This window comes from Deinococcus sp. NW-56 (genome assembly GCF_002953415.1).
Taxonomy (GTDB): Bacteria; Deinococcota; Deinococci; order Deinococcales; family Deinococcaceae; genus Deinococcus.
The window spans coordinates 2362501-2412500 of record NZ_CP026516.1; the positions used below are offsets into that span (position 1 = coordinate 2362501).

Here is a 50000-nt window from a genome sequence, read left to right on the forward strand (position 1 = left end):
AGTCCTGCTGGGGGATGGGCTGCGTCACCGGGTTGACCACGATGCTCAGCGCCTGGGCGAGCTGCTGGCTGCCCTGCGGCTGCACGGTGGCGAAGGCCTGCCCCGCCTGGAAGGAGCTGAGTTCGGACAGGTTGAGCGGACGGCGGCTGGCAATGACCAGCACCTTGTTCAGCCCGGCGGGGCCACCCACGTTGAAGATGAAGTTGTCGCCCGCTGAGGGAAAGGTGCGGACCTCGCCCTTGCGGACGTAGTTGCTGCCACCCAGGCGGTTGGGCAGCACCTGATCCACCGTGCCGTCGGGACTGAGGGCGAAGAGGTAGACGTGGGCATTCTCGTTCACGCTGACCGAGAGGCGGATGCGGTCGCCAATGCGGTAGGTCGGCGTGCGGGTGCCGCTGGTGTCACGGTCCACCCAGACGCGGGCTTCCAGCGTGGTGGGCACCGGGTTCACGATGATGCTCTGGGTGCTGAGGCGGGGCGCGGCCTGCGCGGGCAGGGCGAGGCTGGAGAACACGGAAGCGGTCAGGGCAAGGATCAAGGCGGGCTTCTTCATGGCGTCTCCTGGCAGGGAAAGCGGGGCGGAATCTTCCGTCTGGATCACGCTTTCCTGGCTGCTGCCGCCATCGTAGGCTCGCCCACCTGACGTGGCGTGAAGGGCACCTGACCGAACGTGAGGAAGGTCGCCTTTGGACCTCATGGAGCCGAGTGGTAAAGCAAAAAGCCGCCCGGAGGCGGCCCTTGTGGCAGGGATACTAGGATTCGAACCTAGACAAACAGATCCAAAATCTGTTGTGCTGCCATTACACCATATCCCTATTTGGCAGCGCGGCCCCGTACGTGGGGCGCAGTGGAGTATAGCCACGTCCCGCGCGGAGGGTCAACCGCCCGGCACGGCGGCGGGCGCAGCCTTCTCCACCACCGTCAGCCCCGCGAACTTCAGCAGCAGCCGTTTCTGGCCCACGCCGGGGAAATAGACGAGCACCTCGCGGCGGTCCCCGGCGTGGAAGCCTTGCAGGAAGACGCCCTCCCCGAACTTGACGTGCCGCAAGCGCAACGGTTCGGTGGTGCTGACCGCCCGCTGAAGCTCGCGGCTGGGGATGCCGAGGCGGGCGCTGACTTCCGGCAGCGAGAGGCCGTGCAGGTCGAGCAGTTCGCGGGCTTGCAGGGGCCACGAGGGGGGCAGATCGGGCACTTCGGGGAGGGTGGCCGCGTCGGGTTCGGGCTGGGGTGCCCGCTCGACGCCCAGCAGGGCCTCCAGAAAGGCGCGGGTGGCGGGCTTGTCGGTGGGCCGCCGCTCGCCGCTGGCGAGAAAGGGGCTGTAGCAGCGGCTCACGGCAATGCACTCGTAACAGCCGTGCGCCTCCTTGCAGCAGGTCTTGGCGGCGAGGTCGAGCGAGCGCCGCAGCAGGTCCTCCAGACTCTCGAAGGCGCGGCGGCTGACGCCCAGGCCCCCCACCCAGTCGTCGTAGAGGAAAAAGTAGTTGTCGCGGTCCTGCCGGAAGGCTCCCGCGAGATCGTTCTCGTCGCAGGCGACCCGCTCGGGCGTGACCTTTTGCAGCAGGTGCTTGAGGGTGTGGGCGACCGCCGTGGGCTTCTCGGTGGCGCGGGCGTCCACGCCGACCTCCAGGGCCGAGGTGCGGAAGGGGGGCAGTTCCAGCGGCTCGTCGTAGAGGTGCTCGGAGAGCTTGTGGTCCTGCATGCGGTCCTGAATGCGGCCCCCGCAGGAACGGCAGACCCGCTCGGTGGGGTCGGGCACCCGGTCGCAGCCGGTGCAGACGCGCTCGAAGACCTGCCGCATCATCATGTAGCCCGCGTAGCGCCGCCGGATGACCACCTCGCCGTGGCGGTAGGCCAGCGGCCCCCGGCGCACCCACTCGCCCATCTTCACCGGGCTGACCTCGATGGCGTACAGCCCGCGCGTAAAGAGGTTGGCCGCGTCGAAGCGCTGCACCAGAATCGCGGTTCCGGCGGGGTGACTCTCCCAGCGGGTGACCTTGTAGCCCTGGCCGTCCAGGGTGAAGACGGCGCCCTCGTGCTTCTCGGTCAGGGCGTAGTGCTGGCTGGGGGACTCCAGCGGGGTGTCGAAGGCGCGGGGGCCTTTTTGTGCCCAGTCCGTTTCCTCAATCACCGCGAACTTGGCACTCCCCTCCCCCCGCAGGTTCCAGTAGCGCGGGCCGGGCGCGAGGTCCGCCGGAAGGCCCGCCGCCCGGCATTCTTCGTTGGCGCGGGCACGGTGGCGGGGCGCGAGGTAGGGATTTTCGGCCTCCACGACTGCTTTTTCGATGGGACCGGTCACGAGTTCACGGAAGTTCTCGGCGTTGGAATAGAAGGCGTCCACCGGCTGCGGCACGCCCTGCTCGTTCAGCGCGGGGAGGTACAGCACGAGGCCCGGCGCGATTCGTCCCGCCCGCCCCGCCATCTGCCGGAAGGCCATCCGCGAGCCGGGATAGCCGTCGATGATGACGACCTCCAAATCCCCGATATCCACCCCCGCCTCCAGCGCGTTGGTGGCGAACATCACGCCGCTTTTCGCGCGGCGGAACTCGGTGAGGCGGCCCTCGCGGTCGGAGGTGCCCGCCATGTAGAGGTGGACGTGCGAGCGGTTCAGCGGCTGCGCCCGGTAGGTGGAATACAGCCGCGCCGCCCGCGAGCGGCCCCGGAAAAAGGCGAGCACCTTCAGATTCCGCTGCACGCTTGCACTGATCACCGCGTCCCAGAACCGCCGGGGCTGCCCCCGGTGGTCCGCGAGGTAGTAGCGCTTGCCGTGCCGGGCGGCCCCCGACTCGCTGACCTGGGTGGCCTCCACGCCGACCAACTCGCGGGCGAACTCGGCGGGGTTGCCGATGGTGGCGGTGGAGAGGACGACCTGCGGGTTGGCCCCCAGCGCCCGCGCCAGTCCCAGCAGCCGCCGCAGCATCCCGGCGACCTCCGACCCGAAGCCGCCCCGGTAGGTGTGCGCTTCGTCCAGCACGATGAAGGAGAGCCGCCGCAGGAAGTCGCGCACGCGGGGGTGGGTCAGCGACCAGTGCAGCTTGTCCGGCGTGGCCGTGACCATCCGTACGTCGTCGCGGAAGACCTCGCCGGGTTGCGCGGTGCCCTGAAAGGCGGCGATGTCCCACCCGAAGCCGCCGCGCTCGCGGAAGGCCGCCAGCTTGTCGCGCTGGTCCTGCCCCAGCGCCACCAGGGGATAGACGAAGAGGGCGGTCGCCCCCGGATCACGCTCCAGCCGCTCGAAGACGGCGGGGAAAAAGGCGCCCGTCTTGCCGCTCGCCGTCGGCGTGGTCAGGATGACATGCTCGCCGTCGCGCATCCGGCGATACGTCTCGACCTGGTGGCTGTAGACCTCCGGGAAGCCGAACCCGCGCTGCACGGCGGGGGACCAGCCGAGGTCAGTCGCCTTCACCGTGCGGGCGGGGGCGGGGTCTTCCTGATGCAGCAGGGCCGTGCCGCCGCCTAGGATGTCGCGCAAGAACCCCTCCAGTCGGGCATAGGGGGAGCGGGCGGCAAACACAGCCTCAGTGTAGGCGGGAGCGCGAAAGGGGCGCGGGGACGAGGGTCACGGTGGAGCCACGCCCCGCCGGGGTCACATCACGCTGTCGCTGTCCCGGATCAGCAGCGGCGCATCGAACGCGGCCGGAAGCCACTCGCGCTGGGGGTGCATCGCGTCCGGCGGGCAGGAGCGCACGCAGGCCATGCAGCCCGTGCAGGCGGCGAGGTCGAGGAGTAACCGGGCACCGCCTTCCGGCTTGAACTCGCGGGTGATCGCCTCGGTCGGGCAGACGTTGGAGCAGACCGGGCAGTCGATGCACTTGTCGTCCACCAGCGGCGCGGGCCACACCACAGGCACATCGGGGGCCGGGGCGGGCACCAGCGAGCGCCGCCGCCAGCGCCATTCCTCCGGCACACGCTCCTGCGGCTGGCTCCAGTCCACGAAGGGCAGCGGGCGCTCGGGGAGCAGCCCCACGACCTGTTGCCGCCCCGCCCGGAAAAGGGTGGCGAAGGCCCCCCGGCGGCTGACCCGGTTCGCCCGGTCGCGGTCGTCGGGGGTTGCGGGGCGAACGGTCACCTGGGCGGGGCGTCCGGTGGGCTCGCGGAGGATCTGCGCTTCCTCCACCACGCGGGTCAGGCGCTCGGGCACGTCGGTCGCTCCCACCGGGCAACCCGCGCACTCACCGTGCAGCAGGGTCAGGGGCGTGCCCCAGGCTCCGGCGGCGGCGACGACGGCGGGGGTCACGCGCCCCAGGCAGGTCAGCGCCGGGCCGCCCGCGCCGCTCTGCGAACAGGTGAGGGTGGCCTCGCCGTCCGCCTCCTGCCCGCCGTCCCGCACGCTCTGGAGAGGTGGGGTGAGGTCGTACTCCAGCGCTCCCGAGGGGCACACCTGCACGCACAGGCCGCAGCCCGTGCAGAGGGCGGAGTCGATGGCGATGCGGTGCCCTTCCAGCGCGATCGCCCCGTGCGGACAGGTGACGTGGCAGGCGTCGCAGCCGCCCACCGCCTGCCGGTCCAGCAGGCAACGCGGGGCCGTGTAGCGCGGCACCTGATCGCCGTACTCGCCCAGCCGCTCCAGCACCCCGCTCAACATGCGGGGAGTCTAGCGGCGGGGCGCCGGGACAAGTGGGGCGGGGGTCGCGCTTGCGGGGGCCTCAGCCAGCACGTCCGTCACCGCCCGCACGACCTCGGCGGGGTGGGTCCAGTGAAGCTGGTGCCCGCCATCCGGAAACAGGTGCAGCCGGGCCTGTGGCAAGGCAGCAGCGAGGGGGACAGCGTGCGACTCGGCCGGGGTCAGGCGGTCATGCGCCCCGGCAAGGACGGCGGCGGGAACGTGCAACTCCGAATACCCCGGCTCCAGCCCCCCGAGTTCCTGCGCCAGCGTCCGGTTCTCCCAGGCAAGCGCGTGCACCTGCCCCCGGCGCCGGGAAAAAGCCAGCATCATCGCGTGCCACTCGGGGGGGATGGGGGCGGGGTGAAAGGCCCGGCCGCCCTCCAGCCACGCCACCGCCCGGCCAAGAGGCAGCAGCAGCACCCGTGTAAGGAGCGTCTCCAGCACGGGCACCAGCGGCACGTAGGCGAGGGGCCGGGTCAGGCCGGGCACTGGGTACGCCGTGGGCGACACCAGCACCAGGCCGCGCACCCGCTCCGGGAACTGGGCGGCAAACGCCAGCGCCACCGCCGCCCCGTAGGAGTGGCCCAGCAACAGCACGGGCTGACGCACCTCCAGCGCGTCCAGCACCGCCGCGAGCCGCCGCACATTGACCTCCACGGTCACGGGCGTGCCGGGTCGGGCGGGCGTGTGGCCGTGGCCGGGACGGTCGGGGGCGATGAGGCGGGCGTGCCCCGCCAGCGCGTCCCACAGCGGCGAGACGGGCCAGTCCAGTGCCACCCCGTCGCTGCCGTGAATCAGGACGACCGGGGGCGCGTCCCCTGCCCCGCCCTCGATGACGTGGGTCGGCCCGTCCGCGAGGGCCAGCACCCGCCCGCGCGGGGGGTAGCGCCGCTCGTGGTGCCGGGTCCGCAAGGCCGTGACCACCGCCCCCAGCGCCAGCCCCGCCGCGAGCAGGCCGCGCCTCATGCCCGCCGGGTGGGGACGCGCAGGGTGATGTACAGGATGCCCGCCAGCCCCACCAGCGCCCACGCCACCTGCCCGACCACGACCGGAATCCGGGTGAGGCTGAACCCCACCGCCACCGCAATGCAGGTGCAGGCGATCCACTTGGCCCGCAGCGGCATCCCCCGGCCCTCGCGGTAGTCGCGCACAAGGTCTCCCACCACGGGCCGCGAGAGCAGCCACGCCTCCCACTTGGGATTGCCACGGGCGAAACACGCGGCGGCCAGGATGAACCACACGGTTCCCGGCAACCCCGGCAGCAGCAGCCCCAGGAAGCCTAGGCCCGTGAGCACGAAGCCCAGCGCCACCCACAGGGGCCGAACTGGGGAAGCGGGCGGGGGCGTCATGGAGGACAGGGTAGGGCAAAGCAGTCGGGGGCGGTTGTGGCCTCCCTTCAGGTTCGGGGGGCTGCCGCGTGCGTGGGCGCGTCATGGATGCGCCCGGCGTGCCCGCTCAGAAAGCCCCCGTCGTAGCCGCGCCGCCACGCCATCAGCTCGCCCAGGATGCTCAGGGCCACTTCTTCGGGAGCTTCGGCCCCCAGACGCAAGCCTACGGGCGACCGCAGCCGGACGAGTTGGTCGGGCGTGAAGGTGACTCCTGCGGCTTCCAGTTCCCGCAACAGGTCTTCCGCCCGCGAGCGCGGCCCCAGCACGCCCACATAGCCTGCCCCGGAGCGCAGCGCGTGCGCGAGGCACACCCGGTCCCGGTCGAGGTGGTGGTTCATCACGATCAGGTGCGCCCGCTCGCTCGGCGTGAGGCGGCCCAGCTCCTCCGGGGCGAGGTCGTGCAGGGTCGCGCCCGGAAAGCGCCCCGGCGTCAGGAAAGCGGGGCGGGGGTCCACCACGTGCACCGCGTACCCCAGCGCGTGTGCCTGCGCCGCCAGCGGCACGGCGTCGTGCCCCGCCCCGTAGATCACGAGTTCGGGCGGGGGGCTGTTCACGTCGAGGAAGACCGGGGTGCCGTCCGGCGCCAGAAGGGTCACCGCGCGGGGTTCGCGGGCCGAGAGCCGCTCGCGGGCCGCTCCCACCGCCCAGGCGTGCAGTTCCGGGTCGAGGAGGCGGCCCACCTCTCCCCCACCCGGCAGGACGAGCACGCGCCCGGCTCCCGACAGCGGCACGGCCAGCGCCGCCGTTCGGCCCTCCCGCAGCGCCGCGAGCCACCCGGCGGTCACCGGGTCGCCGGGGTCCACCCGCTCCACCCGCACGTCCACGCTGCCCCCGCAGCCGATGCCCAGGCCCCATGTGGCGTCTTCCGAGAGGTCGTAGTGGGTCAAGGTCGGCTCACCCGTGCGGATCACACCCAGCGCGACCTCCACGACCTCCGCCTCCAGGCACCCGCCCGAGAGCATGCAGACCTGGGCACCGTCCTCCAGCACCAGCATCCGCGTTCCCTCGCGGCGGTAGGCGCTGCCCTGCACGCCGACGACGGTGGCGAGGGCGGCCCCCTGCCCACGAGCGAGCGCGTCGTCGAGCGCCCCCAGCAGGAGGCGGGTTTCAGCAGCATTCACGGTGCCCCCAGTGTGGCCCGCGCAGGGGGTGAGAGACAAGGGCCGAGAGACAAGCCCGGCTGACCTCCCCCTCACCCGTCCCACCCGGCAGGCGGGAGAATGGGGCCATGCTCGACAACATCTTCGACACGGTTCGCCGGAGCGCCGAGCGGGTGCAGCGCCGGGGCGAGGAAGTGGCCCAGACGGCGCGGCTGCGCATGGAAGTCTTCGGTCTGACCCGCGAACTCGACACCCTGTATGCCCGGCTGGGCCGCGCCTACCACGCGGGGCAGGGCGCCGACATCCTCGCCGGGATTCAGGACGACCTGCGCCGGGTGGACGAGGAGATCAGCGCCCGCGAACGATTGATCGCGGAACTCTCGGCCCAGGAGGGGGGCGAGGGCCAGGGGGAGGCGCCCACCGCAGGGACGCCCACCCCCGACCCTGCCAATCCCAGCCCCACGGACGGCGCGGCGGGGTCCGGTCCCGACAACCGGCCCGACTTCACGACCGACCGCGCGGGCACCACGGAACCCACCATCCCCGACGCGATGCCCCGGCCGGACGAGTCCTCCCGCTCGTCCTGAAGCCAACGCAGAGGCCGCCCACACTTGAGAGGTGGGCGGCCTTTCTCTGGGCGGTTACAGGTCGCGCCGACTGAAGCGCCACATCGCCAGCGCGACCGCCAGCGCGGCGTAGGCAGCGGCCCACAGCACCATGCCCGGCGCGATGGGGTCGGTGCTGAACAGGGGATTGGCTCCCCGGCTGGCCTCGCCCAGTTGCCGCAGCACCTCGGGCTGGAGGTGGTAGGTCGCCCCCAGCCACAGCGAGTTGGTGGGCATCAGCACCGAGGCGGCCCGCCCCAGCGTGAGCAGGGTGGGGCTGTCGGAGAAAGAGCCGATGGCCGTCAGGATGCCGCCCGCGAAGCCCGCTCCATACAGCACGAACACGCCGATGCCGTTGGCGAGCGTGGTGAAGAGGGTGCTGCCGAGCACGGTCAGCGCGGTCAGCAGCGTGATGGCGAGCAGGATCAGCCCCACGGCGGGCAGGGCCTCCGGCGGCACGAAGCCGGTCAGGACCGAGATGCCGCCCAGCAGCACCGCGCTGACCAGGGCCACATAGCCCACGTTGACCACCGTGAAGCCCAGCCAGCGCCCCGCCACCAGCTCGGCGCGGCGGATGGGCCGGGCCAGCACCGACTGCATCACGCCGTTTTCCACGTCGGCGCTTACTGCCCCGACCGTGGAGAGCACCGCCATCAGCGACCCCAGGAAGAACACGAGGTACATCCCGAACAGCGCCGCGTACATGATGGGAATATTCGCCGCCCCCGTCGTCGAGCGGCCGTCCAGTCCCGCGTCGATGGCCCGCTGGTCCAGGGTGCCCTCTAGCCGCCACACGCCGTAGAGGTAAAAGCCCACAAAGGCGGCGGTCAGCAGCAGCAGCACGACCACCAGCCGCTTGCGCACCGCCTCGCGCAGCGAGAGTTCCGCGATCAAGAGGGCATTACGCACGGGCCACCTCCGGAGCGGGGGGGGCCGGTCCCTCGATCAGCTCGAGGAACATCGTCTCCAGGTCGGGGCGGCGGGGGTTCAGGGTGTACAGCCGCGCCCCGTGCCCGTGAATGGCGTCCGCGAGGGCGGGCAGGGTGTCCTCGCGCTCCACCCACAGTTCCAGGGCCACCCGGCCCGGCACGTTGAGGTCCACATGCCGCACCTCGCCCAGCCGGGAGAGGGCTGAACGCAACTCGGAACCCAGGGTGTCCACGACCACCTCCACCGGAATCACGCCCCCGGTCAGCTCGCGCATGGTCCCTTGCCGCAGCACCCGCCCGGCCTTCACGAAGGCGACCCGGTCGCAGACCTGTTCGACCTCCGCGAGCAGGTGCGAGTTCAGGAAGACGGCCACCCCCTCCCCCCGCAGCGCCTCGATAATCTCACGCACCTCCACCCGCCCGATGGGGTCGAGGGCCGAGGTGGGTTCGTCCAGAAAGACCAGCCGGGGCCGCGCCAGGATCGCCGCCGCCAGCCCCGCCCGCTGGAGCATCCCCTTGGAGTAGCCGCCCAGCGCCTCGCGCCCGCGCCCGGCGAGGCCCACGCGGGCCAGGACCTCCGGCACCCGCGTCCGCACCTCGGCCGCCGGAAGACCTGCCAGACGACCGTGGAAGTTCAGGAACTCCTCCCCGGTCATCCAGGTCTGGAAGCGGAACTGCTCGGGCAAGAAGCCCAGCCGCGCCCGCACGCCGGGGTCGTCGGGCGAGCCGCCCAGCACGCGCACCTCGCCCCCGGTGGGCCGCACCAACCCCAGCAGCATCTTGACGGTGGTGCTCTTGCCCGCCCCGTTGGGACCCAGGAAGCCGAAGACCTCCCCCTCGCCCACGGTCAGGTTCAGGCCGTCCACGACCGCCCGGCCCCGGTACACCTTGCGCAGTTCCCACGTTTCGATGGCGCTCACAGCTCCCAGCATAGGCGCCGCTTCCCGGACCCCGCGTGCGCCGAAAGGAGGAGGACTCCCCCCCCGCGGCTCCCCCCGAAGGGTGTGACCATGGTGTGACGGTCTGGACAGAACCGGTGGGGCAAAATACTCCACATGCAACCATCTCCTGCTCCCCTCCCCGCGCTGCCGGACGCTCCCGCACCGTTACGCGCCGCGCTGGAGAGAGCGGGAGACGCCCACGCGCGGGCCGCCGCGCTGCTCGCCCTCGCGCGGCACTACCGCGAGCACACGCTGGACACGGCCCGGCGGCTGGCGCTGGCCGCGCTGGACACGGCCCTGCCGCTGGACGACGCTGCGCTGGTGGTGGATACGCTGTCCGTGCTCGCCTCGATCGAGGAAAGCCAGGGCCTGCACGAATCCGCCTTCGACCACCTCGCGCTGGCCCTGGACCTGGCCCGCAGCCACGGCCTTGACGAGCTGCGGTCCCGGGTTCACAACGTGCGGGCGATCGTGCGGCTCACGGCGGGGGACCTGACGGGCGCCCGGCGCGACTTCCTGGAGGCCCAGGACCTCGCCCGGCGCTCGGGGGACCGGCTCGACCTGGCGAACATCCATGTCAACCTCGCCTTTCTGGAGCATCTGGCGGGCCGCGCCCCCGAGGCGCTGCACCAGCTCAACCTGCTGGAAGAACTGCTGGGCACCTGCTCTACCGACGAGCGGCAGGCGGTCGAGCCTTACCTCCACGAGAACCGGGCGGCGACCTACCTGGGGCTGGCCCGCCGCGCCCACGCGCGGGGCCGCGCGGATGCCGGGGCCGAAGCCCGTGGGCGGGCCTGGGCCGCCCTGGCGGCGACCTGGGAGGCCCTGACACGGGCGCCCTCACGCATCATGGCCCTGATCGTGGAGGCCCACACCGCGCGGCTGTGCGTGCTGGAAGGTGACCTGGACCGCGCCCTGGCCCACGCCCAGGCCGCCATGCGCCACCACCACGAGGCCGGGCAGCGCTCCTACCTCGACGCGCTGCTGGCGATGGCGGAGGTGCAGGCCGCCAGGGAGCAGCTCAGCGCCGCACACGGGTATTACCGCGAGGCACTTGCCATCGCCCGCGAGCAGGGACGCCACCGCGATATCCAGTTCCTGCTGCGGGCCATCGCGGAACTGCACGAGCGCGGCGGCGACCTCGGCTCGGCCCTCGCCACCACCCGCGAGGCGCTCGCGGAGGCCGACGCCACCCTGGAGCGGCTGGCGGCCATCGAGCAGCGCCACGACGACCTCTTTCGCGAACTGCGGCAGGCCCGCGCTCAGGCCCGTGACTGGCAGGAGAGCGTGCGCCGCGCCGAGGAACAGGCCCGGCACGACGTGCTGACCGGCCTGCTCAACCGCCGGGGCCTGCACGACCGCCTGCTCACCCTGCCTGGGGGCAGCGGCCCGCTGCTCGTCGCCCTGCTGGACATCGACGACTTCAAGGGGGTCAACGACCGCCATTCGCACGCCGTCGGGGACGAGGCGCTGCGGGCCGTCGCCGGGCGACTGAGCGACACTGCCCCCCCAGACAGCCTGCTGGTGCGCTGGGGCGGCGAGGAATTCCTGCTGCTGCTGCCGGAGGCCGACCCCGCGCGGGCCTACGCGACGGTCGAGGGCCTGCGCCGGGCGGTCGCGGAGCACGACTGGCCCACCCTGCCGCGCGGCCTGCGCCTCACCGTTAGCGCCGGGTACGCCTTCGCCCCCACGCCCGCCGAGGCCGACGTGCACGCCGCCACCGAGCAGGCCGACGAGTTCCAGTACCAGGCCAAACGCGCCGGGCGCAACCGGGTCTGCCCCGCGCCGCCCGTTCCGGCGTAAAAGAGGCCCCGGCCCCCCTCACGGGGAAGCCGGGGCCGGGCCGGGAACTCAGCGGTTCAGAATCTCGTCGATGCGCGTGACGACGTCCTCCGTGAGCCGCACGCCCGCCGCCTTCACGGTGTCCTCGATCTGGCCGACCTTGGTGGCCCCGGTGATCACGCTGCTGACCCCGGGCTGGCGCAGAATCCACGCCAGCGCGAGTTGCGCCCGCGTCAGGCCGAGGTCGTCCGCGATGGGCCTCAGGTCGCGCACCTTCTGGACGTTCTCGTCGGTGAGGAAGTTCTTGCCCCAGTTCTCGTTGTCGGTGAGTCGGGCACCCTCGGGACGGCCCTCGTCGTACTTGCCAGTCAGCAGGCCCATCGCCAGCGGACTCCAGACGACCAGCCCGACGCCCGCCTTCGCCGTGTAGGGCAGAATCTCGCCTTCCACCCGCTCGCGGCGCAGCATGGAGTACTCGGGCTGCTCGGTGACGGGCGCGTGCAGGCCGTGTGCCCTCGCGAACTCGACCGCCTCCGCGATGCGGGCAGCGGGCCACATCGAGGTCCCCCAGTACAGCGCCTTGCCGTCGCGGATGACCTGGTCAAAGGCCATCACAATCTCGTCCATCGGCACGTTCTCGTCGTAGCGGTGGGCGAAGTAGATGTCGAGGTGGTCGGTGCCGAGGCGTTTCAGGCTGCCGTCGATGGAGTGCAGGATGTGCTTGCGCGACAGCCCGCGGTCATTCACGTCGTCGCTCATGGGCCAGTAGACCTTGGACGAGATCACCAGCGTGTGCCGGGGCAACTCGCGCAGCACGGCGCCCATCAGCTCTTCGGAGCGGCCCCGCGCGTATACGTCGGCCTGATCGAAGAAGTTCACACCTTCCTCGTAGGCCTTCATCACGATGTCGCGCACCATCGTCTCGTCGTGGACCGAGTGCCCGAAGGTGACCCAGCCGCCCAGCGAGACTTCGGAGACCTTGAGGCCGCTTCTGCCGAGGTTGCGGTATTCCATGCCCGGTACTTTACCGAGTAAAGCGGAGCGCCCTCTCAAAATGGAGACGCGGTTAAGAAGACTCCCGGCGCCGCCGCTGATCCGCGTACCACTGCGGCTGCGTGCCGTCGAGATCGGTGAAGCCGTAGAGAGTCGCGAGTTCGCCCACGTCCATCACCCGGCCCGTATGCCGCATGACCTCCGGGTCGGCGGCGAGGGCCACCACCCCCCGCGCCGCGTAGTGCGGCGTCTCGGTCTGCCCGGCGAGTTCGGCCTCACTGTGGTGTTGGAGCATCAACTCGGTCCGCATCCAGCCCGGCGCGACGCCGACCACCGCGATGCCCTTCTCGCGTAGCTGGTGGCCCAGCGCGTACACCAGGCGATTCTTAGCCGCCTTACTGACCTCGTAGGGCAGCCAGCCGGGGGGTTCGTCGGTGTGCCAGGTCGTGGAGACGATCAGGCCGTGGCCCTGGGTGCCCATGACGTATTTCAGCGCGAGCAGGCTGGTCAGGGAGTCGCTGTACGCTCCCGCCAGCAGCATGTCGCGCAGTTGCTCCGGCGGCTCGTCCCAGACCTCGCCACCCGCTCCGCCCCCCGCCGCCCGGTCATGGGCACCCCAGGCGTTGTTGACGAGGAGGTCGAGGCGTCCGTGCTGCCGCGCGATGTGGCGAACCACCGACTCCACCTGCGCGGGGTCGGTGTGGTCGCATCTCAGAGGAGTGGCCGCACCGCCCGCCGCGCGGATGGCGTCGGCCGTGGCGTCCACGGTGGTCTGCGGCAGGCTCGGCACCGTGCTGTGCCCGCGTGTGCTGCGGGCGGTGACGATGACGTGGGCTCCGGCCAGGGCGAGTTCCAGCGCCGTGGCCCGGCCCAACCCGCGTGACGCGCCGGTGACGAGCGCCACCTGGCCCGCCAGCGGCCGGGTCACCCCTCGCGCCGCGTGTCCCCGGTGCTTCCGGCGCCCTCTTCCAGGGAGATGCTGGCCGACAGCACGACCTGATCGCCGCGCTGCTCGACCTCCACGTTGCTGTTGCCCGCCGGAAAGTAGCGCTTGACCACTTCCAGCAGGTCATTTCGCAGCGCGTCCACCTTGCCGGGGGGAATCTGGGCACGGTCGTAGGCCAGCACGAGTTCCAGGCGGTCTTTCAGCGTCTCCTTGGAACGGCGGCCCTTCATCCAGGAAAACATCTCAGGCCCCCCCGAACAGGCGGCGCAGCACCGCCAGGAAGCCCCGGTCCTGCTCCAGCTTGGGGTAGGGCACGTCCTCGCCCTTCAGGCGCCGGGCGGTGTCCATGAAGGCCTGCCCCGCCTGCGACTTGCCCAGCACGGCGGGCTCGCCCACGTTGGTGCTGACCAGAATCCCGTCGTCCTCCGGGATGATCCCGATGGGCTTGACGCCCAGGATCTCCAGCACGTCCGCTTCCGAGAGCATGTTGCCGCTGGCGACCATCTTGGGGCGCAGGCGGTTGATGACGAGGCGAATCTCGCGGATCTGCTGGGCTTCGAGCAGCCCGATGATGCGGTCGGCATCGCGGACGCTGGAGACTTCGGGGTTCACGACGACCAGTGCCCCCTCGGCGGGCGCGGCGGCGGTCTTGAAGCCCGACTCGATTCCGGCGGGCGAGTCGATCAGGACGCGGGTAAAGCCCTCCTCCTCGATCAGTTGGCGCACGACGCCCTTGAACACCTCGGGGTCGAGCGCGTCCTTGTCGCGGGTCTGGGAGGCGGGGAGGAGGTGCAGCGACTCGACGCGCTTGTCGCGGATGATCGCCTGCGAGAGGCGGCACTTGCCCTCCAGCACGTCCACGAGGTCGAAGACCACGCGGGACTCCAGACCCATCACCACGTCGAGGTTGCGCAGACCCACGTCCACGTCGATGACGACGACCTTCTCTCCGAGTTTGGCGAGAGCCGCCCCGATGTTCGCGGTGGTGGTGGTTTTGCCCACGCCCCCCTTGCCCGATGTGACGACGATGACCTTGGCGTTCATGCTGGGGCCGAGTGTATCAACTCTGCCTGTGGGTGCCCGGCGGTGTGACGTCCGCCCTACCTTCCGGGGGGGCGGCCCTGTACACTGGCCGGCCGAGTCTCGCGCCCGGCGTGTTCCCACGCAGCGGCGCATGCGCGTGGAGGAACCCCGATGACCGTACTCAACCCGCTGCCCCCCGTGGCAGCCCCCCAAATCACGCCGCCGAAGGTCGGCTTCATCTCGCTGGGCTGCCCCAAGGCGCTGGTCGATTCCGAGCGCATCCTGACCCAGCTCCGCGCCGAGGGCTACGAGCTCGCCCCCAGTTACGAGGACGCGCAGGCCGTCATCGTCAACACCTGCGGCTTTATCACGCCCGCCGTGGAGGAAAGCCTCAGCGCGATTGGCGAGGCGCTCGACGCCACCGGCAAGGTCATCGTGACCGGGTGCCTGGGCGAGCGCCCCGAGAAGATTCTGGAGCGCCACCCCAAGGTCGCCGCGATCACCGGGTCGGAGGCGGTGGACGACGTGATGGGCTACGTGCGCGACCTGCTGCCCGTGGAAACAGACGCCTTTACTGGCCTGCTGCCGGTCGCCGCGCCGGGGATGCGGCCCGAGGTGCAGACGCCCGAGCGGGAGGCGACCCGTCACGGCGACGTGTTCGCGCCCTCGGTCAAGCTGACGCCCCGGCACTACGCCTACGTGAAGATCGCGGAAGGGTGCAACCACACCTGCGCCTTTTGCATCATCCCCAAGCTGCGCGGGCGGCAGGTCAGCCGCGACGCGGGCGCCGTGCTGTACGAGGCTTTCCGGTTGGTCGCGGGCGGCACCAAGGAACTGATGATCATCTCGCAGGACACCTCCGCCTACGGGGTGGACGTGCGCTACCGCGAGAGCGAGTTTCAGGGAGGGCAGGTTCGGGCTCACCTCACCGACCTCGCCGAAAAGTTGGGCGAGATGGGCGCGTGGGTGCGGATGCACTACGTCTACCCGTACCCGCATGTGGAAAAGATCGTGGAGCTGATGGCGCAGGGCAAGATCCTCCCCTACCTCGACGTGCCCCTCCAGCACGCCTCGCCCAAGATTCTCAAGCTGATGCGGCGACCTGGCGCGGGCAAACAGCTCGACACCATCCGCCGCTGGCGGGAAATCTGCCCGGAACTCGTCATCCGCTCGACCTTTATCGTGGGCTTTCCCGGCGAGACGGAGGAGGACTTCCAGGAGCTGCTGACCTTCCTCGAAGACGCGCGGCTCGACCGGGTGGGCGCTTTCCCCTACTCCGACGTGGAGGAGGCGGACGCGAACGGGCTGCCGGGCGCCGTCCCCGAGGAGATCAAGCAGGAGCGCCTCGCCCGCTTCATGGAGGTCGCGCAACGCATCAGTGCCGAGAAGCTCGCCGAGAAGGTGGGGCGCGTGCTGGACGTGATCGTGGACGAGTTCAACGACGACGAGGGCGATCTCCCCGGTACCCGCCTGATCGGCCGCACCAAGGGCGACGCCCCCGGCATTGACGGGCAGGTGTACCTGTATGCGGGCGACTTCGCCGGGCAGGTCAAGATCGGGGACATCGTGCAGGCCCGTATCGAGGACAGCGACGAGTACGACCTTTACGGCGAGGTGGTGGCGCGGCCGGAGTGGAAGCCGAATGTGCCGCAGCTCGGGCATTTTGGGAAGCACTGAGGGCAACAAGAGGGCGGCGCAGAGAGCTTCTGGCCGCCCTTCTCTCTTGGTCCTCCGCTCAGCCTTGCGGACTCCCCTCCCCCAGCAGGTAGCGAATCACATCCTCGGCCGTGTACCCCGGCGTCCACCCACCCAGCTTCACGAGGTCGTCGCCGCTCGTCAGCAGGGGCTGCTCCACCTGCCCCCCCTTCTGAATCTGGGCGTAGCCCGCGTCGGCCATCAGCGCGTTGCACAGGCACTTGCGGCCCACGGTCTCCTCGGGCTTGCCACCCTTGCGGACATAGTCGGCGACGGGCTCGGCAGCGCAGCGCAGGCCGACTTTCTCGCCCTCCCAGTAGGCCTCGCGCAGGTAGCCGATGTCGCAGATACGCATGCGGGCGGCGTACTCCTCCGGCTCGGAGAGGGTGCCGGGCAGCCGCACCACCTTGAAGGGAAACCCGGTGGGCGAGGCCAGCGGATCGGTGTACACGGCGGCCTGCCCCGCGCGGGCGGCAGCCAGCGATTTCTGCCGGGCATCGTCACGCAGGCCGCTTTCCCGGCAGTACTGGAAGAGGGTGCCGACCTGCACGCCTGCCGCGCCCTCAGCAAGTGCCCGTTGCAGCCCCTCGGGCGAGCCGCTGCCCCCCGCGAGCCAGAACGGGAGGCCGATCTTGCGCATCTCCGCGAGGTCGGCGAGGTCGCGCTCGCCGTAGACGGGCTGCCCGGTCTCGTCGTAGGTCACCTGCCCGCGCGGCGGGGCGTTGTGGCCCCCGGCGGTCGGCCCCTCGATCACGAACCCCTGGATGCTCCCGGTCGCCTTGCGGGTCAGCACCCCGGCGAGCACGTGCGAGGAGATGATGGGGTAGAAGTTCGGGCGCTTCAGGCTCAGGCCGCCGAAGCCGTAGTCGGCGGGGTCGAGCGAGAGGAGGACGCTGGGCGAGGGGCCGTCGCCCTTTACGTCCACCCGGAAAGAGCCGGGCTGGCCCTGCGCGAACGCGTCCAGGACGCCCGGAATCTCGCGGGGAATCCCGGCGCCCATGATCACGGTGTCCACCCCGGCGAGCATGGCCCCGTAGAGGGCGGGCATGGTGTGCAGGTGCAGCTTGGTCAGGAGGTTGAGGCCGACCGGGTTCTGGTGCCCCTCGCGGGCCAGCCAGACCTCTGCGAAGCTGCCCAGGATGGCGAGTTCCCAGGCGGGCTGCTGGTTGCGGAGGGTGGGCAGCGGCACGCGGGCGTACCCCTTGCCGGGGGGGCGGCCTCCCTCCAGAAAGTACTTGTCGATGGCCTTTTGCGCCCACGCCTGATCGGGAAAGTGGGCCAGCGCCCGCCGGGTGTGCCCACCGGGATCGCCGTCCTGAAGGCGGCGCACCAGCAAATTGTCAATCCCGGTGCCCGACACCACGCCGAGCTGCCCAGTGCGCGACACGGCCTGCGCGAGTTCCCAGTTGGAGATGGCGACGCCCATGCCCCCCTGAATGATCCGGGGCAGGGCGAGAGGAGGCTGCGGGGTGGAAGGGGTGGTGGTCAGGGGAAGGGTGGTCATGGGGGTCTCCGAGGTTGGGCAGAGGAAGGGTTACTCTTCGTATGGGACGGCGTTGCCGCCCACCCCCCTCCCAGCCTCCCCCACAAGGGGGGAGGAGCAGAAAAACACATTGATCGGTGAAGCCAGAGAACCGGAGCGATTGTTGCCACAGGCTCTCAGCTTCACTCTGCACCCGGCGCACCCCCGGCTCGGCCCGGCCTGAACGCGGTCAAAGGGATGGGGTGGAGAGGGCAGGCTCCTGTAAGACCCCGGCCCCTACACTTCCGGGGTGAGTCTCGACCTCCTGCTCGTGGTGTTCGCTGGCGTGCTCGGCCTGCTGGTGGGGTCGTTTTCCAATGTGCTGATCTGGCGGCTGCCGCGCGGGGAAAACGTCGCCTTTCCGCCCAGCCACTGCCCCCGCTGCGACCACCGCCTGTCTCCCCGCGACCTCGTGCCCGTGGGGTCGTGGGTGGCGCTGGGCGGCAAGTGCCGCTACTGCCGCGCTCCCATCAAGGCCCGCTATCCGGTGGTCGAGCTGCTGACCGGAGTGGGGTACGCGACCATCGCCGCGCTTTACCCTTTCGCGCTGTACGGCGGAGCCACGCTGGGCCTGTTCGTGCTGTTCACGCTGCTGCTGGTAGCCAGCGCCATCGATCTGGACACCTACACCATCCCCGACGAGCTGACGCTGCCGGGGGTGGCGCTGGGCGTGGGCTTCAGCTTTCTGAATGCGCGGTCGGGGGCGGTGGAGGGTTTGGGACTGCCGACCCCCGCCGAGGCCGCGCAGGGGGCGCTGCTGGGCGCGGGCCTACTGGTGACCATCGACCTGATCGGGTCGTGGGTGCTGCGACGCTTCCGCGAGCGGCGCTACCCGGAAACGCCCATCGGGTATCAGCAGATCGCGCTCGCGCTGCTGGTGGGCGCGTGGGCCGGGCTGGGGTGGGGCGTGGCGGCGGCGGTGCTGTCGGCGGCGGCGAACCTGCTCGCGCGGCGGGTCGTCCGGGTGCCGGAACTGCTCACCCTGGGGGGCCTGCTCGTCAGCGTGATGCTGGGAGGGTCGGGCTTTGGCCCCGGCCTGATCGTGATGGTGCAGGGGGCGCTCGCTGCTGGGGGTGCTGTCGCGCTCCTCGCGGGCGTGTACTGGTGGCTGCGCGGCGACGCTGCCGACGAGGACGCCCCCTTTGACCCCGCCGCGATGGGCTTCGGAGATGTGAAGCTGGCGGCCGTCATCGGGGCGTTCCTGGGCTGGGAGCGGCTGCTGGTGGCGGTCGTGGTTGCCGTGTTCGCGGGGGCGCTGCTGGGGCTGGTGCAGGTGGCCCTGAAACGCGAGAATCGCCTCAAGTTCGGCCCCTACCTCGCGCTGGGCGCGGTGGTGGCGTTGATCTGGGGCGGGGCCGTGGTGGAGAGCTACCGGACGCTGCTGGGCCTGTAGGCAACGGTCAACCGCGCAGGGGAGGCATCACCACCGCCTCCTCCTCTTCCCTGGGAGGCTGGGCCTGCGCTCCACCCCGGCGCGGGCGGGGGCCGACAGGCACGGGGACGCCGAGGCCGTCCTCGCCCTCGTCACGGCGGCGAGGCGGGAATGGCTCGGCGGATATGGTGCCCGTCCGGCTGTACCCCCTGTCCCTGGACGCGCTGAGTCTGTCCAGAAGTGCCCGTAGCGAAAATCTGGTCATGGGCCACCGTACTCGGCCGCCCCGTCCGGCGTCTCCCCCTCCCCTTCCATTTGACCCTGTTCGGTCGGGTGCTGCGGACGGGCCACCACCGTCACCCGCTGGCGTTGGCGCAGCCCAACCAATCCCACGTCGGCGGTCGCCGTGACCGTGACCCCGGCGGCGTTCGCGGCGTCCTGCGCGGCCACCTGCACGAAGACCTCCATGTCGCGCACGACCGTGTGGCCCACGAAGGCGTCCACATAGCGGTCGAGGCTGAACAGCTCCAGCAACCTCTCCCCCGCCGCGTAGCGCAGGGTGAGGGTCGATCCGGGGGCCGGGTTGCGCGTCTTCGGGCAGAGTTCGGGCAGCTCCAGCACGTGCTCGACAACCGTGGGGAGGTCCGGGCGGCCATTGGCGATGGTCCGCAGCAGCTCGGCGGGGCGCTCCATCAGGCGGCGGCGCGGCTGACCTGCCGCACCCGCAGCGCGAACAGGGCCGCGATCGCGTACTTGGCGAGGATGTCCGCGAAGATGATCTGCGCGATGTCGCGGCTGCTCATGTCGCCGTAGAAGGCCAGCAGCGTGAACAGGACGGAATCCAGCGGCACGCTGACCGCGTTGCTGGCGAGCACCCGGGTCCACCAGCTCTTCTGAATCAGGCGCTGGTAGACGGCGGTGTCGGCCAGCTCGCCCACCAGAATGGCGAGAAAGGACGCGCCCACGAAGCGCCACGGTGTGTCGGTCAGGACCGCCGCCACGGTGTTGACCAGCAGCGCCAGCGCGATGGCGATGTACACGGCCCGGAGGCCCCCCGCCCGGTGAATCCGGTCGCGCAGGGTGAACACGGGCGCAAAGAAAATGGTCCCCACGCTGAGCAGCCCGAACACGGGCAGCGGGATGAACTGATTGAGCGTGAGGTTGGCGAGCAGGATGCTCAGGGCGTACAGCGCGGTCAGGATGATGACCGGGCGGCCGACGACGGAATAGGTCATGGCGTTTTTCCTCCAGCCGCAGCGACAAGACAGGTCACGGGCCAGCGCCCAGGGTAGCAGGCAGAGGGGAGCAGCTTAACCCGCCGTCAACCGGCCGCCGAACGGTCCAGCGGTGGCGTCAGCGGCACAGCGTTCAGCACCCGCGCCAGCCGGAAAAAGGCCGCGTCGTGCGCGGGGTTCGTCCACGCGGGCGACTGCACCAGCAGCAGGGCGGCGACCTCGGCGGGGTCGGGCCAGCTTAGGCCCCGCGTCAGGGTCACCCGGTCTCGCACCTCGGGCGCGAGCAGAGGTGCCACTTCGCCCTGCGTGCGCTCCAGGTCGTACCCTTCCGCGACGGGCAGGTCCGCGTGCCAGTCCGGGTAGAGACAGGTGTAGTGCCGCGCCCGTCCCGACGCCAGGGCCAGCCCCGCCCAGTTGCCGGGCCGCACCCGCGCAGGATCACCGCTGAGGCTGGCGAGGTCGTGGTGGCTGTCCACGTTGAGCACATGGGCACCGGGGAAGGCCGCCAGCCACTCCCAGGCATCTGCGTGCGTCAGGGTGACGTGGGTGGGGACGCCCGCGTAGCGCTCCAGCGCCTCCCAGCCGGGATAGAGGGGGAAGTCGGCGGCCAAGCCCTCCCAGCCCTGGCCACCGCGCTTGCGGGCACGCTCCCGCCACGCCTCCACCCGGTCTTCCTCGCGGTCGCGGGTGCCCCAGATGGGCGCGTCGAAGACGAGTTCGCGGGTTCCGGAAAAGGCGTCCCAGTCGATGGAGAGCAGCAGGGGCGGGCGCTCGGGCACAGGCCACCTTACAGCTCCAGCCCCCAGCTCACGCTCGCGGGGTCGCGCACGAAGCCCAGGCGGTCGTTGATCGCCAGCATGGGCGCGTTGTCGCTGGCATTGTCCGTGCGAATCAGGGTGCCGCCCAGCGCCCGGCCCGCGCGGATGGCGTGCAGCTTGAGCGCGGTCGCCACGCCCTGCCCCCGCGCCGCCCGCGTCACGCCGGTCAGCCCGGTCAGCAGGTCGGGGCTGGCCTCGGTGCGGAAGAGGGTGGTCTGGCCGATCCACTCGCCCCCGGCAGCCTCGGCGATCAGGTAGGCGTCGGGGAGGAGGGCGGAGTCCCCCAGCACCGCCTCCTCGAAGACCTGCCGGGAGAGGGGCGTGGCGGGTTCGGCGCGGGGCACGTCCTGGCGCACGTCGCTCATCAGGGCGTGAAGGCGGCCCGTCAGGTCAGGAGTTCCGGCGGCCCGCAACTCCGTCAGGCTCCGCACCCGCACTCCCTGCGCCCGCAGCCGGGCCAGCAGGTCACGGAAAGGGGCCTCGTCGAAGGTGGTGAGGTCGAGGCTGCTCGTGAAGTACCGCTTGCCCGGCGCAAAGCCCCGCCGGGTCAGGAAGCCCGACGCGATGGGGTGGTCCTCACGGGCCAGGGTGCGAATCCCCTGCGCCCCTACCGCCCGCAGCCGGGGCAGCAGCGCCGCCCACAACGCCCGCCCCGCCCCCCGCCCCTGCCAGCCGGGATGCACGGCGAGTTCCAGCGTGTAGCGGTGCGGGTGGTAGGCGCCGGGATTCTGGTAGACGTTCGCCAGCCCCACCACGTCTTCTCCCGCGAGTGCGACCAGCGTGAAGGCCGTATAGCCCCAGTCGCGCTGCTCGGCGTCCCGCTTGCGCAAATCACTCCCGCTCACGGGGTCATGTGGGCAGGCCAGGGTCCAGACCCGTGCGGCGGCGTCCCACTCGGATTCGCCCACCGGGCGGGCGGCGAACGTCCTCTCCTGAAAGGTCATAGCGGTCCCTCCTCCACCCGGCCCCGTCGCAGCTCTACCCAGGCAGGCTGGCGCACGAAGCCCAGGCGCTCGTTCAACTCCAGCATGGGCACGTTGCTGCTGGCGTTGTCGGTCCAGACGCTCTGTGCGCCGCGTTCGCGGGCCAGCCGCAGCGCCGCGAGCTTGAGGGCGAGGCCCACCCCCCGGCGCCGCCACTCCTGGCGAGTCCCGGTCAGGCCCGTCTGGAGCCGGGTGGGGTCGGTGGCGTCCGCGTACAGCTCGGTCAGGGCGGCCACTTCCCCGTCCTCCGTCACGGCGAACAGCACGCCCTCCGGCCAGAAGCGCTCATCCTCCGCCCGCGTCCGGAAGTGCCCGAAGTCCAGCGGCGTGGCCTCGCCCGCGCGGGGCACGTCGGCGCGAACGGCCATATACACGTCGAAATAGGCCCGCCACGCGGCCTCCTCCCCTACCTCCGCCACGAGGTCGGCCAGCGAGCGCAGGCGCAGGCCCTCCGGCAGCCGCTCGGCCCCGGTCCATCCCGCAGGGTCGAAGGTGGCGAGGGGCAGGGCGCTGGCGAAGTAGCGCATATGGTCCTCGAAGCCACGCCGCGACAGGAAGGCCAGCCCCTCGGGGCAGTCCTCGCGGGAGGTCGCCAGCACCTCGCGGGCGCCGCGCTCCCGCAGGTGGGCCTCCAGCGCCGCCGCGAGTGCCCGGCCCGCGCCCCGGCCCCGGTCCTGCGGGCGCACCAGCACCTCGGCGTGGTAGCGGTCAGGGTGAAACATGCCCGGCCACTGCATCAGCGAGCCCGTGCCCACCACCCGGCCCGCCGGGTCCTCGGCCACCACCCGCCACAGGTGGGCGCCGACGGGGTGCCGCCGCAGGTCGGCGTCCTCGTGGGCCAGCGTCTCGGCGGTCGTGGCGTGGTCGGGCCACACGGCCCCCTGCACCTCGGCCAGCGCGGGGAAGTCGGCGTCTGTCGCCTCGCGGACCCTCACGCCCCCTCCCCCAGGTCTGCCCCCATGTGCAGCTCGTAGCGCAGGTGGGTCGGTCCCCGGCGAAAGCCCAGGGCGCGGTTCATCTCCAGCATGGCGGCGTTCGGCTTGTCGTTGAAGGTGCGAATCTCGCCGCCGCCCGATACGGCCAGCGCCCGCATTGCGGCCACCTTGAGCGCCTTGGCGATGCCCCTCCCCCGGTCCTCGCGCCGCACGCCCGTCATGCCGATCACGTAGAAGCCCGCCGGGTTGCGCATCAGGGTGGAATAGCCCACGTAGGGGCCGGTGAGAGGATCGTCCAGCCCCGGCCGCACGGCCACGAAGGACAGCTCGGGGGCGAAGGTGGGATCTTCCAGTTCCTGCTTGAGCCACAGCTCCAGCGGGCGGCGGGTCAGGGTGTTGCCCATGGGCACGTCCTGAAAAAGCAGCCAGTCGAGTTCCCACAATCGGCGGTCGCGCTGGGGATCGGCGGCGAGGTCAGCCACCGAGTGCAGTTCCACCCCGTGCGCGGCCACTCCCTCCAGCAGCTCCCCGAACGAACCGAGGTTCACGTCCCCGGTGTGCAGCCGCGACTCGTAGCGCTCCCAGGCCACCCGGAAGCCCCGGCGCTCCACGAAGGCGCGGCCCGCCTCATGCCAGGGCTGGTCGGTCAGCATGGTGCGGACCTCGCGGGCGCCCCGCTCGCGAACCTGTGCCAGCAGCGCCGCGTACAGGGCCGAGCCGAGGCCCTGCCCCCGAGCGTCCGGGTGAACGGTCAGTCCACCCCAGTAGCGCCACTCCTCGAAGGCGAAGTCGTCGTGGCCGATCTGCCCGCTGGCTACCACCTCACCGCCCTGTTCGGCCACGAGTTCGGTGTTGAAAAGGCTGGGGTCAAGGGCCTCGTCCCAGACGCGCAGCAGGTCGGGCGTCACGGGCCATTCGGGGTCAAAGGTCGAGCGCACGCGGGCCAGGGCCGGGTAGTCCTCCGGCTTGCGGGGTGGACGAAGGGTGAAGGGGAGCTCGGTCACGTCCCCATCCTCGCCCGGCGCGGGGAGGAGGCACATCGGCCACCGCGCCTATCCCGCCCTATCCTGGGCCGCATGACCCAGCCCCTCAAGCTGCTGCTGATCGTGCCCCACCCCGACGACGAGGTCTACGGGGCCGCCGGAACCCTGATGGACCTGCTGGGGGAGGGACACCCCTGCGGCCTCGTGACCCTCACACGCGGCGAGGCGGGACGCACCCTGGGCCTGGCCGAGGGACCGGAGGAACTCGCCCGGATGCGGGCGGCAGAATTGCAGGCCTGCCTCGACGAGATCGGCCTGACCACCCACCCCGGCAGCGTCCACGAGCAGCACGCCTTTCCCGACAAGTATCTGCAAGACCAGCCTTTCGAGCCGCTGGTGGAAGTCGCGCGGGAGGCGATGACCCGGCTGCGACCGGAGACGGTGCTGACCTTTCCCCCCAACGGCAGCAACGGCCACCCCGACCACGTCACCACCCACCGGGCGGTGAAGGCCGCCTGGGATAGCCTGCCGCCTGCCCAGCGCCCCCAACTCTGGTACTACGCCAGCCCCACCCCCCCGGAGCGCGAGGACCTGCGGGCGGCGTGGCTCGCGCCCACCCTGCGCCGGGACGTGACCCGGCACGTCACCCGCAAGCTGCGGGCCATCGGGTGCCACCGCAGCCAGGCGCTAAGCACGGTCGATTTCATCCGCAAGTTCCCCGAGCGCATCACGGAGGAGACGTTCTACGAGCTGGAGGACTGAACTCCGGCCTCCCGGAGACTCAAAAAAGCCCAGGCTTGGTGCCTGGGCTTCATGCGGTTAGGCGCCGATCAGGGCAGTTCCTGGGCCTCGGCGAGGTGGCCCGCCACGACGGGTTCCATCTTGGCGGCCATCGCCAGAAGGGCCTGATCCTTGCCGAAGCTGCGGTAGGTCTGGATCAGGTCGAGGGTCATCTTGTGGCCGCCGACCTGCACGTTCTTGTAGGCGGCGTCGAAGGCCGCGCCCGACAGGGTGGTCAGGCGGTTGTACAGCAGGCGCTGGTCGGCGCCCGGCTTGTCGGCCAGCCGCACCCCGCGCTGGGCGGCGAGCGTGTTCAGCTCGGCCTGGGCGCGGGTGTGCTCGGTGATCATCTGCTGGGCGTAGGCCCGGACCTCGGCGTTGCTGCTCTTTTGCAGGGCGAGGCGCGAGGTCTGAATCTCGGTGAGGTTGCTCATGGTCATGACTTCCATGAACAGCACGTCGGTGTCGTTGGACACCTGCGCGGTGCTCACCGGGCCGAGGGGATCGGCTGCGCCCCCCGCGACGGCGGCGGTGGGCAGGGCCAGCGAAAGGGTCAGGGCAGACAGGATCAGGGTACGTTTTATGGGGTGACCTCCTGGGCAGAACTGGCCGCAGCCTGACAGGCCCGCCGGGCTTCCCGGTAGGCCACCATTGAGCCGCCGTTCATGACTCAAGAAAGGGTGAAAAAACGCGTCCCAGTCGCCGAAACTGCGATTTTCACCACGATTCCGGTTCAGTTCGCTCGCCGGAAGAAGGTGCGTGGGTCCGGGGCCTCGGCGCAGGTGGCCTGCACGAGGTCGTACCAGCCCAGGGGCCGCAGGCTGGGGCCACACGCGGCGAGGTACGCCTCGGCGTAGCGCTCGGGCCACTGCTCCCCGAGCCTGCGGTGGTAGTCGCTCAGGCCCTCCAGAGAGTCGGCGCCGAGCTTGAGGTACAGCCCCGCCGCGCAGTGCCCGTACTCGTGCGCCGCCACCCGCACGAGGTCGTGCCGCGACAGCGCCGGGTCAATGTCCACCACGCAGCCCCCCGCCAGCGGCAGGGTCAGGGTGTGCCCGGCGTACGGCGTTTCCCCCCGGCGCTGAAGGGCGCCCGGAGCCACCCAGCGCCAGGTGACGGTGACGCCGTGAACGGTGGTCGTCCACTGCCCCGCGTCGCGCGGAGTGCTCACGAACGTGCAGCCCGCGAGGAGCGGAGCAAGCAGAAACAGCCGCCAGCGCCTCACGCCCATGTCACCGCAGCGTCTTGCTGATCAGGCTGTTGGTGTAGAAGGTACTCGCCTTCGTCCCGGCGGGAAGGCTGCCCTGCCCCACCAGCGCGGCGACCGCCTTCGTCCAGGCGGCGGGGTCACTCGCGCCCAGGCCGTTGGCGCGGGTATAGCTGCTTTGCATCAGCGGGACGCTGGCCCGCAGCACCTCCAGGCTGCCGCCCCCCGACCCGAAGACGGGCTGCGCCAGCCGGAAGGCCCGCGCGGGGTCGCCCACCGTGAACTTCAGCCCGCGCTGCGAGGCCCGCACGACCCGGCGGGCGAGGTCGCCGCCCAGCGTCTTGTCGAGGGTGATCAATCCGACCCCCACCATCGGGTAGGCCGCGCTGAGGTCCAGGGTGTAGACCCGCTCCCCGGCCTGCCGCAGCCCCACCACCTCGTTGTTGAGGTAGCCCACGGCGGCGTCCACCCGCCCGGCCCGCACCGCCTCGAGCTGCGTGAAGCCGATGCTCGCCAGCCGCACGTCGCGGCCCTCGCGCAGCCCCGCCGCGTCGAGCAGGGCGCGGGTGGCGGCGTAGCTGCTGCCAAAAGTGCCGGGAATGCCCAGCGTCTTGCCCTTCAGGTCGGCGGCGCGGTTCAGCGGCTTCGTGCTGAACACCGTCACGGGCGACTTCTGGTACATCGCCATGACGTACCGCACCGGGGCGCCCTGGTTGCGGGCGAAGACGGCGTCCTCCGGGTCCCCCACCACGAAGTCGAGCTTGCCCTGAAGGAGCAGCGGCATCAGCTCCGAGACGTAGCCGTGCTGGAACTTCACGTTCACGCCCTCGGCGCGGTAGTACCCGAGCTTGTCGGCCACGTAGAAGGGCGTGAACTGCACGTTGGGGATGTACCCCAGGCCGATGGTGACGGTGCGGGGGCTGCCCTGCGCGTGCGCCGCAGAAGCCGCGAGCAGGGAGAGCAGGAGGAGGGCACGCTTCATGGGGGCGAGTATAGGCACCCCCCCTGATCTCACGGTGACCTCGGCCCCACCGTGACCCCGCACGCGGTGCCGGGCGGGACACCGCTGCCGGGCCAGGTGTGCCACTCTCGGGGTATGGACTTCAACGCCTGGCGGCCCGAGGACACGGCGCGGCGCTTCTCGATCATGGGGGCGAGCAGCCTGGGAACTTTCCTGTGGATCGGCCTGTGGCTGGGATCGGGCCTGAACCCGCTGCTGGCCCTGCTGCTCGGCATCGTGGCGGGGGTCATCGCGTACCTGATCGCCTTTCCGGTGCTGCGGGCGCTCTTCCGGCGCTGAGGGCAGGGGCACGGGGGGGCCTCCCCCGCCTGGGTGCTAGACTCGGGGGTACGCCTGCGGGACGGCGGAGGCGGCCGACATCCGGCCCCCGCGTGAGCCCCAGGGAAAGGACCCCCATGACCGACGACACCAGACCGCACCTCACGGACGACGCGGCGACGACCGAGGGCACGGCCCAGACGCCCACCTCCGAGCAGTACACCGACGACCAGACCCCCGAGGAACTGCGCGGCATCCTCCCCGAACTCGCGGGCGAACCCGACGAGGACCCCGTGCTCGACGCCCAGGAAGCCGAGCAGGAAGGCGTGCTGGCCGCCAGCCTCGGCGGTGCGGACGACGAGGACGCCGACGAGTACATCGACGCTGACGACCTGATCGAGATGCTCGCCGAGATGAAGGAGATGCTCGAGGCCCAGAGCAAGGAGATTCGTGGCCTGCGCCGCGAGATGCGCGAACTGCGCGAGAGCCAGGGCGCTCAGGGCGGCGACCGTGGGGGCTTCCGGCCCCGCGAGGACCGTGGCGGCTTCCAGGGTGGCGACCGTGGCGGTCAGGGCGGCGGCTTCCGGCCCCGTGAAGACCGCGGTGGCTACCAGGGCGGCGGCGACCGGGGCTTCCGGCCCCGCGAGGACCGTGGCGGCTTCCAGGGTGGTGGCGACCGTGGCGGGCAGGGTGGCGGCTTCCGTCCCCGTGAAGACCGGGGTGGCTACCAGGGCGGCGGCGACCGTGGCGGCTTCCGGCCCCGCGAGGACCGTGGCGGCTTCCAGGGCGGTGGCGACCGTGGCGGTCAGGGTGGCGGCTTCCGCCCCCGTGAAGACCGCGGTGGCTACCAGGGCGGCGGCGACCGTGGCGGCTTCCGACCCCGCGAGGACCGCGGCGGCTTCCAGGGTGGCGGCGACCGTGGCGGGCAGGGCGGCGGCTTCCGTCCCCGCGACGAGGGCGACCAGACCTTCCGCCCGCGTCCCCGCGCCGACCGGGGCTGGGGCAACAAGCGCCGCGACGACGAGTAAGCCACGCTGAGGGCGAACGCCTGAATGCAGAGAGGGCCGGGATTTTACTCCCGGCCCTTCTCCTTCGTGGGGGCAGGCTTACGCCAGCCAGCGGTCCAGCCAGCCCAGGTACTCCTCCAGCCGTTTCAGGCGGCGGTCTGGGCGGCCCGAGCGCGAGAGTTCATGGTCCTCGCCGGGAAAACGCACGAAGCGGGTGGGCACCCCGTGCAGGTGCAGGGCGGCATACCACTGCTCGGCCTGCTCGACCGGGCAGCGGTGGTCGAGGACCGAGTGGACGATCAGGGTGGGCGTCTTCACCGCCTCAACGTACTTCAGCGGGCTCATCTCCCACAGTTGCAGGGCATCCGCCGAGCGGTGGAAGTTCAGCCCGAGTTCGTCGTCCCAGAAGCGCAGGCCGATGTCGGAGGTGCCGCCGAAGGAGAGCAGGTTGCAGATCGAACGGTCGGTGATGGCCGCCGCAAACCGATCGGTGTGCCCGGTGATCCAGTTCGTCATGTAGCCGCCGTAGCTGCCGCCCATCACGGCGCTGCGCTCGCCGTCCAGCCGGGGGTGGGCCTCCAGGCAGCAGTCGAAAAAGGCCAGCAGGTCGGCCATGTCCACCGTGCCCCAGCGCCCGTGGATCGCCGACGCCCACGCCTGCCCGTAGCCCACGCTGCCGCGCGGGTTGCTGTAGCACACCGCGTAGCCCCGCGCCGCCATCAGTTGAAACTCGTGGGTAAAGGCGTGCCCATAGGCCGTGTGCGGTCCCCCGTGAATGGTCAGGACGGCGGGCACCCGCTCCTCGCCGTCCGGGAGCAGCACCCAGCCCTCGCCCTCCTGCCCTTCCTCGGTGGTGAAGGTCACGCGCTGCGGGGTGCGGGGCGCGAAGGGGAGCGACGCGTTCAGGTCGGTGACGGGCTGGCCGTTCAGCTCCACCTCCGGGAAACGGTCGGCCCGCTCGCGGATCAGGGCCACACCGCCTCCCCGCGCGGTGAAGGCGGGGATGACCCCTTCCGGGTCGTGGTCCTGCGGTGTCACCGTCCCGTCCAGCCCCACCCGGAACAGGCCGCACGAGCCGCCCACCGTGCTGCTGACGAGCAGGGTGTCCGCGTCCACCCACGTGGGAAGTGCGGGAAAGGCCCCCACGTGCATGTCCCCGCCCACGATGTTGCCAACCGGAAAATCCCAGCCCTCGTCCAGCCGCCGCCACTCGCCGCCCGGCTGTGCGAGGAAGAGGTGGGCGTCTTCCGGGCTGCCCTTGCCCTCGGGGCGGCCCACCAGGATGAAGCGGTCGCCGTCCGGATGCGGCACGACCGCCTGAATCGCGGAGTTCCAGCGGGTCACCTGTTCGCGCTCGCCGCTGTGTGCAAGACGATAGACCTCCTGCCGCCACTGGGCCGCGTCCATCTCGCTCGCCGAGGAGATCAGCAACGCGCCCGAGCTGTCAGGGAGCCAGGCGTAGCCCGTGACCTCGACCTCCGGCGCGTGCCACTCCTCCAGCCGCTCGGCGGCCACGTCGTAGCGCCACAGCCGGGCGGGGCGCTCGGGCAGCCAGTCGCGGCCGTTGAAGCGGTAGCGCGGGCGGGTGATCACGCGGGCCTCTCCGTGCTCGTCCCGCTTGTCCTCATCGTCGGCGGTGGTCAGGAAGGAGAGGAAACGGCCGTCCGGGCTCCACTGCACGTCTTGCACGGGGTTCTTGAACCGGGTGACCCGCCGCGCCTCACCGCCCTCCAGCGGCAGCAGGAAAAGCTGGCCCTTCTCGCCGCTCCCCTCGCGCACGAAGGCGAGCGAGGTTCCATCCGGCGACCAACGGGGCGAGGTGTCGCGGCCCTCGCCCCGCGTGAGGGGCCGGGCTTCCTCGCCGCTGCCCGCGAGCCATACCGCCGAGCGGTATCGCGGCTTGGGAAAGTCCTGGTCGGGTCTGGCGGGGTCGGCCCCGCGCGGGTCGTCCTCCTCCACCCGCGTAAGGACGTAGGCGACCCGGCCCCCGTCTGGGCTGACCTGAGGGTCGGAGGGGAACTGGAGGGCGAGCAGGCTCTCGGGGCCAGGAGTCAGGGGGCCGGGGTGTGACATGCCGCAGTCAAGCACAGCGGCGCCGTGCCCGGCCAGCCCGCGCGGGGCCGCCTCATGAGGTCAGGCTCAAGGCCGGTTCGATCACCTCCGGCCGCAGCCCTCAGGCGGCCCAGCTACGCTGAAGGCACCGGATCGCCCGGAAGATTGCTGCTCCGCTTTCCGGCGGACGCCTTCCGTCTTCACCCCTCAGGAGGCCCCCATGCAGGAACTGTCATGTACCTGGGTCCCCGGCACCCTCAACGTCGTGCGGGTGCGCCTGCGCTCCGGCCGATCGGCCCAGGCGGTCACCACCACGGTTGAACTCACGAGCACCCGGCTGGCCCGCATCTTCGGGCCGCAGGCGCTCAACGACCTGTACCTCAAGGGCCGCGCTGTCCTGCGGGCCGATCCGCAGCAGGTCGCGCTGCTGACCTGAGCTGCGCCTCCCCTCTCGCGCGCCCCCGCCCCGACGCCCGGTGGGGGCGCGGCGTGTTGTCCGGCGGCAGGCCGAGGCCCCGCTATACCATGACCGCATGGTGTCCCTGCCCCCTGCTCCGGACCTCGCCGCCCTGCTGGACGACCTGCGGGTCCTCACCGAGATCGAGTCGCCCTCGACCGACCCCGCCGCCATCGCCCGCGTGATGGACGTGGCGGAAGCCTGGGCGCTGGACCTGGGGGCCACGGTCGAGCACCTCTCCGGCGGGACCCGGCGCTTCGCCTTCGGGGTGACGGGGGCGGCGCGGCCCCTGCTGATCCTCGCGCACGCGGACACGGTGTGGCCCCACGGCACCCTGGCGACGATGCCCTGGCGGGTGGAGGGCGACCGGGTGTATGGTCCCGGCACCTACGACATGAAGGCGGGGCTGGTGGGCGCCTTCCACGCCCTGCGAACCCTTCGGAACGGGTGGCCGCGCGGCGGCGTGGTGCTGCTGCTGACCCCTGACGAGGAGATCGGCAGCGCCAGCAGCCGGGAACACATCGAGGCCGCTGCCCGGGAAAGCCGCGCGGTCCTGGTCGTGGAACCCCCCGTGGCCGACACCCACGCGCTCAAGGTCGGCCGCAAGGGCGTGGGCGACTTCCACCTGCACTTTCAGGGGGTCGCCTCGCACGCGGGCAACAAGCCGGAGGAGGGCGCGAGCGCGATCACCGAAGCCGCCCGCGCCGTTCTCGCGGTGCAGGGGCTCGCCCGCCCGGAGGTAGGCACCACCGTGAGCGTGGGGCGCATCGCCGGGGGCGGGGCCGTGAACGTGATTCCGGCGACCTGCACGCTGGACATCGACGTGCGGGTGGCGACGCTAGCCGAGGCCGAACGGGTGACGGCAGGGATTGAGGGGCTGGAGCCGCAGGACCCCCGCGTGGCGCTAACCGTCACCGGGGGCCTCAACCGCCCGCCCTTCGAGCGCGGCCCCGGTACCGAGCGCCTCTTCGAGCAGGCGCAGGCGGTCGCCCGCGAACTGGGCTTCGAGGTCACGGGCGAGGTCGTGGGCGGCGGCAGCGACGGCAACTTCACCGCGCCGCTGTGCCCCACGTTGGACGGGCTGGGCGCTCCCGGCGACGGGGCACACGCCGCCCATGAACACGTGCGCCTTGACCGCTGGCCGGATCACGTCCAGCTGCTGACCCGGCTGATGCAGGGGCTGTGATGTTCGGCTGGCTCAGGCGCAGTTCCGCTGGAGGGGACCATCCCCTCGTCCGGCAGGACGACCCCGGCACCTTCCGGGTGCGGGTACGCACGCGCGGGCACGGCGAGGTGGTCGAGTTCCGCTTTACCAAGGCCGCCCACATCGGCGCGGACGACGGGGGCGGCTACCTCTTTCGCAAGCCGGTCATCAGCCCGCAGCACTTCGACCGGGGCGAACTCGTGGTGCGCTTTGACGCCCGCTACCGGGTGACGGGGACGGAGGCCGAGGGGCTGGACTTCATCCCGGTCGCCGATTGGGAGGACTGACCGCTAGGCGGGCACCGCCTGCAAGAGGGCGTGGTCCAGCACAAAACCCAGCGAGAGCGTCTGGTAGCCCTGCTGGTCAAACAGCACAGTCACCTTTTCGCCCTCGTAGCGCATGACGAGGCCCTCGCCGAAGGTGGGGTGCGCGACGCGGGTACCGAGAGCGAAGGGCAGCGTCTCGGGGTCGGGGGCGGGGGCCGTCTCGCCCGCCTCGCAACGGTCGCAGGTGCCGCAGGGGGCCGGGTAGCCTTCCCCGAAGTAGTTCAGCAGGAACTCGCGGCGGCAGCCTTCCGTCTCGGCGTAGGCCCGCATCATCTCCAGCCGCGAGCGTTCGTAGGTGCGGCGATGCTCCTGCGCGAGCGCGGCCTGGGCCGCCGCCTCGGGGGACACGCTGCCCTCCACGGCCGCGACCTCCCCGCCCGGCAGCACCTCCAGCGCCCCGACCTCCTCCAGGCGGCTCACGGCGCTGAGCAGTCGGCTGGGGGACAGGCCCGTCTCCTCGCGCAGGTCGCCGGGGTCGACCGGACCATCGGCGTCCTGGGCGGCCCGCAGCACCTGTTCCACCTGATCGGCGTCGATCAGCGCACTTCCCGCGAAGAAGCGGCGCAGGTTGAGGTCGCCCGGCGTGTAGAAGAGGGTCGCCTGTGCCGCCCCGCCGTCGCGCCCGGCCCGTCCGATCTCCTGGTAGTAGGCGTCAACGGACCCGGAGATGTCGAGGTGGTGCACGAAGCGCACGTTCGGCTTGTCGATGCCCATGCCGAAGGCCGTGGTCGCCACGATCACCTCCAGCGCGTCGGCCATGAAGTCGCCCTGCACGCCCTCACGGGCAGCGGTGCCCATCCCGGCGTGGTAGGCGGCCGCCCGGACCCCCCGCGCCACGAGGTCGGCGGCGAGGGCCTCGGCTGCCTTGCGGGTGGCGGCGTACACGATGCCGGGCCCCTGGGTGCCCACGACCTCGTCCACGAGCGCCGCGCGTTTGGTGCCCGCGTCGCCGAAGCGCTGCACCGAGAGGCGGATATTGGGCCGATCGAAGCCGCGCACCAGCACCCGCGCCTCCCGCATCGCCAACCGCTCCACGATCTCCGAGCGCACCGGGGGTGAGGCGGTGGCGGTCAGCGCGAGCACGGTGGGGTGCCCCAGGGCCTCGACCACTGCGCCCAGCCGTAGGTACTCGGGCCGGAAGGCGTGCCCCCACTCCGAGACGCAGTGCGCCTCGTCCACCACGAAGAGGGACGGCTCGGCCGAGCGCAGCCGCTCCAGCGTCTCCTCGCTGGCAAGCTGCTCGGGGGCCAGGAAGATGAATTCGAGGTCGCCCTCCTCCAGCGCCTCCCAAGCGGCTTCCCGGTCGGCGGGGCGCACCGCCGAGTTGATCAGGGCGGCCTGGCCGGGGGCGGCTTCCTCCAGCGCTTCCACCTGATCGCGTTGCAGGGCGATCAGGGGCGAGACGACCACCGTGGGGCCGGGCAGCGAGAGCGCGGCGATCTGGTAGATGGCCGACTTGCCGCTTCCCGTGGGCATGATCGCCAGGGTGTCGTGGCCCTTGAGGACGCTCTGGATCGCCTCCTGCTGGGCGGGGTGCAGGTGGTCGTAGCCGAAGACCTCGCGGGCGAGCCGCTCGGCCCGCTGCATATCCTTGGACGGGCGGCCCCGGCGGGCAGGGGGGGCGGGGGGCGGCCCGGCCACCTCGACGGCCGCGACCGGGCGGGCGTCACGGGGGGGCAGGGCAGGCGGCTCCGGCTCGGGGAGCACGGCGATTTCGGCCGCCACAGGCTCGGGAGTGGGGTCAGGCAGGCGAACCCGGATTCGTTGGGGCATGCGGTGAGCGGTCCTTTCGGGGCCACAGGGAGAGGCCGCCAGACCGGGGTCCGGGGCCGCTCCCGTGACCCACGGAGCAAATGGAGCCCCAGTCTCGTCAGCGGGCGGGCGGGGCCGATGTTGACGACCCCAAGGCCGGTTTAGGGAAATCGTGCGGGGGGCTACGGCGGGGGTGAGGGATACCCATCTGCGTCCAACTCCGGAGCCTTGGAGAGGCGATCAAGCCCGGTTCACTCGGCTGTCCCCCAAGTCTTCGGAAGAGGACCAGTTGACCCGTCTCCCCGAGAGAGGGGCGCTGCGCAGCAGCAAGGTGAGGGGTCTTCCCCTACGCCTGATGGCCTAGCGCCCGCACCAACTGTGGCAGAGGCGGGATTTGCCTGCTACGGTGGGCGCATCACCGAGAGGAGGTGCTGCATATGACCGACAACCCGATTGTCCGCCGGACCGCGACCCAGGGGACTTTCCCCGCCGCCCCCGCCCAATTCGACAGGAGCCGCTTTGCTGCATCTTCCCTCTGGACCCTGGTTTACCCCACCCCCTGATCCTCCGAGGCGCCCATGAAGGGCCGCTTCTACGGCGACGACGCCCCCGGCGAGGAGAGATTCCGCCGTCAGCGCCGTGCCCCCCAGGGCCGCCGCCGCATCGCCGCCCTGACCGCCGAGGGGGAAGACACCCCCGAAGACGACGTGATCGCCCGGCTCAAGGCCCTGGGCCACGTCACCGAAGTGCTTGCCGAACTCAAGAGCGGCAAGGAAGCCACCGCCTACGTCGCCCGTGGGCCGCGCGGCACGCTGCTGCTCAAGCTCTACCGCGACCTTCAGGCCCGCTCCTTCCAGCGCGACGAGGTCTACCGCGCCGGGGTGTATATCCCCGACGCGCGGGCGGCCAAAGCGATGGCAGGCCGCAGCCGCAAGGGCCTGGAGATGCTGCATCAGGGCTGGGTCTGCGCCGAGTACGCCCACCTGTGGCACCTCTGGGAGGCGGGGCTGAGCGTGCCCGAACCGCTGGTCGGCCCCTCGCCCTTTGACTACAGCGCGACCGCCCCCGCCGTCCTGATGCGCCTGATCGGGGAAGAAGACCAGCCCGCCCCCCGCCTGAGCGAGGCCTCCCTGACGCCCGAAGAAGCCCGCAGCGCCTGGGACCAGGCCGTTTCCGGCATGGCGCACATGCTGCGGCTGGGGTATGCCCACGGCGACTACAGCACCTACAACCTCCTGTGGTGGGAGAACACCGTGACGATCATCGACTTTCCGCAATTGACCACCCGCACCAACCCCAATTTCCGCGACCTGCTCGCCCGCGACGCCCAGAGCCTCGCCACCTCCTTCCGGCGCCACGGCGTGCAGGAAAGCGGCGAAGCCACCCTGCGCGAGGTGCAGCGCCGCGCCCTGGGACCCGGCCCGGCGCCGCGCGTGCTGCTGCCCTGAGCGCGGCCCGCCCCCACCCGCTAAGCTGGCCCCATCATGCCGGGCAAGCGGGGAGGGTGGGGCGTCAGGCGGCCGCTGCGGGGGCCGAAGTACCCGGCGCCGCGCGACGCGCACGAAGCGCTCGAGCGGTTGCAGGCGGGCAACCGGCGCTTCCGGGAGAGCCGTCCGCTGCGGCCCCACGGGAGCGTGCGGCGCCGGGAGGGGGTGGCCGCGCAGGGGCAGCACCCCTTTGCCGTGGTGGTGGCCTGCGCCGACTCGCGCGAGGCGCCCGAACTGCTGTTCGACTGCGGGCTGGGTGACCTCTTCGTGGTGCGGACCGCCGGGCACGTCGTGGGCGACACGGCGCTGGGCAGCGTGGAGTTCGCCGCGCTGAACCTGGGCGTGGACCTCGTGGTCGTGCTGGGCCACAGCCACTGCGGCGCGGTGGGGGCCACCCTGGAGGCCGAGGCTTCGGGGCAGGCCGCGCCCGGCCATCTGGGCGCCCTGATCCGGGCGATCTCGCCCGCCGTGACGCTCGCCCGTGGGCGCGGCGGCGACCTGCCCGAGGCCACCCTGCGGGCGCACGTGGAGCTGTCGGCCGCAGCCATCCGCGCGAGCGAGGTGCTGCGGCCCCGGCTGGAGGTGGGCACCCTGCGGGTGGTGGGCGGGCGCTACGACCTCGAGACTGGAGAGGTGGTCTTTTTTGGGGACGAGGCCGCCCCTCTGGCCTCTCCCCTGCCCCCCCAGCCCACCGTCCTCGGCACCCCCGGCCCGCTGGAGACGTGCCTGTACGCCCACGACCTCGACGCGGCCGAGGCCTTTTACTCGGGCGTGCTGGGCCTGAGCCTGTACGGCAAGGCGCCGGGCCGCCACCTCTTCTACCGGCTGTCGGGCGGGATGCTGCTGGTCTTCAACCCCGGCGCCAGCGCCCAACCGGGGCAGGTCCCTGCCCACGCGGGCGCCGAGGGCGGGCACGCCTGCCTGCGGATTGCGCGGGAGGCCACCGAGGCCTGGCACGCCCACCTGACGGCCTGCGGCCTGGAGGTCACCCGGTATGCCTGGGGCACGCGGGGCGAGAGCCTCTACTTTCGGGACCCCGCCGGAAACGTGTTGGAGCTGGCCCCGGCGAGTATCTGGGGACTGGGCGACGGAGGAGAACCATAATCGGGACATGACACGCCCCCTGCGCTTCCTGCTGGCCCTGCTGCCCTTCCTGCTCGCGTCGAGCGCGGCGCGGTCCCGCCGGGAGGAGGCGCCGCGTGAGCGTTAGGCCGCTGCGCTCGGTGCTGTACGTGCCGGGCGACAAGCCCCGCGCCATCGAAAAGGCCCGCACCCTGGGCGCCGACGCCGTGATCCTCGACCTGGAAGACGCCGTCGCGCCCGAGCACAAGGACGCCGCCCGCGAGAATGTGGCCGCCGCGCTGCGGACGCCGTGGCAGGTGCCCGTGCTCGTGCGGGTCAACGGCCTGGGCACCCCCTGGGAATATGCCGACCGCGAGCTGGCGCTGCGGGCTGGGGCGGACGGGCTGGTACTACCCAAGGTGGAAGACGCGGCCACCGTGCGTGACCTGCACCTGCGCGTGCCCCTCTGGGCCATGATCGAGACGCCGCGAGGGGTGCTGCACGCCGCCGAGATCGCCGCCGCTCCCGGCGTGGCGGGCCTGATCGTGGGGGCGAACGACCTCGCGCGGGCGCTGCGGACCCGGCCCGATCCTTCCAGGACGCCGCTCCTGCACGCCCTCTCGGCGGTGGTCCTCGCCGCCCGTGCCCACGGCAAGGTGCCGCTGGACGCCGTCTACAACGACGTGCGCGACCCCCAGGGTTTCGGGCGCGAGTGCGAGCAGGGCCGCACCCTGGGCTTTTCCGGCAAGACCGTCATTCACCCCGGTCAGGTCGAGATCGCCAACCGGACCTTCGGGGTGTCTGAGGTGGAGGTGGCAGCGGCACGGGGCCTGATCGCGGCATGGACCCAGGCCAGGAACGAGGGGCGCAGCGTGGCGACCTACCAGGGTGCCTTGGTCGAGCAGATGCATGTGGACGAGGCCCAGGAGACACTCGCTCTCTGGGAGGCGACGAGGACCGACCAGCCTCTTGCTTAATTATATGCAAGGGGTTTATCCTGATTAAGCCATGCCCTCGTCCCTGACCGACCGCGAACGCGACCTGCTGACCCTGATCCGCGAGGCCCCGCTGAGCACGCCGGAGGAACTGGCCCGGCGGCTGGGCACCTCGCGCGGGGCGGTGAACGTGCATGTCAGCAACCTGATCCGCAAGGGGGCGCTGCTGGGGCGCGGGTACGTGGTGGCCCCGGACGTGGCCCCCTACGTGGTGGTGGTGGGCGGGGCGAACATGGACATCAAGGCCCGGACGCTCGCGCCCGCCGTGCCCGGCACCAGCAACCCTGGCACGGGGACCCAGGCCCCCGGCGGCGTGGCCCGCAACATCGCGGAGAACCTCGCGCGGCTGGGCGTGGACACCCGCCTGATCACGGCGGTGGGCCGCGACCCCCACGGCGACCTGCTGCTGCGCGAGACCGAAGCGGCGGGCGTGGACGTGCGCTCGGTGCTGCGCCTGGACAGCCCGACCGGCACCTACACGGCCGTGCTGGACGACCGGGGCGAACTGCTGATCGCCGTCGCCGCGATGGGGAGCATGGACGCGCTGACCCCCGCCGCGTTGCAGGAGCGCCGGGGGGTGCTGCGCGGCGCCGCCTGGGTCGTCGCGGACGGCAACCTGAGTCCCGAGACGCTGAGCCACCTGCTCTCCCTGTGCACCGAGGCGGGCGTGCCCGTCGTCTTCGAGCCGGTCAGCGAACCCAAGGCCGCGCGGCTGCTTCCGGCACTGGCGTCGGGCCTCACGCCCCACACCGTCACCCCGAATGTCGGGGAACTCGGGGCACTGGTGGGGCGGGCGGTTCCGGACACAGTGGAGGCGCTCCGGGACGCGGCGAACGAACTGCACGCCCGTGGCATCGCCACCGTGTGGGTGCGCCGGGGCGAGCGGGGCAGCTTGCTGTCCACCCCGGAAGGCGTGACCGAACTCCCCGCCCTGTCTGCCGACGTGGCCGACGTGACGGGGGCGGGGGACGCGATGCTCGCCGCCTCCCTCGCCGCGCTGCTGGGCGGGGCCAACCCGGAAGAGGCCGCTCGGCACGGCCACGCCGCCGCCGCCCTCACCGTCGAGAGTCCGCACACTGTCTCCCCCACCCTCACGACCGCCGCCGTGCGCTCGCGCCTCGGGCGCCCGCAGCCCTAAAGCCCCCGCCCCTCACCCCCCAAGGAGTCCCCATGCCCACCTCTGCCCCCCTCCGCCCCGAAGTCGCTGCCCTGACCGACCTTCACCCCGAGGTCGCCGACGCGCTCGCGGGCGGCCAGCCCGTCGTCGCCCTGGAAAGCACCATCATCAGCCACGGGATGCCCTACCCCCAGAACGTCGAGATGGCGCGGGGCGTGGAGGCCGTCGTGCGCGAGCACGGAGCCATTCCCGCCACGGTCGCCGTGCTGGGCGGGCGACTCAAGGTGGGCCTGACGCCGGACGAGTTGGAACTGCTGGCGACCGACAAGAACGTGCAGAAGATCAGCACCCGCGACCTCCCCGTCACGGTGGCGCTCGGGCGGCACGGGGCGACCACGGTGGCGTCCACCATGCGCATCGCTTCGCTGGCGGGCATCCGCGTCTTCGCCACCGGGGGCACGGGCGGCGTTCACCGGGGGGCGGGCGAGACGATGGACATCAGCGCGGACCTCACCGAACTCGCCCGCACTGACGTGTGCGTGGTGAGCGCCGGGGTCAAGAGCATCCTCGACATCGGTCTGACGCTGGAAGTCCTCGAGACCCAGGGCGTGCCCGCGATCACGCTGGGCAGCGAGGAGTTCCCCGCCTTCTACTCGCGCCAGAGCGGCTTCGCCTCCCCGCTCACCGTCGCCTCGGAAGCCGAGGCCGCCCGCGTCCTGCACGCCAAGTGGTCCCTGGGCCTGACGGGCGGCGTGATGCTCGCCAACCCGATTCCCGAAGACGCGGAGATTCCCGCCGGGGAGATCACCCCGCATATCGAGCAGGCACTCGCGGACATGGCCGCGCTGGGCCTGACGGGCAAGGAGACCACGCCCTACCTGCTGGGCCGCATTGTGGAGATCACCGGGGGCCGCAGCCTCGCGGCCAACATCGCGCTGGTGCGGCACAACGCAGCGGTGGCCGCGCGGGTGGCCTCGGCCTACGCGGCGTTGCAGGGGTAATCCCTTCACCTCTCAGGCCGCGCCCGGACCCTTCCCGGCACGGCCTCCCTTGCTGTCCCCCTCTCGGGAACGCGCCGCAATCCGCCCCGGAGGGGGGTGGTACGCTCGGAGGCGGTATGGACGCATATGACGTGTTGGTGATTGGCGGTGGCCCCGCCGGGTACGTGGCGGCGATCCGGGCCGCGCAGCTCGGCTTCCGGGTGGCCTGCGTGGACGCCTTCGAGCGCGGCGGCAAGGCTTCCCTGGGCGGCACCTGCCTCAACGTGGGCTGCATTCCCAGCAAGGCGATGCTGGACTCCAGCGAACGCTTCGAGATGATTCAGCACGACGCCGCCGAACACGGCATCCAGGTGGACGGCGCCCGCGTGGACCTCCAGGTGATGCTGGGCCGCAAGGAAGGCGTCGTGGACAAGCTGACGGGGGGCATCGCCTACCTCTTCAAGAAGAACAAGGTGACCTCCTTCCACGGCCTGGGCCGACTGGTCCGCCAGGACGAGGGAGGCTGGGTCGTGGACGCCGCCGGGACTGAGGTCGTCGCCCGGCACGTCATCGTGGCGACGGGCAGCAGCCCCCGCGAACTGCCGCTGGCCCCTTTTGGCGGGCACGTGGTGGAAAACAGCGGGGCGCTCGCCTTTGAGCAGGTACCCGGCAAGCTCGGCATCATCGGCGCGGGCGTGATCGGCGTGGAACTCGGCAGCGTGTGGCGCCGCCTGGGGGCGCAGGTGACCATCCTGGAGGCCCTCCCCGGCTTCCTGATGGCCGCCGACGAGGCCGTGAGCCGCGAGGCCCTCAAGCAGTTCCAGAAGCAGGGCCTGGAGTTCCACTTCGGCGTGAACATCAGCGCGGTGGAGCAGGATGACTCCGGCGTGACCGTCACCTACACCGAAAAGGAGCAGGAGGTCACCGCCCGCTTCGACAAGCTGATCGTGTCCATCGGCCGCGTGCCCCACACGGCGGGCCTGGGAGCCGAGGCAGTGGGGCTGGAACTCGACGAGCGCGGCTTCGTGAAGGTGGACGGCCACTACCGCACCAACCTGCCTGGCGTGTACGCCGTCGGGGACGTGATCGGCGGCGCGATGCTGGCCCACAAGGCGGAGGAGGAGGGCGTGGCCCTCGCCGAGATGCTCGCCGGGCAGGCCGGGCACGTCAACTACGACGTGATTCCCTGGGTGATCTACACCTCGCCCGAGATCGCCTGGGCGGGCCTGACCGAGAAGCAGGCCAAGGAGAAGGGCCACCGCGTCAAGGCCGGGCAGTTCCCCTTCAGCGCCAACGGCCGGGCGCTGGGGCACGGTGACCCGCGCGGCTTCGTGAAGGTCGTGGCCGACGCCGACACCGACAAGATTCTGGGCGTCCACATGGTCGGCCCCAACGTCTCCGAGCTGATCGGGGAGACGGTCGCCATCATGGAATTCGGCGGCAGCGCCGAGGACCTCGCCCGCACCGTGCACGCCCACCCCACCCTCTCCGAAGTGGTCAAGGAGGCCGCACTGGCCGCCGACAAACGCGCCCTGCACATGTGAGGCACCTGGGGGCGCGGTCCCAGGCCACGTCCCCTGTTGACGAATGTGCGGCTGACCGGTATTCTTCCGTGCGTGCCGGAAACGGCGCCCCTTGAAAGGCAGTCAGCGGAGGCCCTGCGCCAAAGCAAACTGAAGTGGTGTGGCCCCATCGTCTAACGGTTAGGACACTACCCTTTCAAGGTAGCGATACGGGTTCGAATCCCGTTGGGGTCACCACGACCAGAAGCTCCCGCCTCCCGGTGGGGGTTTTTGTTTGGTCGGCTGTGGCCCCGCTGGGCGGGCATTCCTGCACCTTTCCTCAAGTCGCGCGGCTGGGGCGCGTGGAATGATGCGGGCAATGAAAGCGATTATCCCCGCCGCTGGCCTGGGCACCCGCCTGCGTCCCCTCACCTACACCCGCCCCAAGCCGGTGCTGCCTGTGGCGGGGGCACCCATCATCGTGCACGCGCTGCGGACCCTGCTGGCCGCTGGCATCTCCGAGGTCGGCATCATCGTCTCGGACGCCACCCGCACCGAGATCGAGCAGACGCTGGAGCAGGCCCCCGGCGCCCACGTCACCCTGATCGACCAGCACGAGCAGCTCGGGCTGGGGCACGCCGTCCTGACGGCCCGTGAGTGGGTGGGGGGGGACAATTTTTGCGTCTACCTGGGCGACAACCTCTTCGAACACGGGGTGCGGCCCTTTATCGAGCGCTTCGAGGCCGAGCGTCCGGCGGCCGTGATCGCCCTCGTGGAGGTGGCCGACCCCACCGCCTTCGGGGTGGCCGAACTCGACGGCGACCGCATCACCCGGCTGGTCGAGAAACCCAAGAACCCGCCCAGCAACATGGCGGTGGCGGGGCTGTACTGCTTTACGCCGCAGGTGTTCGGGGTGCTCGACGGGATGCCCCCCTCGGCGCGTGGGGAGTACGAGATCACCGACGCCATTCAGGGGCTGATCGAGCGCGGCGAGCGGGTGCTGGGCCAGCGGGTGGAGGGCTGGTGGAAGGACACCGGCCGTCCCGCCGACCTGCTGGACGCCAACCGCCTGCTGCTCGAGCAGATCACCGCCGACGTGCAGGGCGAGGTCGAGGAGTCGCGCCTCACGGGCCGGGTCATCGTGCCCGCCTCCGCGCGGGTGGTCCGCAGCAAGATCGTGGGGCCGGTGCTGCTGGGCGAGGGCGTGGTCGTGGAGGACGCGTACATCGGCCCCTTCACCAGCGTGGGGCCGGGCAGCGTGATTCAGCGGGCCGAGGTCGAGCACAGCGTGGTGGACGCCGAAGCCCGCATCGAGAACGTCAATACCCGGCTTCAGGACTGCCTGATCGGGGTGCGGGCGCAGGTGCGCGGCGGTCGCACGGTGCCCAGCACCCACAAGCTGACCCTGTCGGACGCCAGCATCGTCGAACTGGCCTGAACCGAGGCCCCGGCCTCTTTGCCCGGCCCCCGCCTCCGGACCGTGCCCACAGCGCGGTCGCCGGGGCGGGGGCCGCCCTATGATGGGCGGATGACCGACACGCCCCGCATCCACCTGGGAACCGCCCTGCGGCGCGACACCGACGCGCACGCCGAGGGCACCTTCGATCACCTCACCTACGAGCAGGGCGGCGAGGAGCAGCGCCTGACCTTTGCCGAACCCGCCGCCTACGAGGTCGACGTCAACCCGCTGGGAGGCAACGAGCTGTACCTGCAGGGCGAGTTCTCGCCCACCCTGGTCATGGAGTGCGCCCGCTGCCTGCGTGACGTGCCCGTGCCGCTGGAACTGCGGCTGGGCACCCTGATGCGCTACGACCCGGCCGTGACCACCGCCCGCCTGGAAGAAGCCGAGAGCGGCGAGGACGTGCTCGTCTTCGGGGATCCTGAACTCGACCTCAGCGCTTACCTCGCGGAGACGGCGCTGCTGGCGGCCCCGCTGAGCGTGCTGCACGCGCCCGACTGCCTGGGGCTGTGTCAGGTGTGCGGCCACGACCTCAACGAAGGGCCGTGCGAACACAGCGCCCGCGTGCCGGTCGAAGAGATTGACGACCTGCTGGGCATCCCGGAAGGCACCGTGCACGCCAAGCAAAACCCCTTCGCTGGGCTGCGCGACCTGAAGCTGCCGGAAGGCGAAGAGTGACCCAGGAGGCCCCCAGCCTCACCCACTTCCGGGACGGCGAGCCGCGCATGGTGGACGTGAGCGCCAAGGTCGCCACCGCCCGCAGCGCGACCGCCGAGGGCTGGGTGCGCCTCCCGCCCGAGGCCCGCGCGGCGCTCGAGGCGGGCCGCACCCCCAAGGGCGATCCCCTCACGGTGGCGCGGCTCGCCGGGCTGGCGGGCAGCAAGCGCACCGCCGACCTCGTGCTGCTGTGCCACCCCATCCCCGTGACCGGGGCGGAGGTGACGGTCACCCTGGAGCCGGAGGGCGTGCGCGTCGTGGCGACGGTCCGCACCACCGCCCCGACCGGCGTGGAGATGGAGGCCCTGACCGCCGTGACGGTGGCGGCCCTGAACGTCTACGACATGCTCAAGGCGAGCAGCAAGGCCCTGACCATCGAGGGGGTGCGGCTGCTCCACAAGACCGGGGGCAAGAGCGGCGACTACCGCGCCCCAGGGGCGGGAACCGAAGCGGCGCCGCGCACGTAACAGAAGCGTATGGGGACGGCAGAGCGCAGCGAATGGCTGAGGCTGCTGCGCCGCGAGGCCGACGGTGAACTCACCGGGGCCGAGCGGGCGCAGCTCGCCGCCCTGTCGCATGACGCCGGGTTCGGGCGCCTGCGGGCGGACCTGACCCGCGCCGAGCACCTGCTGCGGACCCTGGAGCCGCCCCGGCCTGCCCGGTCCCTGGCCCCCGAGGTCGCCTCGGAGATCGCCTGGAGCGCCCACCTGACGGCCGCCGCGCCGCCCCGATTGCCCCATCCGGTTGCCGCCGAGGTCGCGCGGGAGGTGAGGCTCGCGGCCTGCCTGGACACCCTTCCGCCCCCTGCGAGGTCGGTGGCTCCCGCCGTGGCGAGCGAGGTCGCCTGGAGCGCGGCGCTGCACTCTCCCCCCGGCGCCCCTTCCCTGCCCGGCTCGCTGGCCGCCGCCGTGACCGCCCGCATCGGCGCGGACGCGCGGGGGTCGGTGCCTGCCCCGTCCCTCCCCCGGCCCCACAACCCCGCTCCCACCCTGCTGGTCGGGGGCCTGCTGGTGGGCCTGACGCTGCTGGGCCTCACCGAGGCGTGGCCGGGCCTCGCGGCGGGCGCCGAGGTGCTTCAGGCCCTCGTTGCGGGTCTCTCGCCGCTGGTCGGGCTGGGGCTGGGGCTGCTGCTGCTGGTCAGCGCCCTGGTCGTCTGGAAACCCACCCCGGCGGTGCAGCGGCTGGGCGTGGGCGGCTTCATGCTGTCGGCGGCGCTGACCCTGCCGCCGCTCTATCAGGCCGCGCAGCACAGCGGCGTCACCCTGGGGCAGACCCGGACCGTGGGGGGGCCGGTCGCGGGCAACGTGATCGTGGTGGGGGGCGACGTGCGGCTGCTGCCCGGCGCACGGGTGGGCGGCGAGGTCGTGACCCTCTTCGGGGACGTGCAGCGCGCGCCCGGGGCCGAGGTCCGGGGTCAGGTTCACGCCCTGCTGGGCCGGGCACCGGGCGACGCGACGGCGCAGCAGACCCCGCCCCGACCGGCCTGGGGCTGGCGACCGCCTCGGCCTTCCGGCCGCTGCTGGGCTGGCTGGGCGGCGCGGCCTGGGGTCCCATATTTCTGACGCTGACGGCGGGTGCTCTGGGCCTGCTGTTCGTCACGGGCGCCGCGCCCCTGCTGGCCCGGCGGCAGCGGCACGCCCCGCTGCGGACCCTGGCCCTGGGCGTGCTGGCCCTCGCCACCCTGATCGGCCCGGCCCTCGCGCTGGCGCTGAGCGGGCTGCTGGTGCCGGGGCTGTTTGCCAGCGCAGCGGCCTTCTTGCTCATCGCCACGGGCCTCAGCGTCAGCGCCTACGACGCGGGGCGCGTGGTGGCCTGCCGCCTGCAGCTTCCCCGGCCCGACGCCGTGGGGAGTCTGCTGGGCCTGGGCATGGTCGCGCTTTGCCTCGCCGTGCCCCCGCTGGCCCTGGTGGTGGCCCTGGTCGGCGGGGCCTGGGGCGCCGGAACCCTGCTGCTCACGCGGGGCGGCGCGGACGCCGGACGCAGCCTGGCCGCCTGACGCTCACGCCAAGAAGGGGCCGGGAAGCATCACGCTTCCGGCCCCGCATTGACCCACCGGGCCTTTAGCCCAGGATTCGCTTGAGATGCAGGTAGATCTCGTACCAGTCGCCCTTGTCGCGGGGCCGCTTGCCGCGCAACTCAATGCGCGACAGGGTCCGGATCCAGTCGGGCGTGAGCTGTGCCCCCAGGGTGGGGTCAGCCACCAGATCGGCCAGGCCCTTGGGCAGCGCTCCCTCGGTAGAGTCGCCGTAGAACTCGACGCCTTCGAGCAGGTCGTGGACCGTGATGGTGTAGGCGCCCGCCAGCGTCTGGAGGGTTTCCAGGCTGGGATTGGTGCGGCCCCGCTCGAGGTCGCTGAGGTAGGGCACGCTGATTCCCGCGCTCTCGGCGACGTCCTTGAGCCGCAGCCCGCGTTCGCTGCGCAGTTCGCGGAGCCGTTCATGCAGTTTCATCATTCACCTCCTTGGCTGCGGCGGCGCACCTCCCGGTTCGGGCGGCGGTCGCCTGGGACGCCCCACCCTCTTGGCAGGCGAGTTGCCTGTGGGCAGAACTGGACGTTCCCGCTCGGAGTGTAACACCACCCCCCGGTACGGTCAATACAGAATAAAGGCACGCTCTTCTTGCCTCTGCCGAGGCGGCCTGCTAGCATCAGGGCCACTGCTCCGCCCTCATTCCCGCCCCGTCCCGGCCGCCGGTTCCGCCCCAGGAGGGCCTCATGCGCGCATTCGACATCATCGCGGCGAGCCTTCGCAGCGGTCACGCCCACCCCACCACCGTGCTGAATACCCTGATCGAAGCCGAGAACGAGGGGGGGCTGGGGGCCATCCGGCAGATCGAGCGGCACCTCAGCGTCGGGCTGCGTGCCCTGCAAGACCGCCAGCATCCCCAGAGTCCGCTGGCCCAGGCCTGGCTGAACGCCACCCGCGCCTACCTCGTGACCCAGGCCGAACGCAGACACGCGGTCTGAACCCCACCCCCAGAGCTTTATCCGCCCCCGGCCGTTCGGCCCAGGGGCGCTCGCTGTGGCGCGGACCTACTGCCAGCGCTCCCGGTCCTCGGGCGCCTCACCCAGCAGCAGGGGCCGCACCTCCCCGACGAGATACAGGCTGCCGCACACGACTGCCGTCTCCCCTTCCGGCAGCAGGGCAAGGGCCTGCCGGGGCGAGTCTGCCAGTCGCGTGGGCAGGCCCGCAAAGTGGGGCACCAGTTCCTCCGGGGAGAGCGCCCGTGGGCTGAGGTGGGCACGGGTGAGGATCACCTCCGAGGCGACCTCCCGCAGCGCCGAAGCCACCCCGGCCACGTCCTTGCCGGACGCTGCCCCGAAGACCAGTGGCAGCGGTCCGGCCCCCAGGCCACGCAACGCCGCCGCGAGGGCCTGTGCCCCCGCCGGGTTGTGTGCCCCGTCAAGGAGGACCCGCCCACCCCGCCACGGCAGCGCCTCCAGCCGTCCGGGCCAGACCACTCCGGCGGCCCCAGCCCGAAGGGCGGACTCACCCACCCCCAGCCGCCAGGCTGCCGCCGCCGCGAGCGCCGCGTTCTGGGCACCGTGTTCGCCCAGCAGCGGCGTCTGAAAGTCGAGGGAGACGCCGGGCAGGTCGGCCCGCAGGTCCCACCCGTCCCAGCCCCGGGACTGGGCCTCCAGCCGGACCTCGCGTCCCAGCGCCCAGAGGTCCGCCCCCTGGGCCTCCAGCCGGGGCCACAGCGCCGGGTCCACCCCGGTGACGGCCGGGCGCCCGGCCCGCAGAATGCCCGCCTTCTCCCCCGCAATGGCGTCCAGGGTCGCTCCCAGAATCTCGGTGTGGTCGAGCGCCACCGTCGTGATCACGCTGAGGTCCGGGTCCAGGGCATTCGTGGCGTCCAGCCGCCCCCCCAGCCCCACCTCCATCACGGCAACCTCCACCCCGGCTTCCGCGAACAGCAGGCCGCCCAGGGCCGTCACGACCTCGAAAAACGAAGCGTCCACCGCCTCGGCGTGGGGGCGCACCCGGCGCAGGGCAGCCTCGACCTGCTCGGCAGGACACTCCCGCCCATCCACCACGAATCGCTCCGCGAACCGGGTGAGGTGCGGACTGGTGAACAGTCCCGCGCGGCTTCCCGAGGCCGTCAGCATCGCGGCGAGGGTCGCCGCCGTGCTGCCCTTGCCGTTGGTCCCCCCGACCAGCACGCTCCGAAAGGTCCGCTGAGGCTCGCCCAGCCGGGTCAGCAGCGCCCGCACCCGGTCCAGGCCAGGATGAACCCCAGAACGCTGCCGGGCGAACAGCCAGTCCAGATCCGTCATGCCCGCAGCATAGGGCGGCGGGGCGGGACAGCTCAGCCCTGCGGGGTGAAGTAGGCCTCCAGGGCAGGCACGATCTGCTTCTTGCGGCTGATGCGGCTCCCCAGATCGGCACGGCCTTCCCGCGTCTGGGTGCCGAAGACCTCCCGCAGTACCTTTTCCTCGGTGGCCGAGAGCACCAGCGTGGTGTTGTGTTCGCGCAGGATGTCCACCACCGAAAGCAGCACGCCGTTGAGCCCATCCTCCGCCCGCGCCTGATCCATCGCCTCCAGCAGCTCGGCCTGGCGGCCCAGCACGTAGCCGGGGTTGGTGGTCTCGATCACCCCGAGGCCCCAGGTCTGCAGGCTCTGGGGCTGGGCCGGGTCCCCGAACGGAAAGACCTTGTAATCCATCCGCAGCAGGGTGTCGGCAGGCGTATCACCCAGGTCGCTCTTGGCCGCGAACATCGCCAGGGCGTAGGCTTCCACGTCCGCGATTCCCGCGATCGGTGCCAGGAACTCCACGGCCTCCCGGTCGCGCCCCGTGGTCGTGGGGCTGCGGAAGTGCAGCGTGTCGCTGAGGATGGCGCTGAGCATCAGCCGCGCGTCGACCGGCTCGACGGTCAGTCCCGCCTCGCGGTGCAGCGCCAGCAGGATGGTCGCCGTGCAGCCCACCGGTTCAAAGCGCAGGTAGGCGGGCTGCGCGGTTGTCAGGTCTCCCAGCTTGTGATGGTCCACCACCCGCGTGACTGTCAGCTCACCCAGGTTGGCAACCGACTGGGCGCTCTCGTTATGGTCGACGAGAGCCACCGCCGTCCCCGCCGGGAGGTCCGGCAACAGCTCGGGGGCGTCCACGCCCGCCTCCCGCAATACATAGGGCGTCTCGAAATTCAAGTCCCCCAAGCGGTACGCCCGCGCCTCGGTGCCCTGCCGGGTCAGCAGCCGGGCATAGACGAGGGCGGAAGCGATGGCGTCCGTATCGGGGTTGGTATGTCCAAACACAGGCAACATGCCGCAATTCTAGAGGCCCCCACAACAAAAAAGGACCCCGAAGGGTCCCCTGTCCTGCGTGAGCAGGTTTAGAAGTTGAAGTTGTAGCTGACGCGGAAGCCCTGGGCGACCGACTCGTTGTTCGTCAGCAGGTTGGTGTAGCGGAAGATGCCGTAGTTGGCATTCAGGCCGCTGAAGCCCACCTGTGCGTACAGACCATCAACCTTGCCACTCTGTGCACCACGGTCGTTGTAGATACGGTTGGACGCAGCGCTGAACGCGTCCGCCGAGGCGAAACGGTTGCCGATATCTGCCTGGGCCACGTTGAAGCCTTGGTAGTACGAGTAGCCGATGCGGGCCGAGGTGTTGGGCGACAGCAGCTGGTTGAATGCCACGCCAACCTGACCAAAGAGTTCGGTGGTCGAGGCATCGTTCACTCCGAAGTCCGTCCCACCGTTGGTGATTCGGTTGACCACGTTCGCGTACAGACTGGGCTGGAGGGGCAGGCCCGTCAGGGTTGCCGTGCTCAGCTTGATGCCGTACTTGATAGTGTTTTCGGTGTCGTCGACATCGTCCACGATGTTGCGGTCGCTGACGAGGTTGTAGCGCACCAGCGGCTGCAGGGTAATGCCTGCCACAGTGGCCGAGTAGTCCGCGTAGGCATAGAACTCGTTGATGGGATCGGCGGTGTAGTACGCGTTGCCCACTGTGAAGTTCAGGTTGCGAACCAGAGCATTCTGGGCCGAACCGTCGTGGCTGAGTTCAGCGCCGACGGTGCTTGTCATTGCGAACGGAACTCCTGCAATGCCCATGCCCGCATTGCCAGCGGTAGCGTAGTCGACGTCACGGCCGTTGTCCGCCACACCATTCACCGTGAGGTTGTTGTAGAAGCCGACCAGTTCCAGCGCGCCCAGCTTGGCCCCCGCCTTCACACCGAAGCCGGTGACGCGGTCAGTCCCGTCGTACTCGGTGTAGGTGTCGCCGTAGGCACCCAGCGCCACGGGACCAACGTTCGTGCCCAGCGCTGCACCGAAGCCAGTCTGGTTAGGATCGTAAGGCATGGAGTCGCTGACCATCATGCCCGCGTTGACCCCGGCATTAATGGGGTAGCTGGTGTCAATGGCGAAGGCTGGATCGATTGTGCGGAAGTTCGCACCGAACTTGACGATCCCCAGATCGGCCCGCGCCTCCGTATAGAACGCCTTGTCGCCGTTCTGGAAGTAACCGCCAGCATTGCCAGCCAGGAAGCTGTTCTCCAGGGTATTGGGAGCGCTGATGACGCCTTCACCCTTCAGGTTGACCACACCCACACGGGCACTGTAATCGATTCCAAAAGCTGTCCGGCTGCCCTGAGCGTACGAGACGCCCACGGTGCTGTCGGTGGTCGGCTTCACGGAAGCACGGACGCCGTAGTAGTTCACGGCAGGAACGGGAACGGGAGCAGTCGCTCCGTTCGCACCTGTCACAGCCGGGCTGGCGGTGTTGCCGGTCACGACCGTGATGGTGGGACGGAAAGGAAGCGTAGT

General features: G+C 71.3%; 50 protein-coding genes and 2 tRNA genes (2 of these 52 only partly in view). 23 read left to right on the forward strand and 29 right to left on the reverse strand.

Going from position 1 to position 50000, the window contains the following annotated elements; all coding sequences use genetic code 11:
- The 7 genes from C3K08_RS11850 to C3K08_RS11880 all read right to left on the reverse strand — a co-directional run.
- A protein-coding gene (locus tag C3K08_RS11850; protein WP_104992053.1) for a DUF4384 domain-containing protein crosses the window boundary here: on the reverse strand, positions 1 to 553 show its 5' portion. 38 nt of this gene lie to the left of the window's left edge; only the first 553 of its 591 coding nucleotides appear in the window; the start codon lies at positions 551 to 553; its stop codon lies off the left edge, out of view.
- 188 nt (positions 554 to 741) lie between these two features.
- Positions 742 to 815: transfer RNA gene (locus C3K08_RS11855), tRNA-Gln, on the reverse strand.
- A gap of 62 nt (positions 816 to 877) precedes the next feature.
- Complete coding sequence (locus C3K08_RS11860; protein WP_104991491.1) at positions 878 to 3511, reverse strand: DEAD/DEAH box helicase; 2634 nt, start codon at positions 3509 to 3511, stop codon at positions 878 to 880.
- Between the two features lie 72 nt (positions 3512 to 3583).
- A complete protein-coding gene (locus C3K08_RS11865) occupies positions 3584 to 4582 on the reverse strand; it encodes a 4Fe-4S dicluster domain-containing protein (RefSeq protein WP_104991492.1) in 999 nt (332 codons plus the stop codon).
- 9 nt (positions 4583 to 4591) lie between these two features.
- A complete protein-coding gene (locus tag C3K08_RS11870; RefSeq protein ID WP_104991493.1) occupies positions 4592 to 5569 on the reverse strand; it encodes an alpha/beta fold hydrolase in 978 nt (325 codons plus the stop codon).
- Positions 5566 to 5952 (reverse strand): YbaN family protein, encoded by a 387-nt coding sequence (locus C3K08_RS11875; protein ID WP_104991494.1) that lies wholly within the window; start codon positions 5950 to 5952, stop codon positions 5566 to 5568. Before C3K08_RS11875 ends, C3K08_RS11870 begins: the two co-directional genes overlap by 4 nt.
- Positions 5953 to 5999: 47 nt before the next feature.
- Positions 6000 to 7112, reverse strand: coding sequence for an XdhC family protein (locus C3K08_RS11880; RefSeq protein ID WP_104991495.1), 1113 nt, complete (start codon positions 7110 to 7112; stop codon positions 6000 to 6002).
- Between the two features lie 107 nt (positions 7113 to 7219).
- Here C3K08_RS11880 and C3K08_RS11885 point away from each other — a divergent pair, with 107 nt between their 5' ends.
- Positions 7220 to 7678 (forward strand): hypothetical protein, encoded by a 459-nt coding sequence (locus C3K08_RS11885; RefSeq protein ID WP_104991496.1) that lies wholly within the window; start codon positions 7220 to 7222, stop codon positions 7676 to 7678.
- Between the two features lie 54 nt (positions 7679 to 7732).
- Here C3K08_RS11885 and C3K08_RS11890 read toward each other — a convergent pair whose 3' ends face one another.
- Both C3K08_RS11890 and C3K08_RS11895 read right to left on the reverse strand, forming a co-directional pair.
- The gene (locus C3K08_RS11890) at positions 7733 to 8605 is read right to left on the reverse strand and encodes an ABC transporter permease (protein ID WP_104991497.1); all 873 of its coding nucleotides are present in this window, start codon (positions 8603 to 8605) and stop codon (positions 7733 to 7735) included.
- Positions 8598 to 9557 carry an ABC transporter ATP-binding protein gene (locus C3K08_RS11895; RefSeq protein ID WP_104991498.1) on the reverse strand — a complete coding sequence of 320 codons (960 nt, stop codon included), beginning with the start codon at positions 9555 to 9557 and terminating at the stop codon, positions 8598 to 8600. The genes C3K08_RS11890 and C3K08_RS11895 overlap by 8 nt, the downstream gene beginning before the upstream one ends.
- Positions 9558 to 9680: 123 nt before the next feature.
- On the opposite strand from C3K08_RS11895, the gene C3K08_RS18825 reads away from it, so the two are divergent.
- A complete protein-coding gene (locus tag C3K08_RS18825; RefSeq protein WP_104991499.1) occupies positions 9681 to 11369 on the forward strand; it encodes a diguanylate cyclase domain-containing protein in 1689 nt (562 codons plus the stop codon).
- Between the two features lie 48 nt (positions 11370 to 11417).
- Here the strand turns inward: C3K08_RS18825 and C3K08_RS11905 are convergent, their stop codons facing one another.
- Genes C3K08_RS11905 through minD form a run of 4 tightly spaced genes read right to left on the reverse strand, consistent with a single transcriptional unit; the run spans position 11418 to position 14331 of the window.
- Complete coding sequence (locus tag C3K08_RS11905) at positions 11418 to 12362, reverse strand: aldo/keto reductase family protein (protein WP_104991500.1); 945 nt, start codon at positions 12360 to 12362, stop codon at positions 11418 to 11420.
- Between the two features lie 52 nt (positions 12363 to 12414).
- Positions 12415 to 13269 (reverse strand): SDR family NAD(P)-dependent oxidoreductase, encoded by an 855-nt coding sequence (locus C3K08_RS11910; RefSeq protein WP_104991501.1) that lies wholly within the window; start codon positions 13267 to 13269, stop codon positions 12415 to 12417.
- The gene (gene minE, locus C3K08_RS11915) at positions 13266 to 13529 is read right to left on the reverse strand and encodes a cell division topological specificity factor MinE (RefSeq protein WP_104991502.1); all 264 of its coding nucleotides are present in this window, start codon (positions 13527 to 13529) and stop codon (positions 13266 to 13268) included. Before minE ends, C3K08_RS11910 begins: the two co-directional genes overlap by 4 nt.
- 1 nt (position 13530) lies before the next feature.
- Positions 13531 to 14331, reverse strand: a complete 801-nt coding sequence (gene minD, locus C3K08_RS11920) for a septum site-determining protein MinD (RefSeq protein ID WP_104991503.1) — start codon at positions 14329 to 14331, stop codon at positions 13531 to 13533.
- A 150-nt stretch (positions 14332 to 14481) separates the two neighbouring features.
- Here minD and rimO point away from each other — a divergent pair, with 150 nt between their 5' ends.
- Positions 14482 to 15987: a 30S ribosomal protein S12 methylthiotransferase RimO gene (rimO, locus tag C3K08_RS11925; RefSeq protein WP_104991504.1), complete on the forward strand. Its 1506-nt coding sequence runs from the start codon at positions 14482 to 14484 to the stop codon at positions 15985 to 15987.
- A 58-nt stretch (positions 15988 to 16045) separates the two neighbouring features.
- On the opposite strand, the gene C3K08_RS11930 is transcribed toward rimO, so the two are convergent.
- Positions 16046 to 17509 (reverse strand): nitronate monooxygenase, encoded by a 1464-nt coding sequence (locus C3K08_RS11930; protein WP_234009066.1) that lies wholly within the window; start codon positions 17507 to 17509, stop codon positions 16046 to 16048.
- A 268-nt stretch (positions 17510 to 17777) separates the two neighbouring features.
- Here C3K08_RS11930 and C3K08_RS11935 point away from each other — a divergent pair, with 268 nt between their 5' ends.
- Positions 17778 to 18920: an A24 family peptidase gene (locus C3K08_RS11935; RefSeq protein WP_104991505.1), complete on the forward strand. Its 1143-nt coding sequence runs from the start codon at positions 17778 to 17780 to the stop codon at positions 18918 to 18920.
- 240 nt (positions 18921 to 19160) lie between these two features.
- On the opposite strand, the gene C3K08_RS11940 is transcribed toward C3K08_RS11935, so the two are convergent.
- The 6 genes from C3K08_RS11940 to C3K08_RS11965 form a co-directional block, all read right to left on the reverse strand.
- Entirely contained in the window at positions 19161 to 19592 is a 432-nt protein-coding gene (locus tag C3K08_RS11940) for a hypothetical protein (RefSeq protein ID WP_234009067.1), read from the reverse strand.
- Positions 19592 to 20134 (reverse strand): VUT family protein, encoded by a 543-nt coding sequence (locus tag C3K08_RS11945; protein WP_199776928.1) that lies wholly within the window; start codon positions 20132 to 20134, stop codon positions 19592 to 19594. The genes C3K08_RS11940 and C3K08_RS11945 overlap by 1 nt, the downstream gene beginning before the upstream one ends.
- An 86-nt stretch (positions 20135 to 20220) precedes the next feature.
- A complete protein-coding gene (locus C3K08_RS11950) occupies positions 20221 to 20895 on the reverse strand; it encodes an arginase (RefSeq protein WP_104992056.1) in 675 nt (224 codons plus the stop codon).
- 26 nt (positions 20896 to 20921) lie between these two features.
- Positions 20922 to 21896, reverse strand: a complete 975-nt coding sequence (locus tag C3K08_RS11955; RefSeq protein ID WP_104991506.1) for a GNAT family N-acetyltransferase — start codon at positions 21894 to 21896, stop codon at positions 20922 to 20924.
- Entirely contained in the window at positions 21893 to 22870 is a 978-nt protein-coding gene (locus C3K08_RS11960; RefSeq protein ID WP_104991507.1) for a GNAT family N-acetyltransferase, read from the reverse strand. Before C3K08_RS11960 ends, C3K08_RS11955 begins: the two co-directional genes overlap by 4 nt.
- The gene (locus C3K08_RS11965) at positions 22867 to 23874 is read right to left on the reverse strand and encodes a GNAT family N-acetyltransferase (RefSeq protein WP_234009068.1); all 1008 of its coding nucleotides are present in this window, start codon (positions 23872 to 23874) and stop codon (positions 22867 to 22869) included. The genes C3K08_RS11960 and C3K08_RS11965 overlap by 4 nt, the downstream gene beginning before the upstream one ends.
- A 72-nt stretch (positions 23875 to 23946) precedes the next feature.
- Here C3K08_RS11965 and C3K08_RS11970 point away from each other — a divergent pair, with 72 nt between their 5' ends.
- Positions 23947 to 24615 carry a PIG-L deacetylase family protein gene (locus tag C3K08_RS11970; RefSeq protein WP_104991509.1) on the forward strand — a complete coding sequence of 223 codons (669 nt, stop codon included), beginning with the start codon at positions 23947 to 23949 and terminating at the stop codon, positions 24613 to 24615.
- 68 nt (positions 24616 to 24683) lie between these two features.
- Here C3K08_RS11970 and C3K08_RS11975 read toward each other — a convergent pair whose 3' ends face one another.
- From C3K08_RS11975 to C3K08_RS11985, 3 genes are read right to left on the reverse strand one after another with little or no spacing between them, the layout of a single operon-like run.
- Positions 24684 to 25307, reverse strand: coding sequence for a DUF4142 domain-containing protein (locus C3K08_RS11975; protein WP_234009069.1), 624 nt, complete (start codon positions 25305 to 25307; stop codon positions 24684 to 24686).
- Positions 25308 to 25366: 59 nt separating this feature from the next.
- Positions 25367 to 25861, reverse strand: coding sequence for a hypothetical protein (locus C3K08_RS17955; protein ID WP_158679925.1), 495 nt, complete (start codon positions 25859 to 25861; stop codon positions 25367 to 25369).
- A 1-nt stretch (position 25862) separates the two neighbouring features.
- Complete coding sequence (locus C3K08_RS11985) at positions 25863 to 26819, reverse strand: ABC transporter substrate-binding protein (RefSeq protein ID WP_104991511.1); 957 nt, start codon at positions 26817 to 26819, stop codon at positions 25863 to 25865.
- A gap of 114 nt (positions 26820 to 26933) precedes the next feature.
- On the opposite strand from C3K08_RS11985, the gene C3K08_RS11990 reads away from it, so the two are divergent.
- A complete protein-coding gene (locus C3K08_RS11990) occupies positions 26934 to 27137 on the forward strand; it encodes a hypothetical protein (RefSeq protein ID WP_104991512.1) in 204 nt (67 codons plus the stop codon).
- A gap of 116 nt (positions 27138 to 27253) precedes the next feature.
- Complete coding sequence (locus tag C3K08_RS11995; RefSeq protein ID WP_234009070.1) at positions 27254 to 28144, forward strand: hypothetical protein; 891 nt, start codon at positions 27254 to 27256, stop codon at positions 28142 to 28144.
- A gap of 78 nt (positions 28145 to 28222) precedes the next feature.
- Here C3K08_RS11995 and C3K08_RS12000 read toward each other — a convergent pair whose 3' ends face one another.
- The gene (locus C3K08_RS12000) at positions 28223 to 30196 is read right to left on the reverse strand and encodes a S9 family peptidase (RefSeq protein ID WP_104991513.1); all 1974 of its coding nucleotides are present in this window, start codon (positions 30194 to 30196) and stop codon (positions 28223 to 28225) included.
- A gap of 199 nt (positions 30197 to 30395) precedes the next feature.
- Between C3K08_RS12000 and C3K08_RS12005 the strand changes: the two genes are divergently transcribed.
- The 3 genes from C3K08_RS12005 (at position 30396) to C3K08_RS12015 (ending at position 32123) form a co-directional block, all read left to right on the forward strand.
- Complete coding sequence (locus tag C3K08_RS12005) at positions 30396 to 30611, forward strand: hypothetical protein (RefSeq protein WP_104991514.1); 216 nt, start codon at positions 30396 to 30398, stop codon at positions 30609 to 30611.
- 97 nt (positions 30612 to 30708) lie between these two features.
- Entirely contained in the window at positions 30709 to 31818 is a 1110-nt protein-coding gene (locus tag C3K08_RS12010) for a M20 family metallopeptidase (RefSeq protein WP_104991515.1), read from the forward strand.
- Positions 31818 to 32123 (forward strand): hypothetical protein, encoded by a 306-nt coding sequence (locus tag C3K08_RS12015; RefSeq protein WP_104991516.1) that lies wholly within the window; start codon positions 31818 to 31820, stop codon positions 32121 to 32123. The genes C3K08_RS12010 and C3K08_RS12015 overlap by 1 nt, the downstream gene beginning before the upstream one ends.
- Positions 32124 to 32126: 3 nt before the next feature.
- Here the strand turns inward: C3K08_RS12015 and C3K08_RS12020 are convergent, their stop codons facing one another.
- Positions 32127 to 33935, reverse strand: a complete 1809-nt coding sequence (locus C3K08_RS12020; RefSeq protein ID WP_234009071.1) for a RecQ family ATP-dependent DNA helicase — start codon at positions 33933 to 33935, stop codon at positions 32127 to 32129.
- Between the two features lie 557 nt (positions 33936 to 34492).
- Here C3K08_RS12020 and C3K08_RS12025 point away from each other — a divergent pair.
- The 12 genes from C3K08_RS12025 to C3K08_RS18530 all read left to right on the forward strand — a co-directional run bounded on the left by C3K08_RS12025 (position 34493) and on the right by C3K08_RS18530 (position 45229).
- A complete protein-coding gene (locus C3K08_RS12025; protein ID WP_104991517.1) occupies positions 34493 to 35362 on the forward strand; it encodes an RIO1 family regulatory kinase/ATPase in 870 nt (289 codons plus the stop codon).
- A 36-nt stretch (positions 35363 to 35398) separates the two neighbouring features.
- The gene (locus tag C3K08_RS18305) at positions 35399 to 36505 is read left to right on the forward strand and encodes a carbonic anhydrase (RefSeq protein WP_199776929.1); all 1107 of its coding nucleotides are present in this window, start codon (positions 35399 to 35401) and stop codon (positions 36503 to 36505) included.
- 95 nt (positions 36506 to 36600) lie between these two features.
- A complete protein-coding gene (locus tag C3K08_RS12040; protein ID WP_104991518.1) occupies positions 36601 to 37440 on the forward strand; it encodes a CoA ester lyase in 840 nt (279 codons plus the stop codon).
- A 31-nt stretch (positions 37441 to 37471) separates the two neighbouring features.
- Positions 37472 to 38596 (forward strand): carbohydrate kinase, encoded by a 1125-nt coding sequence (locus C3K08_RS12045; RefSeq protein WP_104991519.1) that lies wholly within the window; start codon positions 37472 to 37474, stop codon positions 38594 to 38596.
- A 32-nt stretch (positions 38597 to 38628) separates the two neighbouring features.
- Positions 38629 to 39576, forward strand: a complete 948-nt coding sequence (locus C3K08_RS12050) for a pseudouridine-5'-phosphate glycosidase (RefSeq protein WP_104991520.1) — start codon at positions 38629 to 38631, stop codon at positions 39574 to 39576.
- Positions 39577 to 39692: 116 nt separating this feature from the next.
- The gene (lpdA, locus tag C3K08_RS12055) at positions 39693 to 41099 is read left to right on the forward strand and encodes a dihydrolipoyl dehydrogenase (RefSeq protein ID WP_104991521.1); all 1407 of its coding nucleotides are present in this window, start codon (positions 39693 to 39695) and stop codon (positions 41097 to 41099) included.
- Positions 41100 to 41240: 141 nt separating this feature from the next.
- Positions 41241 to 41315: transfer RNA gene (locus tag C3K08_RS12060), tRNA-Glu, on the forward strand.
- A gap of 121 nt (positions 41316 to 41436) precedes the next feature.
- The gene (locus C3K08_RS12065; RefSeq protein ID WP_104991522.1) at positions 41437 to 42495 is read left to right on the forward strand and encodes a glucose-1-phosphate thymidylyltransferase; all 1059 of its coding nucleotides are present in this window, start codon (positions 41437 to 41439) and stop codon (positions 42493 to 42495) included.
- Positions 42496 to 42585: 90 nt separating this feature from the next.
- The gene (locus tag C3K08_RS12070) at positions 42586 to 43194 is read left to right on the forward strand and encodes a DUF177 domain-containing protein (RefSeq protein WP_104991523.1); all 609 of its coding nucleotides are present in this window, start codon (positions 42586 to 42588) and stop codon (positions 43192 to 43194) included.
- 47 nt (positions 43195 to 43241) lie between these two features.
- Positions 43242 to 43700, forward strand: a complete 459-nt coding sequence (gene moaC, locus C3K08_RS12075) for a cyclic pyranopterin monophosphate synthase MoaC (protein WP_104992061.1) — start codon at positions 43242 to 43244, stop codon at positions 43698 to 43700.
- Positions 43701 to 43709: 9 nt separating this feature from the next.
- Positions 43710 to 44795: a hypothetical protein gene (locus tag C3K08_RS12080; protein WP_234009072.1), complete on the forward strand. Its 1086-nt coding sequence runs from the start codon at positions 43710 to 43712 to the stop codon at positions 44793 to 44795.
- A gap of 101 nt (positions 44796 to 44896) precedes the next feature.
- A complete protein-coding gene (locus tag C3K08_RS18530) occupies positions 44897 to 45229 on the forward strand; it encodes a hypothetical protein (RefSeq protein ID WP_234009073.1) in 333 nt (110 codons plus the stop codon).
- Between the two features lie 64 nt (positions 45230 to 45293).
- Here the strand turns inward: C3K08_RS18530 and C3K08_RS12085 are convergent, their stop codons facing one another.
- Entirely contained in the window at positions 45294 to 45683 is a 390-nt protein-coding gene (locus tag C3K08_RS12085; protein WP_104991524.1) for a helix-turn-helix domain-containing protein, read from the reverse strand.
- A 263-nt stretch (positions 45684 to 45946) separates the two neighbouring features.
- Between C3K08_RS12085 and C3K08_RS12090 the strand changes: the two genes are divergently transcribed.
- Positions 45947 to 46198: a hypothetical protein gene (locus tag C3K08_RS12090; protein WP_104991525.1), complete on the forward strand. Its 252-nt coding sequence runs from the start codon at positions 45947 to 45949 to the stop codon at positions 46196 to 46198.
- Positions 46199 to 46264: 66 nt separating this feature from the next.
- Here C3K08_RS12090 and C3K08_RS12095 read toward each other — a convergent pair whose 3' ends face one another.
- From C3K08_RS12095 to C3K08_RS12105, 3 genes are all read right to left on the reverse strand, one after another.
- Positions 46265 to 47509, reverse strand: a complete 1245-nt coding sequence (locus tag C3K08_RS12095) for a folylpolyglutamate synthase/dihydrofolate synthase family protein (RefSeq protein WP_104991526.1) — start codon at positions 47507 to 47509, stop codon at positions 46265 to 46267.
- Positions 47510 to 47541: 32 nt separating this feature from the next.
- Positions 47542 to 48495, reverse strand: a complete 954-nt coding sequence (locus C3K08_RS12100; RefSeq protein ID WP_104991527.1) for a manganese-dependent inorganic pyrophosphatase — start codon at positions 48493 to 48495, stop codon at positions 47542 to 47544.
- Positions 48496 to 48563: 68 nt separating this feature from the next.
- Positions 48564 to 50000 carry the 3' portion of an S-layer homology domain-containing protein gene (locus tag C3K08_RS12105; RefSeq protein WP_104991528.1) on the reverse strand. 1227 nt of this gene lie beyond the right edge of the window, so the window shows 1437 of its 2664 coding nt (coding positions 1228-2664); its start codon lies off the right edge, out of view — the gene reads right to left on this strand; it ends in the stop codon at positions 48564 to 48566.

Bases quoted from the DNA above. Each gene is read 5' to 3' on its own strand.
- C3K08_RS11865 (WP_104991492.1), bottom strand. From the start codon at position 4,582: ATGTTGAGCGGGGTGCTGGAGCGGCTGGGCGAGTACGGCGATCAGGTG.
- C3K08_RS11870 (WP_104991493.1), bottom strand. From the start codon at position 5,569: ATGAGGCGCGGCCTGCTCGCGGCGGGGCTGGCGCTGGGGGCGGTGGTC.
- C3K08_RS11875 (WP_104991494.1), bottom strand. From the start codon at position 5,952: ATGACGCCCCCGCCCGCTTCCCCAGTTCGGCCCCTGTGGGTGGCGCTG.
- C3K08_RS11885 (WP_104991496.1), top strand. From the start codon at position 7,220: ATGCTCGACAACATCTTCGACACGGTTCGCCGGAGCGCCGAGCGGGTG.
- C3K08_RS11895 (WP_104991498.1), bottom strand. From the start codon at position 9,557: ATGCTGGGAGCTGTGAGCGCCATCGAAACGTGGGAACTGCGCAAGGTG.
- C3K08_RS18825 (WP_104991499.1), top strand. From the start codon at position 9,681: ATGCAACCATCTCCTGCTCCCCTCCCCGCGCTGCCGGACGCTCCCGCA.
- C3K08_RS11905 (WP_104991500.1), bottom strand. From the start codon at position 12,362: ATGGAATACCGCAACCTCGGCAGAAGCGGCCTCAAGGTCTCCGAAGTC.
- minE (WP_104991502.1), bottom strand. From the start codon at position 13,529: ATGTTTTCCTGGATGAAGGGCCGCCGTTCCAAGGAGACGCTGAAAGAC.
- minD (WP_104991503.1), bottom strand. From the start codon at position 14,331: ATGAACGCCAAGGTCATCGTCGTCACATCGGGCAAGGGGGGCGTGGGC.
- rimO (WP_104991504.1), top strand. From the start codon at position 14,482: ATGACCGTACTCAACCCGCTGCCCCCCGTGGCAGCCCCCCAAATCACG.
- C3K08_RS11930 (WP_234009066.1), bottom strand. From the start codon at position 17,509: ATGACCACCCTTCCCCTGACCACCACCCCTTCCACCCCGCAGCCTCCT.
- C3K08_RS11940 (WP_234009067.1), bottom strand. From the start codon at position 19,592: ATGGAGCGCCCCGCCGAGCTGCTGCGGACCATCGCCAATGGCCGCCCG.
- C3K08_RS11945 (WP_199776928.1), bottom strand. From the start codon at position 20,134: ATGACCTATTCCGTCGTCGGCCGCCCGGTCATCATCCTGACCGCGCTG.
- C3K08_RS11955 (WP_104991506.1), bottom strand. From the start codon at position 21,896: ATGACCTTTCAGGAGAGGACGTTCGCCGCCCGCCCGGTGGGCGAATCC.
- C3K08_RS11970 (WP_104991509.1), top strand. From the start codon at position 23,947: ATGACCCAGCCCCTCAAGCTGCTGCTGATCGTGCCCCACCCCGACGAC.
- C3K08_RS17955 (WP_158679925.1), bottom strand. From the start codon at position 25,861: ATGGGCGTGAGGCGCTGGCGGCTGTTTCTGCTTGCTCCGCTCCTCGCG.
- C3K08_RS11985 (WP_104991511.1), bottom strand. From the start codon at position 26,819: ATGAAGCGTGCCCTCCTCCTGCTCTCCCTGCTCGCGGCTTCTGCGGCG.
- C3K08_RS11990 (WP_104991512.1), top strand. From the start codon at position 26,934: ATGGACTTCAACGCCTGGCGGCCCGAGGACACGGCGCGGCGCTTCTCG.
- C3K08_RS11995 (WP_234009070.1), top strand. From the start codon at position 27,254: ATGACCGACGACACCAGACCGCACCTCACGGACGACGCGGCGACGACC.
- C3K08_RS12000 (WP_104991513.1), bottom strand. From the start codon at position 30,196: ATGTCACACCCCGGCCCCCTGACTCCTGGCCCCGAGAGCCTGCTCGCC.
- C3K08_RS12005 (WP_104991514.1), top strand. From the start codon at position 30,396: ATGCAGGAACTGTCATGTACCTGGGTCCCCGGCACCCTCAACGTCGTG.
- C3K08_RS12010 (WP_104991515.1), top strand. From the start codon at position 30,709: ATGGTGTCCCTGCCCCCTGCTCCGGACCTCGCCGCCCTGCTGGACGAC.
- C3K08_RS12015 (WP_104991516.1), top strand. From the start codon at position 31,818: ATGTTCGGCTGGCTCAGGCGCAGTTCCGCTGGAGGGGACCATCCCCTC.
- C3K08_RS12020 (WP_234009071.1), bottom strand. From the start codon at position 33,935: ATGCCCCAACGAATCCGGGTTCGCCTGCCTGACCCCACTCCCGAGCCT.
- C3K08_RS12025 (WP_104991517.1), top strand. From the start codon at position 34,493: ATGAAGGGCCGCTTCTACGGCGACGACGCCCCCGGCGAGGAGAGATTC.
- C3K08_RS18305 (WP_199776929.1), top strand. From the start codon at position 35,399: ATGCCGGGCAAGCGGGGAGGGTGGGGCGTCAGGCGGCCGCTGCGGGGG.
- C3K08_RS12045 (WP_104991519.1), top strand. From the start codon at position 37,472: ATGCCCTCGTCCCTGACCGACCGCGAACGCGACCTGCTGACCCTGATC.
- C3K08_RS12050 (WP_104991520.1), top strand. From the start codon at position 38,629: ATGCCCACCTCTGCCCCCCTCCGCCCCGAAGTCGCTGCCCTGACCGAC.
- lpdA (WP_104991521.1), top strand. From the start codon at position 39,693: ATGGACGCATATGACGTGTTGGTGATTGGCGGTGGCCCCGCCGGGTAC.
- C3K08_RS12065 (WP_104991522.1), top strand. From the start codon at position 41,437: ATGAAAGCGATTATCCCCGCCGCTGGCCTGGGCACCCGCCTGCGTCCC.
- C3K08_RS12070 (WP_104991523.1), top strand. From the start codon at position 42,586: ATGACCGACACGCCCCGCATCCACCTGGGAACCGCCCTGCGGCGCGAC.
- moaC (WP_104992061.1), top strand. From the start codon at position 43,242: ATGGTGGACGTGAGCGCCAAGGTCGCCACCGCCCGCAGCGCGACCGCC.
- C3K08_RS12080 (WP_234009072.1), top strand. From the start codon at position 43,710: ATGGGGACGGCAGAGCGCAGCGAATGGCTGAGGCTGCTGCGCCGCGAG.
- C3K08_RS12085 (WP_104991524.1), bottom strand. From the start codon at position 45,683: ATGAAACTGCATGAACGGCTCCGCGAACTGCGCAGCGAACGCGGGCTG.
- C3K08_RS12090 (WP_104991525.1), top strand. From the start codon at position 45,947: ATGCGCGCATTCGACATCATCGCGGCGAGCCTTCGCAGCGGTCACGCC.
- C3K08_RS12095 (WP_104991526.1), bottom strand. From the start codon at position 47,509: ATGACGGATCTGGACTGGCTGTTCGCCCGGCAGCGTTCTGGGGTTCAT.
- C3K08_RS12100 (WP_104991527.1), bottom strand. From the start codon at position 48,495: ATGTTGCCTGTGTTTGGACATACCAACCCCGATACGGACGCCATCGCT.